At 32.3% G+C, this 45,458-nt stretch carries 37 protein-coding genes and 1 pseudogene (1 of these 38 only partly in view); 20 read left to right on the top strand and 18 right to left on the bottom strand.

Translation table 11 applies throughout. The annotated features are described in order from the left end of the window. Positions 1-189 precede the first annotated feature (189 nt). The 3 genes from EAH69_RS08730 to EAH69_RS08720 are packed head-to-tail and all read right to left on the bottom strand — an operon-like array spanning position 190 to position 4,348. Complete coding sequence (locus tag EAH69_RS08730; protein WP_121934814.1) at positions 190-2,382, bottom strand: PepSY domain-containing protein; 2,193 nt, start codon at positions 2,380-2,382, stop codon at positions 190-192. Positions 2,383-2,384: 2 nt separating this feature from the next. Further along, the gene (locus EAH69_RS08725; RefSeq protein WP_121934813.1) at positions 2,385-2,876 is read right to left on the bottom strand and encodes a DUF2271 domain-containing protein; all 492 of its coding nucleotides are present in this window, start codon (positions 2,874-2,876) and stop codon (positions 2,385-2,387) included. An 8-nt stretch (positions 2,877-2,884) separates the two neighbouring features. Next, entirely contained in the window at positions 2,885-4,348 is a 1,464-nt protein-coding gene (locus tag EAH69_RS08720; protein WP_121934812.1) for an ankyrin repeat domain-containing protein, read from the bottom strand. Between the two features lie 236 nt (positions 4,349-4,584). Here EAH69_RS08720 and EAH69_RS08715 point away from each other — a divergent pair, with 236 nt between their 5' ends. From EAH69_RS08715 to EAH69_RS08705, 3 genes are all read left to right on the top strand, one after another. After that, the gene (locus EAH69_RS08715; protein ID WP_121934811.1) at positions 4,585-6,996 is read left to right on the top strand and encodes a TonB-dependent receptor; all 2,412 of its coding nucleotides are present in this window, start codon (positions 4,585-4,587) and stop codon (positions 6,994-6,996) included. Positions 6,997-7,008: 12 nt separating this feature from the next. Beyond that, entirely contained in the window at positions 7,009-8,337 is a 1,329-nt protein-coding gene (locus EAH69_RS08710) for a hypothetical protein (protein WP_121934810.1), read from the top strand. A gap of 228 nt (positions 8,338-8,565) precedes the next feature. Next, the gene (locus tag EAH69_RS08705) at positions 8,566-9,342 is read left to right on the top strand and encodes a DUF2490 domain-containing protein (protein WP_121934809.1); all 777 of its coding nucleotides are present in this window, start codon (positions 8,566-8,568) and stop codon (positions 9,340-9,342) included. Positions 9,343-9,373: 31 nt separating this feature from the next. On the opposite strand, the pseudogene EAH69_RS08700 reads toward EAH69_RS08705, so the two are convergent. From EAH69_RS08700 to EAH69_RS08645, 12 genes and pseudogenes are all read right to left on the bottom strand, one after another. Next, positions 9,374-9,532 (bottom strand): annotated as a pseudogene (locus EAH69_RS08700) (pyrophosphohydrolase domain-containing protein); the annotation flags it as partial. Positions 9,533-9,581: 49 nt separating this feature from the next. Further along, on the bottom strand, positions 9,582-10,028 hold the full coding sequence (locus EAH69_RS08695; RefSeq protein ID WP_317124737.1) for a class I SAM-dependent methyltransferase: 447 nt from the start codon (positions 10,026-10,028) through the stop codon (positions 9,582-9,584). 232 nt (positions 10,029-10,260) lie between these two features. Beyond that, positions 10,261-10,872, bottom strand: coding sequence for a bifunctional phosphoribosyl-AMP cyclohydrolase/phosphoribosyl-ATP diphosphatase HisIE (hisIE, locus tag EAH69_RS08690; protein ID WP_121934808.1), 612 nt, complete (start codon positions 10,870-10,872; stop codon positions 10,261-10,263). Then, positions 10,869-11,621, bottom strand: a complete 753-nt coding sequence (hisF, locus tag EAH69_RS08685) for an imidazole glycerol phosphate synthase subunit HisF (protein ID WP_121934807.1) — start codon at positions 11,619-11,621, stop codon at positions 10,869-10,871. Before hisF ends, hisIE begins: the two co-directional genes overlap by 4 nt. 184 nt (positions 11,622-11,805) lie before the next feature. After that, complete coding sequence (hisA, locus tag EAH69_RS08680) at positions 11,806-12,522, bottom strand: 1-(5-phosphoribosyl)-5-[(5-phosphoribosylamino)methylideneamino]imidazole-4-carboxamide isomerase (protein WP_121934806.1); 717 nt, start codon at positions 12,520-12,522, stop codon at positions 11,806-11,808. Between the two features lie 149 nt (positions 12,523-12,671). Beyond that, entirely contained in the window at positions 12,672-13,250 is a 579-nt protein-coding gene (gene hisH / locus EAH69_RS08675; RefSeq protein WP_121934805.1) for an imidazole glycerol phosphate synthase subunit HisH, read from the bottom strand. Positions 13,251-13,367: 117 nt separating this feature from the next. Further along, complete coding sequence (gene hisB, locus EAH69_RS08670) at positions 13,368-14,501, bottom strand: bifunctional histidinol-phosphatase/imidazoleglycerol-phosphate dehydratase HisB (RefSeq protein ID WP_121934804.1); 1,134 nt, start codon at positions 14,499-14,501, stop codon at positions 13,368-13,370. Positions 14,502-14,551: 50 nt separating this feature from the next. Next, complete coding sequence (locus tag EAH69_RS08665; RefSeq protein WP_121934803.1) at positions 14,552-14,908, bottom strand: four helix bundle protein; 357 nt, start codon at positions 14,906-14,908, stop codon at positions 14,552-14,554. Between the two features lie 206 nt (positions 14,909-15,114). After that, the gene (gene hisC / locus EAH69_RS08660; protein ID WP_121934802.1) at positions 15,115-16,158 is read right to left on the bottom strand and encodes a histidinol-phosphate transaminase; all 1,044 of its coding nucleotides are present in this window, start codon (positions 16,156-16,158) and stop codon (positions 15,115-15,117) included. Positions 16,159-16,251: 93 nt separating this feature from the next. Continuing rightward, a complete protein-coding gene (hisD, locus tag EAH69_RS08655; protein WP_121934801.1) occupies positions 16,252-17,535 on the bottom strand; it encodes a histidinol dehydrogenase in 1,284 nt (427 codons plus the stop codon). Between the two features lie 119 nt (positions 17,536-17,654). Next, positions 17,655-18,512 (bottom strand): ATP phosphoribosyltransferase, encoded by an 858-nt coding sequence (hisG, locus tag EAH69_RS08650; RefSeq protein ID WP_121934800.1) that lies wholly within the window; start codon positions 18,510-18,512, stop codon positions 17,655-17,657. Between the two features lie 336 nt (positions 18,513-18,848). Next, positions 18,849-19,748, bottom strand: coding sequence for a T9SS type A sorting domain-containing protein (locus tag EAH69_RS08645; protein WP_121934799.1), 900 nt, complete (start codon positions 19,746-19,748; stop codon positions 18,849-18,851). 139 nt (positions 19,749-19,887) lie between these two features. Here EAH69_RS08645 and hflX point away from each other — a divergent pair, with 139 nt between their 5' ends. Continuing rightward, positions 19,888-21,111, top strand: a complete 1,224-nt coding sequence (hflX, locus tag EAH69_RS08640; RefSeq protein ID WP_121934798.1) for a GTPase HflX — start codon at positions 19,888-19,890, stop codon at positions 21,109-21,111. Positions 21,112-21,176: 65 nt separating this feature from the next. Further along, a complete protein-coding gene (locus tag EAH69_RS08635; protein ID WP_121934797.1) occupies positions 21,177-21,887 on the top strand; it encodes a DNA alkylation repair protein in 711 nt (236 codons plus the stop codon). On the opposite strand, the gene EAH69_RS08630 is transcribed toward EAH69_RS08635, so the two are convergent. Continuing rightward, positions 21,880-22,629 carry an alpha/beta fold hydrolase gene (locus tag EAH69_RS08630; protein WP_121934796.1) on the bottom strand — a complete coding sequence of 250 codons (750 nt, stop codon included), beginning with the start codon at positions 22,627-22,629 and terminating at the stop codon, positions 21,880-21,882. The two genes, EAH69_RS08635 and EAH69_RS08630, sit on opposite strands and share 8 nt — an antisense overlap. Before the next feature lie 101 nt (positions 22,630-22,730). Here EAH69_RS08630 and EAH69_RS08625 point away from each other — a divergent pair, with 101 nt between their 5' ends. Next, entirely contained in the window at positions 22,731-24,125 is a 1,395-nt protein-coding gene (locus EAH69_RS08625) for a leucyl aminopeptidase family protein (protein ID WP_121934795.1), read from the top strand. 65 nt (positions 24,126-24,190) lie between these two features. Here the strand turns inward: EAH69_RS08625 and EAH69_RS08620 are convergent, their stop codons facing one another. Beyond that, positions 24,191-24,898 carry a Crp/Fnr family transcriptional regulator gene (locus tag EAH69_RS08620; RefSeq protein ID WP_121934794.1) on the bottom strand — a complete coding sequence of 236 codons (708 nt, stop codon included), beginning with the start codon at positions 24,896-24,898 and terminating at the stop codon, positions 24,191-24,193. A gap of 75 nt (positions 24,899-24,973) precedes the next feature. Between EAH69_RS08620 and EAH69_RS08615 the strand changes: the two genes are divergently transcribed. The 11 genes from EAH69_RS08615 to EAH69_RS08560 all read left to right on the top strand — a co-directional run bounded on the left by EAH69_RS08615 (position 24,974) and on the right by EAH69_RS08560 (position 42,411). Continuing rightward, on the top strand, positions 24,974-27,367 hold the full coding sequence (locus EAH69_RS08615; protein ID WP_121934793.1) for a heavy metal translocating P-type ATPase: 2,394 nt from the start codon (positions 24,974-24,976) through the stop codon (positions 27,365-27,367). Between the two features lie 20 nt (positions 27,368-27,387). Beyond that, the gene (gene ccoS / locus EAH69_RS08610; RefSeq protein ID WP_394338571.1) at positions 27,388-27,612 is read left to right on the top strand and encodes a cbb3-type cytochrome oxidase assembly protein CcoS; all 225 of its coding nucleotides are present in this window, start codon (positions 27,388-27,390) and stop codon (positions 27,610-27,612) included. Further along, on the top strand, positions 27,612-29,888 hold the full coding sequence (gene ccoO, locus EAH69_RS08605) for a cytochrome-c oxidase, cbb3-type subunit II (RefSeq protein WP_121934791.1): 2,277 nt from the start codon (positions 27,612-27,614) through the stop codon (positions 29,886-29,888). The genes ccoS and ccoO overlap by 1 nt, the downstream gene beginning before the upstream one ends. A 202-nt stretch (positions 29,889-30,090) precedes the next feature. After that, a complete protein-coding gene (locus tag EAH69_RS08595) occupies positions 30,091-31,038 on the top strand; it encodes a cbb3-type cytochrome c oxidase N-terminal domain-containing protein (RefSeq protein WP_121934789.1) in 948 nt (315 codons plus the stop codon). A gap of 101 nt (positions 31,039-31,139) precedes the next feature. Beyond that, complete coding sequence (gene ccoG, locus EAH69_RS08590) at positions 31,140-32,618, top strand: cytochrome c oxidase accessory protein CcoG (RefSeq protein ID WP_121934788.1); 1,479 nt, start codon at positions 31,140-31,142, stop codon at positions 32,616-32,618. A 7-nt stretch (positions 32,619-32,625) separates the two neighbouring features. Beyond that, positions 32,626-33,069, top strand: a complete 444-nt coding sequence (locus tag EAH69_RS08585; protein WP_121934787.1) for a FixH family protein — start codon at positions 32,626-32,628, stop codon at positions 33,067-33,069. Then, entirely contained in the window at positions 33,054-33,770 is a 717-nt protein-coding gene (locus EAH69_RS08580) for a sulfite exporter TauE/SafE family protein (protein ID WP_121934786.1), read from the top strand. The genes EAH69_RS08585 and EAH69_RS08580 overlap by 16 nt, the downstream gene beginning before the upstream one ends. A gap of 97 nt (positions 33,771-33,867) precedes the next feature. Next, positions 33,868-34,449, top strand: coding sequence for a Holliday junction branch migration protein RuvA (ruvA, locus tag EAH69_RS08575; RefSeq protein ID WP_121934785.1), 582 nt, complete (start codon positions 33,868-33,870; stop codon positions 34,447-34,449). Further along, the gene (sov, locus tag EAH69_RS08570) at positions 34,449-41,645 is read left to right on the top strand and encodes a T9SS outer membrane translocon Sov/SprA (RefSeq protein WP_121934784.1); all 7,197 of its coding nucleotides are present in this window, start codon (positions 34,449-34,451) and stop codon (positions 41,643-41,645) included. The genes ruvA and sov overlap by 1 nt, the downstream gene beginning before the upstream one ends. 21 nt (positions 41,646-41,666) lie before the next feature. Next, on the top strand, positions 41,667-42,047 hold the full coding sequence (gene gcvH, locus EAH69_RS08565; protein WP_121934783.1) for a glycine cleavage system protein GcvH: 381 nt from the start codon (positions 41,667-41,669) through the stop codon (positions 42,045-42,047). Further along, positions 42,040-42,411 carry a VanZ family protein gene (locus EAH69_RS08560; RefSeq protein WP_262602208.1) on the top strand — a complete coding sequence of 124 codons (372 nt, stop codon included), beginning with the start codon at positions 42,040-42,042 and terminating at the stop codon, positions 42,409-42,411. The genes gcvH and EAH69_RS08560 overlap by 8 nt, the downstream gene beginning before the upstream one ends. Before the next feature lie 69 nt (positions 42,412-42,480). Here the strand turns inward: EAH69_RS08560 and nadE are convergent, their stop codons facing one another. Next, positions 42,481-43,275 carry an NAD(+) synthase gene (gene nadE, locus EAH69_RS08555; protein ID WP_121934781.1) on the bottom strand — a complete coding sequence of 265 codons (795 nt, stop codon included), beginning with the start codon at positions 43,273-43,275 and terminating at the stop codon, positions 42,481-42,483. Between the two features lie 111 nt (positions 43,276-43,386). On the opposite strand from nadE, the gene gldB reads away from it, so the two are divergent. The 3 genes from gldB to EAH69_RS08540 all read left to right on the top strand — a co-directional run. Continuing rightward, on the top strand, positions 43,387-44,439 hold the full coding sequence (gene gldB, locus EAH69_RS08550; protein WP_121934780.1) for a gliding motility lipoprotein GldB: 1,053 nt from the start codon (positions 43,387-43,389) through the stop codon (positions 44,437-44,439). Between the two features lie 18 nt (positions 44,440-44,457). Then, entirely contained in the window at positions 44,458-44,784 is a 327-nt protein-coding gene (gldC, locus tag EAH69_RS08545) for a gliding motility protein GldC (protein ID WP_121934779.1), read from the top strand. Positions 44,785-44,878: 94 nt separating this feature from the next. After that, a protein-coding gene (locus EAH69_RS08540; protein ID WP_121934778.1) for a TolC family protein crosses the window boundary here: on the top strand, positions 44,879-45,458 show its 5' portion. 734 nt of this gene lie beyond the right edge of the window; the window shows 580 of its 1,314 coding nt (coding positions 1-580); the start codon lies at positions 44,879-44,881; its stop codon lies beyond the right edge, outside the window.

Here is a 45,458-nt window from a genome sequence, read left to right as displayed (position 1 = left end):
TAACCGGAATTAGGAAACAACTTATAAAAAAAGTGAATATATATTTTTGAAATGATTTCATTTATTAATTATTATGATGTGATCCTGAATCAAGTTTAGGATGACTTTTAAAAATGTCAAGCTGAATTTATTTCAGCTTCTCATCCTTTAAATTATTCCATTCACACATTCTCGAATCAACTCATTTAATTAATAACAATCCGTTAAAAATTGTCCATTAGATTTAAACTCTTCGAAAGATTTACGTAAATGTTCTTGACAAATAGTTTCTAAAACTTTCTCTACATCATTTTGCATTGCTAAAGCTCCACAAATCATAATAATAGCTCCATTCTGTAAAGCATCAGCGAATAACTTCGCATCATTTTGAACCAAATCCATCACATATTGTTTATTTTCTTCTCGAGAAAAAGCAATGTTGAATTTCGTTAAATGTTTCTTCTTAAGTTGTGATTCTGTAAAGGCTTCATACTCTTTTGTCGTTAGATTATGAAATCTAAAACCAGCATATAAATGCGTTTCTGTTTTGTTAGAATTTTCATCAATCATTCCTAAGAAAGGAGCAATTCCGGTTCCGTTTGCAATCATAATGACTTGAGATGCTTTTTTAGGAAAATGAAACGCTTTGTTCTTAACAATTCTAGCCTTGATAATTGAATTTTCTGTTAGGTTGTGTAAATATTGAGAACCTAATCCAAATTCATGTAACTTCACAATAAGTTGTAATTTATTCTCGACTTTACCAATCGAATACAAACGCTCACGATGATCATTCGCTGGATAAATAGCCAATAAATCACCTGATTTATAGTTTAGTTTTGTATCAAAAAGTAACTTAAACGTAGCGTCTTCTGCAGTTGTTTTAGTTACTTTTTCAACTTTAATATTTTTTAATCTTGGCGCTTTTCCAACATACAAAGCAGGAGTAGAAGCAAGTTGCGTTTCAGAAATAGTATTCCAAGCAGTAATCCAAGTTGTGAATTCCTCAGGCGATTTATCGTTTATCGTTTTTAAATCCAATATACGAGTAGCCCAATGTTGATTTTCTAACCATTGATCAACTTTAATGGCATACCCGCAAAATTCTGAATATGCTCTTGATCCAAATCCAATGATAGAGAAATTTATTGCTTGATTTTGAGGATATTTTTCTAATAATTCTTCAAATTTTTTGGCATTAGCAGGTGCATCTCCAATTCCGTAAGTACACGTTAAAACAATGATGTTTTTAGCATTCGGATAAACTTCATATTGGTTCATTTGTGCCATGAAAGATTTTTGACCATCAGCCAAAAATTGTTCATGAATTTTATTTGCAAAACCTAAAGTTGAACCATTTTCTGAACCAACTAATAAAACAATCTCAGCTTCACTTGCTTTGTATTTATTCTTTCCAATTTTTGTACGAGTTCGTTTAAATGTAATCACGAATCCAGACCAAATAAAGAATAAAATATTCAGCGAAGCGATACCTAAAACAATTGCCCAAATTACGTTTGTACGACCTGTATGTAAATCGATATTAAATTTCTCAACAATTGCAGAATATGGATGAAATGATTCGGAAATGATTGAACCGTTAACTTGATTAACAGAGACAGATTTCTTTCTTAAATGAATGATAAAAGGTTCCGCTTCATCATCTGGAATAAAAGGAAATTCGATTTTCTCAACGTTACTTAATTTAGTGTTTTGAAAAAATTCAATATCCTTTAATTCTTTGGCTTCTAAATTTTCTTTTGCTTGATGTTCAACTTCAGTTGGTTGGCCAATTAAAGGCTCTAAACGAGCTAAGAAAATTAAAGTTCCTGTTAATGCTATAATCAAAACAGGAATTAATAACCAACGGCCAGTAACGACGTGGAAATATTGAGAAAATGAATCTTTATTTACTTTCGTGAAGAAGTTTTTTATTCCTTGTTGTCTTTTAATGACCAGAATTAAACCACTGATTGAAATTAATAATAGCAAAAATGAAACGACACCAACTATCGCACGTCCAGTTTCTTTAAGGAATAATGAACGGTGTAATGCAGTTGTCCAGTTGATAAAATCACTTTTTGGAACAATTTCTCCTAATTTTTCACCAGTTGTAGGATTGATATAAGCCTGAAAAGAGTTTCCGTCCTCGTCCATTGCATCAATGGTTACGAAATCGTTGTGATCTATTTTTACTTCTAATATTTCAAAATAATTCTCGCGCAAAGTTGGTAAAACTTGCGCGAGAGTAATATTTTCAAAATTGTCTACTTTGTATGCGGGCGATTTTTCATTAATAGCATCAACAGCTAAAATAACTCCAGTAATAGAAAGAATTACAAGGAATGCTGAAGATATTATTGCTAAAGCTAAATGCGCATATCTCCAAATAGATAATGTCATTTTTATTGTACTTTAATAAAACGAACTGCTTTAATGTATTCTGTTCCTTTAACGCCAGCTTTGTTATTTAATGCAGCAGATGTCAAGGCAACTTCTGCATCTTTTACGACATATTTTTGTGTTTCAACTGCAGATTCGAAACGTAATTTGTAACCTTTGTTTAATTTCGCTGTATCAAATTCGATAACACGAGTTGCTCTTGCTCCTCCTGCAACAGAAGCACCTGTGATTCCGTTTAATTTTTCTTTTTTCTTAGCGTTGAATTTGTGCCATTCTTTTAAAGTATTGTACCATTCGTTATCTGGTCCCAAAACAGCTAAAGTTTTCTCGTATTGTCCTTTTGGATTGATTAATGAAATAACTACATAGGCTTCTTTACCTGTGTAATTTTCCATCTGAATCATTGTTTTATATTTTGTTGTTTGTGCAAAAGTGGCAGAAGCCATTAAGATTACAACTAAGGCAACTAATTTTTTTAATACGTTAAATTTCATTTCCTTTATTATTTTAAAAAGTCAACAGACACATTATTTTTTGATAAGAATTCGTTTTGTGAAGCTAATTCATAAGCTGTTTCTTCGAATTCTGTTTTTAAATCTTTTTTAATTCCAGCAGCAACTAATGCTTTAAGAATTACATCATCTTTTGCAATTAAAGCTGCTTTATGTAATGCTGTATTTCCGTCTTCATCTTGTGCGTTAACATCAACACCTAATTCAATCGCTTTATTTACTAAAGCAATGTTTCCTTTATCAACAGCTAAATGTAATAAAGTACTTCCTTTGTGTTGTGTCGCTTTGAAATCAACTTTAGCTTGAGCTAAAATTTCTTGTTTTTTATTAAAAGCTTCGTCTTTTGGTTTGAATGAATTGAACCAATGAGCAGCTAAATTATTTCCTTCAATGTCAACTAAATTTGTTTTAGCACCTTTTTCAATTAATACATTAACAATCTCAGTAGATCCAGCAGAAACTGCTTTTGTTAAGGCAGATTCACCAACTTTATTAATTGTATTTACATTATTTGTTTTGGCCAATAGTAAATTAACTAATTCTGTATTTTTTCCTGCCGAGGCAATCATCAAAGCTGTATTTCCTTTTTTATCTACAACTTTTACATCAGCTCCTTTCGAAATAACATAATTGATAATTTCTAAATTTCCTCTACGAGATAAAGCGTGAATAAGTGTTTGACCTTCTGGATTAACCGCTTTAGGATTTAATTTATATTGATCTACTAAAGTTTGAAAAACTTCTAATCCATTTTCTTTTGTTCTTGATCCTTGTGTTGCAAAGAATAAAGCTTGATCAGTAGGTTTTACACCTTTAGCAACTAACTTCTCTATAATAGAAAGATTTCCTAATTTCGCTGCATAATCTGCAACCGATCGACCAGCATTGTCTTTATCTGAAATTGACAATCCTTTAGAAACGAAATACTCAGTAATCTTTAAATCACTATCATTTGCAATCGCTTCCATGATTAAAGTAGATCCGCTTTCACCTTTAACTTTAGGATTTGCACCTGCTTTAAATAAAGCATCGTAAACAGCTAAATTAGAATTTCCAACACTTGCAGCATAAGTAACAACATCATCACCGTGGCTATCTACATAATTTACATCAGAACCTTTTGCCAATAAATAATTAACTAATTCTAAATTTCCTGAAGCCGCCGCCCATTGTAAATAAATACGAGAATGGTGTGTTTTTTTATCAACAGAATTTCCCTCTTGATCAATTAAGAATTTAATAACATCCAAATTTGCTTTGTTATTGATAGCGATAACTACAGGATCAAAGAATCCACCGTTTTGTTGAGACGGACTATTTCCTTTTGTTATTTCAGCTTTAACAGTTTCGATAGTTGGATTATTTTTCCAAAAACCAGCATCCATTAAAGAGTTTGTCTGAGCTTGAATAAATGATGCTACTAAAATTGCAACAGTAATGAATATTTTTCTCATATGATAGAGTGTATTGTTGTTAATTATTATTTAGACCAATTTTAATCTGAGTTCAAAAATAGAACTTTATTTATAATTATTCTAAACATTAATTGTAAAAGTTCTAAATAATGAATTATATCATCAAAACCTTATTATTTATATAGCTCTGTATATTAATTGATTAAAAGTTTTAGATCTGTTAAGTTTATTTGGATTAAGTCCAAATAAATAATAGTTTTGACAAAAATTTAACAATGATTAAGAAATTAACCTTTTCTGCATTTTTCTTCTTAGCACTCGTAGCAAATGCTCAGAATACGATTTCGGGAACTGTCTATGATGACAAAAATAATGTTATAGAGGCTTCTGAAATTAAACTTGTACAGTATAAAAAATCGAAATTAACAAGATCAGGAAAAGATGGAAAATATAAATTTTCTGATGTTGAAAATGGAGAATATGTTCTTGTAATCAAAGTTGGAAAAAAAGAAGAATTGATTTCAATTGTTGTTAAAGATCAAGATTTGATTCAGGATGTTGAATTTTCAACTTTAGATCATATTGATTTAGCTATTGTTGATATTAAGAAAATTAAATCGGTAAAAAACGAACTTGAAAAACAAGGATTTGCCATGAATGTGATTGAAACTGCTGAGGCAGCGACAAGAAATATTCAAACGAACGAATTACTTGACCGAACGGTTGGAGTTAGAATTAGACAAAATGGAGGTTTAGGTTCGCGCGTTGATTATAATTTAAACGGAATGTCGGGAAATTCAGTTCGTGTTTTTATTGACGGACTGCCATTATCTACCTATGGTTCATCTTTTAATTTAAATAGTATTCCGCCAGCTTTAATCGAAAGAATTGAAGTTTATAAAGGTGTAATTCCTGGTTATTTAAGTGATGATGCAATGGGAGGTGCAATTAACGTGATCCTAAAAAAAGGAGCAAGAAATACGTTAAATGCTTCGGTTTCTTATGGATCTTTTAATACTACGCAAACGAACTTATTTGGTTTTTATAGAGCTAAATCTGGTTTTACAACTAAGGTTTCAGGATTTTATAATTATTCTGATAATGATTACAAAGTTTGGGGAGAGCATGTTTATAATATTTTACCTAACGGAAGATATGAACATATAAAAGCAAAACGTTTTAATGATGCTTACGAATCATTTGGAGGTAGAGTAGAAGTCGGATTTTCTGATGTTAAATGGGCTGATAATTTCATGATCTCTTATAATGGATCAGATGATTATAAAGAAATTCAGCATGGTCAATTTATGACAAAACCTTACAAAGGTCGTTTTACAGAGTCGAATGCGAATGTGTTAGGCTTTACTTACGATAAGAAAGATATTTTTACTGAAGGATTAGATGTTAATTTAAATGTTATTTACAGTAAAAATAAAGAAACGATAAATGATACAGTTAAATACAATTATAATTGGGATGGTACTATCGCTTTAGATTTAGATGGAAATCCAATTTTAAGTCCAAATGGAGCGCAACAAGGTGCACCAACGATCAATCACATCAATCGTGAGATTATAACAGGACGTTCAGCAATTTCATACCGTATTAATCCAAATCACAGAATATTTTTAAATAATTATTATTATCAAATAGACCGTACGGATAACGATGAAATGAAATCTGTTTTAGAAAAATCGTTCTTAGGAACTCGTGATTTAACAAAAACTATTTCATCTATATCATATGATTTTAGAGCATTTGATGAAAAATTAAAAATAAATGCTTTTTGGAAACATTACAATCAAAAGATTGAAAAAATGGATCCAGTTTTAAAACAAGATGCAAACGGAAATCCATATAGATTTGAGGAAGTTACAAAAAGTAATTTCAATACTGACGGTTACGGAATTGCAGCTTCATATCTTATAAAGGACGGAATTACGTTTTTAGTTTCTGCTGAAAAAGCAGTAAGAATGCCAAATGATAACGAGCTCTTCGGAAATCCGGGAGATAATTTAGATGGTGCAATTAACCTTCGTCCAGAGATTAGTAATAATGCAAATGTTGGTTTCAAATTAGGTCCTTATAAACTACAATCTCATACTTTATCTTTTTCTACGGCAGGTTTTATTCGTGATACAAAAGATAAAATCGTTAGAAAAATTAATGACCGTAATAACGATGCCGTGCAAACAATTCCGATGGAAAATTTAGGTAAAACACAATCTATCGGTTATGAGTTTGAAGTTGGTTATAAATACGGAAGAAACTTTAATGCATTAGTAAGTTTATCACAATTTAATACATTATATAAAATTCAATACGACAGTAACGGGAATCAATTGGAGTATTACAACGAGCAAATTCCCAACGAACCATATTTCAATGGAAATGCGAGTATGCAATATGTTTTCCGAAATGTAATTAAACAAGGAGGTCATTTAAGTTTAAACTATAATCTAGGATATGTACATGCATTTAAAACAAATTGGCAAAAAAACGCTTTTGAAACGCCAGATCAATTTGTACACGATGCGGGATTTAGTTATGCTTTTCCTAACAAAAATTTCATTGTCAGCTTTGATGCTCGAAACATTTTTAATGAGCAAGCTTTCGATAACTACGCAGTTCAGAAACCTGGGCGTGCATTCTACTTAAAATTAAATTATACTATCAATAAATTCTAAATTACAAACAATATGAAAAAGAACTTTTTTAAATTCTTAATGTGTGGTGTTTTATTATCGCCATTAGCTTTAACTAGTTGTTCAAATGATGATGATGCACCATCAAATGAAGGAGAAAATCCAGGAATTGAAAATCGTTGGATTACATTAGCAGGAGCAAAAATGCAACAAACTCCTGGTGATGGAAATGGAGGAACTGTAGTTTATTCTGTATCAAAAGAAAATGCAAAAAATCCTAATTATTCTATTGATGTTTTTGGACAAGGAATGGATGTTTTATCAAATCGTACGGCGCGTTTAAATTCGTCTGTTGATGGAAGTAAATTATTCAATATTACATATACAGGTGCAAATGGAGGTACTTTTATGACGTATAATGTAAACGGTGCAAATGCTTTTACACAATCAGGAACTACAGTTAATATTTCTCAATACGCTGGTACTTCACCACGTTGGGCTAAATTATTTGATGGTGATAAAACAGGGATAGCAGTAAACGTAACTTCTCCACAAATTGTTAATAATACAGATGGAACTTATAAATACACAAGAGGAACAGCTACAGTATTATCTTTAGATTTACAAAATATCTTAATTTCAGCTTCTAAACAATACGAAATTCCTTTAACGGAGGCTGAAGAAGCTCAAGGTCACCATATTTTCCGTTTAGATGCTCCAACTTTAAACAAAGCAGGGAATAAATTAATTATTGGAACTTGGATGCGTAAAACTGATCCTGCAACAGGGCAAAATCAATCTGGTTTTGAACGTTTAGGAACAAAATCATTAGTTGTAGATTATCCAGCTTTAACAAACCCAACTATAATTACTTCTACTGTTGATAACGGTGATACAAGTGGATACAGAAGTTTTAATAGTTTCGTTTCAACAGACGGAAATATTTACCAAGCGACTCAACGTGGAACAAAAGGTTCACATATTTTAAGAATTAATCAATCAAATCAATACGATAATTCTTATGTATTTAGTTTAGATACAGCTTTAGGTGTGCAAGGAACTTATGTAGACGCTTGGCGTTACGCTGGTAATGGAATCGCTTATGTTGCTTACACATACACTTCAGCAAACGATCAAGGATTTATTGCTCGAGTAGATTTAAATAATAAAACAGCTCAGAAAGTTAATGGAATCGATTATGATGCTGATTTAGATTTTGGTCAATACCAAGGATTTGTTGTAGATGGTGATGAAGTTTATGTTGCCGTAACTCCAACAGGAAAAGATGGAAATATTTACATCTTAAATAGCCGTACAGGAGCTGTTACAAAAGGTGCAAAATTAGTTAATAAGCCAGGAAACCACTACATAGGAGTTTTCTAATTGTCAATTATTATATTCAGAAAAGGACCGTTTTTTAGCGGTCCTTTTTTTATTATTGTATGTAAGTTTTTCTTTGTATACTATTCTTTAACTTAATTAATAAAATACTAATTATTCGATTAGTTGTAGTAGAATTAATTTAATGTAAAAGGGAAATGTTCCCATTTTCTTCCCAATTTCAAAAATACATTTGTTCAACTCTTTATTAGAAATATATCAAATAGTATTATGAAATACATACTCTCCATCCTTTTTTTATTTTCAATTTCATTAAAAGCACAAATTACACCTCCTGGGTTAGGGGATACTAATGCAGCAAGTTGGTATGCAATGGGACTTCGTCAGAAGTTAAATGATGATGCCAATTTTGAGTCAATGACTTATATAGGTGTTGGACTAAAAAGTGGAGAAGATAATTATGATATAAATTCTAAATTAGCAATAGTTGTTATTAATCAAGAATTTTATCATCATATAAAAAATAATTGGAAGGTATCTTATGCTGTAAGTTACCGTAATCAGAAAGATTATTTTAAAGATGAGAATACTAATGTAAATCAAACAAAAGTTCAACAAGAATTAAGATTGTACAGTCGATTATCATATTCTACATCAATTGGAAAAGTTAAATTGACACAAACAGCTCGCCAAGAATTGAGAAAATTTGTAGACAATAACTGGAAAAATATAGATAAATCTATTCAATTAAGAAGTCGTTTAAAAACTCAAGTAGCTTTAACAGTAGATAGATTGAAACAGCATACATTAACTGCTGGTGCAGAATCTTTGTTTTCGATGAGTAGGACAGATGAAACAAAAAAATGGGATAAATTAAAATATAAAGAGGCTCGATTTACATTGTTTTATACATACAGACCTAAAGATACACCTGTTGCAATTAGCGTTGGGTATATGAATAATTTAATAAAAAATAAATCAACACATAGTGTTCATTATGCTTCTTTTGATTTAGTTTGGGAAGATCCCTTTCATGTATTTATATGAAAAAAAACCTCATCTTTATGATGGGGTTTTTTTATAACTCAGGTCGTCTTGGACCGTTTTCTCTTGATTTTAAAACGTTTTCTACGTCTTCTAATTTGAAACCTTTCGCTTTTAGTAAAATCAAATAGTGATACATCAAATCGGCAGCTTCACCTAAGAATAAATCGTCGTTATTGTCTTTCGCTTCAATCTATAATGAAATTATTTCATTGATTTAATAAAGAATTTTAATCAAAAATTTATTTTTTAGCAAACGTACAGAATATGAAATTCTGAGTAGTATAAAATGGAGTCGTATGATTTTCTGTAAAACATTCTATTTTATTAAATTTCTTTCCAAAAGTATTTACTAAAGAAGATTCATCATTTTGTTTAATCTCTAAACCGCTGCATTTTATAAGGCCATTAATCGAAAATGTTCCAATTATCATGTATTTATTTACGGCTTGTGCTACTAACCTTTGATGTGCTTTAATATCATCTACAGTTGTTAAAGAATGAAAAACAGCCCTATCGTGCCAAATATCATACTTTTCTTTTGGTTCAAAAACAGTGATATTATCTTCAATCCAAGTTACTTTTTCTGCTTTTTCACCTAAACGTTTTTTAGCGCGTGCTAATGCATTAGCAGAAATATCTAAAACACTTATGTTTTCATAGCCTTGATCTAGTAAATAATCAACCAATTTACTTTCACCGCTACCTATATCGATAATTCTATTTTATCTAACTTAAATGAATTGATTAAACGTAATGACGTTTCTGGTATTTCCTAAGTCCAGCTAACTTCTTATGGTGTTTTATTTAAATATATATTTTCCCAATGAGCTTTTTTCTCGTATTCCATTTTATTGAAGAGTTTTATCGCAATTTCGTAAAATATTATTTTAATAGCGTAACGAATGTTACATTCAAAATTTAAGATTCTCTCCTCGGTCCGTTTTCACGACTTTTCAAAACGTTTTCCACGTCTTCTAATTTGAATCCTTTCGCTTTTAGTAAAATCAAATAGTGATACATCAAATCGGCAGCTTCACCTAAGAATAAATCGTCGTTATTGTCTTTCGCTTCAATCACGATTTCTACCGCTTCTTCACCAACTTTCTGTGCAATTTTATTGATTCCTTTGTTGTATAATTTATACGTGTACGAATCTTTATCTTCCGCTAAGTCGATTCGATCGTTAATTGTTTGCTCTAATTCGTATACAAATCCACGATTCGAAATTTCGTTGAAACACGTTGTAGAACCTGTATGACAAGTAGGTCCAAAAGGTTTAGCTTTGATTAAAATCGTATCGTTATCGCAATCAATCGCGATTGATTTTACTTCTAAAAAGTTTCCTGATTCTTCACCTTTTGTCCATAATCTGTTTTTTGAACGCGAATAAAAGGTTACTTTTCCTAATTCTTCCGTTTTAGCAAATGCTTCTTCGTTCATGTAACCCAACATCAATACTTGATTGTTTAGGTAATTTTGAATAACAACTGGAACTAATCCGTCGTTACTTTTTGTGAAATCGATTTTCATCGTATCGGAATGTTTTGTTCTTTTAAATAATTTTTTAGTGTCGGAATCGGAATTTCACCAAAGTGAAAAATACTTGCGGCTAATCCACCACTTGCTTTTGTTTCGGTGAACACTTCATTAAAATGTTCCATTGTTCCTGCTCCACCAGAAGCTATTACTGGAAGATTTACAGCATCAGCTACTGCTTTTGTAATATCAATTTTGAAACCAGCTTTAGTTCCATCACCATCCATCGAGGTTAACAGAATTTCACCAGCTCCTAATTCTTCTACTTTTTTCACCCAATCTAAGGTTTCCCATTCGGTTTCGATTTTTCCACCGCTTACAAACACTTTTTGGATTCCGTTCACATCGCGAGTATCCACTGCAACGACTACACATTGCGATCCAAAACGAGCAGCTAAATCAGCCACCAATTGAGGATTTTTTACCGCAGAAGAATTCACAGAAACTTTATCCGCACCTGCCTGAATCACAGCCGAAGCATCTTCTACCGAATTGATTCCGCCACCCACCGTAAATGGAATATTAATCGCTGCTGCAATCTTTTCGACCATTTCTGCTAAGGTTTTGCGTTTCTCAAGCGTCGCTGTGATATCCAAAAACACCAATTCGTCGGCACCTTCTATTACATATTTCTTCGCTAATTCCACCGGATCTCCCGCATCGCGTAATCCCACGAAATTAACTCCTTTTACCGTTCTTCCATTTTTGATGTCGAGACAGGGGATGATTCTTTTTTTTAACACGTTCTAAGGTTTTTATGAGTTTAAGTTTTTATGAGTTTAAGTTATTAAGTGTTTAAGTTATATGTCAAAATTTATGTGGTTAAGTTTTTAAGTGTTTAAGTGACTAGGTGATTAAGTGGATTAGTGGGTAAGTGGTTTAGTTTCAAAACCTAAAAACTTACCAACTTGCCAACTTAACCCCTTTCTAACCGATAAACTGTACCAAATCCTTTAACTGAATACGACCTTCGTAAATTGCTTTTCCTAAAATCGCTCCTTCGCAACCTAATTCTTTAACTTTAATTAAATCGTCGATTGAAGCAACTCCACCCGAAGCAATTAATTTAACGTCTGCAGCAGCTAAAATTTCAGCGTACAATTCGTTGGAAGTTCCTTGTAACATTCCATCTTTTGCAATGTCTGTACAAATCACATAATCAATTCCTTTTGCTTTGTATTCTTGGATGAAATCAATCACATCTAATTCAGAAGTTTCTAACCAACCATGCGTCGCAATTTTACGATCTTTAGCATCTGCTCCTAAAATGATTTTTTCGCTTCCGTATTGAGAAATCCATTCTTGAAATAACGTCGGATTTTGAACCGCAATACTTCCACCTGTAATTTGATTCGCACCACATTCAAAAGCAATTCTGATATCATCATCCGCTTTAATTCCTCCACCAAAATCAACTTTTAAATTGGTTTTAGAAGCAATTAGTTCTAATGTTTTATAATTGATAATTTGCTTTGATTTCGCACCATCTAAATCCACTAAGTGTAAATATTCGATTCCATAATCTTCAAATTCTTTCGCAACTTCTAATGGATTTTCGTTGTATATTTTTTTTGTATCGTAATCGCCTTGAGATAAACGAACGCATTTTCCGTCGATAATATCTATTGCTGGGATGATTCTCATTTCTTTAAATTTTAAGTGTTTATGTTTTTAAGTGTTTCAGTTATTGTGTTTGTAAGTTTTTTAGTTATTGTGTTCTTCAATTAATGGGGATTAACTTTTGAACATAAAATTTTACAACTTAATAACCTTATCACTTTATAACTGACAAACTATAAAGACAAAAAGTTCTTTAAAATTTGTTCTCCAATTCCCGCTGATTTCTCAGGGTGAAATTGAGTTGCGTAAAAATTATCTTTATTTAAAGCCGCTGAATATTCTAGAATATAATTGGTTTTCGCAATCATATATTCTGAATTTTCGCAATAAAAACTATGAACATAATAAATGTCTGAGTTTTCTTCTATTCCGTTAAATAAAGGAGTTATTAAATCGTAAATGGTATTCCAACCCATATGTGGAACGATTTCCGTTGCTGGAAATAACTTCACCTGAATGGGGAAAATCCCTAAACAATCTGTGTTTCCTTCTTCCGAAAAAGCACACATTAATTGTTGACCTAAACAAATTCCTAAAACGGGTTGTTTTAAGTTTTTAATGACTTCGTCTAAACCTTTTTCTTTTAAATAAGTCATCGCCGAACTTGCTTCTCCCACACCTGGAAAAATTACTTTATCGGCATTTTGTAAGGTTTCAAAATCGTCTGTAATTACCGCTTCGTAACCCAAACGAGTTACCGCATTGTAAACCGATTTTACATTTCCTGCGTTATATTTTATTATTGCTATCATATTTGTGAGTGGTTAAGTTTTTATGTTGATAAGTGTTTACGTTTGTAAGTTAATTTGTGGTTGGATTTTAAGTCTTAAACCAACAAATAACTTTATCACTTCATAACTTAAAAACTATTACAACATTCCTTTCGTTGATGGTAAAATCATTTTTTCTGGATCACGTTTTACCGCCACTTTAATGGCTTTCGCAAACGCTTTAAAAATCGCTTCGATTTTGTGGTGCTCGTTGGTTCCTTCCGCTTTGATGTTTAAGTTCGCTTTTGCTCCGTCGGTAAACGATTTGAAAAAGTGATAAAACATTTCTGTTGGCATTTGACCTATCATTTCACGTTTAAAATCCGCTTCCCAAACCAACCAATTTCTTCCGCCAAAATCAATCGCGGCTTGTGCTAAACAATCGTCCATTGGTAAAGTGAAACCGTAACGTTCGATGCCTAACTTATTTCCTAAAGCTTGTGCGAAAACTTCACCTAAAGCAATGGCGGTATCTTCAATCGTGTGATGCTCATCCACCTCTAAATCTCCATCTACTTTAATCATTAAATCCATTTGCCCGTGACGTGCAATTTGATCTAACATATGATCGAAAAAGTGTAAACCAGTTGAAATATCTGATTTTCCTGTTCCGTCTAAATTTAAATCGATTTTAATTTTAGTTTCGTTTGTTTTACGAACAATGGAAGCTGTACGATTTTGTAATTTTAAGAACTCGTAAATTTCTTTCCACGAAGTTGTTTTTAGTGCAATTGCCTCATTTAATCCTTCGTTATCTTTGATTTCGTCTGCTCCTAGAGCTTCATCATTGGCAATGAAAATTCCTTTTCCACCTAAATTCTGTGCTAATTTAACATCTGTAATTCGGTCTCCGATTACAAACGAATTTGCTAAATCGTATTCCGGATTGTTGATGTATTTTGTTAATAAAGCTGTTCCAGGTTTACGTGTTGGTGCATTTTCGTGAGCAAATGTTTTATCGATATAAATATCTTCAAATTTTACTCCTTCATTTTCGAATGCTTTTACCACGAAATTTTGAATTGGCCAGAACAATTCATCTGGATTTGAAGGTGTTCCTAAACCATCTTGGTTCGTTACCATCGCTAATTCGTAATCCAATTCTTTTGCAATTTTACCTAAATAAGTAAATGCTTCTGGATAGAATTCTAATTTAGCAAAACTGTCCACTTGGTAGTCAGCTGGCTCTAAAATCATGGTTCCATCGCGGTCTATGAATAGTACTTTTTTCATTATTAGTTTGTATGATTGTTTGTAAGTGATTAGGTGATGAAGTTTTTAAGTTATTTACTTTTGATATGTTTAATATAACCTGTAATCATTTTTCCAACTTCTTCACTTTTACTAATCAATATTTTGTATTCTTCTTCTGTTATATAATTCAAATCTTTAGAAAGTATGAAGTAATATTTCAGTTCTTCTAAAGATGTATCCGAAATGTTATAAAAATGTATTTGATGAGCTTTCGTTTGTTTTTTATATCCTTCAACAATGTTTGCCGTAACAGAAACTGCACAACGTTTCATTTGACTCGATAAAGCAAAAATTTCTGATTTAGGAAATTTATCAACTGTTTTATACACTTCTAAAACTAGCTGATGCGCTTCTTTCCATAAATTTAAATCATAAACTAGGCCCATATTATTTGGTTTTAAGGTTAGAATATTAAGTTATGAAAAATGTTTTTATGTTGGACAGTTGGTAAGTTAGTAGGTTGTTCAGTTTGTAAGTTTTTAAGTTAGTAAGTTGAAATATTTAATAATCAGAGATAAAACCAACTTAAACACTCTACCACATAAACACTTCATCACTTGCACACTTTACCACATAAACACTTAATCACATACTAACTTAACCCCTTAAACACTTTCAACAACTTCCTATTTTCCTCTTCCGTTCCAACAGTGATTCGTAAGCAATCTTCACACAAATCATCATTTGTTCTATTGCGAATTATAATGCCTTTTTCTACTAACTGTTGGTATCTTTTGTTTGCATTATCGACCTTTATTAGAATAAAATTTGAATCTGATGGAAAAACTTTTTCAACAAAATTAACATGAATTAAAGATTTAGACAAAAGCTCCCTTTCTTTTGATAACAAGTTAATTAAACTTTCACTATAAGTTTTATCTATCAAACATTTTTGAGCAAAATCTTGAGTGTATTGATTGATATTGTAAGGTGGTTTGATTTTGTTCAACACCGAAATCACTTCTTCGTTACCAAACAAAATACCCAATCGTAATCCCGCCATTCCATACGCTTTAGACAAGGTTTGTAGGACTACTAAATTTGGATAAGAACTTAACTTTTTGTTCCAAGATGGTTTATTTCCAAAGTCGATATAAGCTTCATCAACTACTACTAATCCATGAAACAAATTGAGCAATTTTTCAATATCGTTATCATCCAAATATTGCCCTGTTGGATTGTTAGGTGAACACAAAAATATCAGTTTGGTTTGCTCATCTACTTTAGATAATATATCGTTTACATTTAAAGAAAACTCCTCTGGTTGAAGCAATGATTTTCTATACTCAATCGCATTTAAATTAGCCAATACTTGATACATTCCATACGATGGTGAAATACCAATCACATTATCAATTTCCGGATTACAGAATGCACGAAACAATAGATCGAGTACTTCATCGCTACCATTACCTAAGATTATTTGCTTCTTCCCTACTCCATGCTTATCCGACAAAACTTGTTTTAAAGCTCTTTGTTGAGGATCTGGGTAGCGATTATACGGTGATGGAAATGGATTTTCATTTGCATCTAAGAAAATATAATCATCGTTTATTTCTTGAAATTCGTCACGAGCAGATGAATACGCTTTCATTGCTTTTACGTTGGGACGAATGATGTTGTTTATGTTGAACATTTTATTTTAAGTTATTAAGTGTTTATGTTGACAGGTTTTTAAGTTATTTATACCACAATTCTAAACCACTTAAAAACTTCCTCACTTATCAAATTATTTCAAGTCTAATAATCTTAGCGTCACCGCATTTTTGTGTGCAAATAATTCTTCAGCTTCCGCCATAAATTCGATAGCAGGACCAATATTTTGAATTCCTTCTGCTGATAATTTTTGGAACGTGATCTTCTTGATAAAACTATCTAAAGAAACGCCCGAATAATTCTTCGCATAACCATTTGTTGGCAACGTGTGATTGGTTCCTGAAGCATAATCTCCAGCCGATTCACACGAATAGTTTCCTAAGAAAACAGAACCTGCATTGATGATAGTTGGAATAAAATCTTCAGCTGTTTCGCAAGCAAAAATTAAGTGTTCAGGTGCATAAATATTAGAGAAAGCAATACATTCTTCGATTGAATTTAAAACAATTCCTCTCGAATTTTCTAAGGCTTTAGCTGCTAATTCCTTTCTTGGTAAAACTTCTAATTGTGCATTGATTTCGGCAATTGTTTCGTTTAATGTTTGCTCATTCGTCGTTAATAAGATAACCTGAGAATCGATTCCGTGCTCCGCTTGAGATAATAAGTCGGCAGCAACATATTTTGGAACGGAAGTTTCGTCTGCTATCACTAACACTTCACTTGGACCAGCAGGCATATCAATCGCTACTCCAAAATTTTGAGCCACTTGTTTTGCAGCTGTTACATATTGATTTCCTGGACCAAAAATTTTATCGACTTTCTGAATCGTTTCTGTTCCATAAGTTAAGGCTCCAATTGCTTGGATTCCTCCAACTTTGTAGATTTTTTCGATTCCGATTAAATTCGCAGTATATAAAATAGCTGGGTGAATTTTCCCTTCCTGGTTAGGAGGCGTACATAAAATAATGTTTTGACAACCCGCTAATTTTGCAGGGATTCCTAACATCAACGTTGTCGAAAATAAAGGAGCTGTTCCACCTGGAATGTATATTCCAACATTCTCAATTCCGCGAGACTCTCTCCAACAGTTCACACCTTTTGTAGTTTCGATAACTTTAACTTCTTCATGTTGTACCGCGTGAAATTTTTCAATATTCGAAGCGGCTAATTGAATCGCTTGTTTTAAATCTTCCGAAATTAAAGCCTTTGCTTCTTCCATTTCTTCAACTGAAACTTCTAAAGAAGTTAATCGAACTTTATCGAATTGTTCGGTAAAGTCAATTAAGGCCTGATCTTTATCCAATTGAATTTTACCAAAAACATTTAAAACGATTTTTTGTAAATCTTGCGCTTCTTCCGTTGGTCGAGAAGTTAACGCTGACCAATCTGAAAGTTGTGGGTTTATATAGGTTTGCATCTTTTTTAGTTTTTATGTTATAAAGTGTTTAAGTTTATAAGTCTTTAAGGTTTGTAAGTGTTTTTTTATTCTTTATATAAATAACTACTTATGAACTTAACAACTTAAGCACATCAACACTATAAAATCATTTTCTCAATTTCCAATACTAAAATACCTTCAGCACCGAAAGCTTTTAATTGTTCGATGATGTCCCAAAATGTATCTTCTTTAATTACAGTGTGGATTGACGACCAACCTTCTTGTGCTAATGGTAAAACTGTTGGTGACTTCATTCCTGGTAAAAGAGCAATGATTTCTTCTAATTTTTCGTTTGGCGCGTTTAATAGAATGTATTTATTTTCTGAAGATTGTTTAACAGCTTCGATTCTGAATAATAAACGGTCAACGATGGCTTGTTTTTCAGTTTCTAAATTTTTATTGGAAATTAATACGGCTTGAGATTCTACTACGGTTTCTACTTGTTTTAAACCGTTTGTTAATAAAGTTGAACCTGTTGAAACAATATCGAAAATAGCGTTGGCTAAACCGATACTTGGCGCAATTTCTACGCTTCCTCCAATTTCTTCAATCTTTACATTGATGTTATTGTCTTGGAAGAAATTTCCTAAAATACGAGGATAAGAAGTGGCTACTTTTTTTCCTTCGAAATACGATAAATCTGTATAAACTTCATCTTTTGGAATCGCTAAACACATTTTACAACCTGCAAAACCAAGTTGACGAATAGTATTAACATCTTTTGCTTTTTCCCAAACTTCGTTTTCTCCTAAGATTCCGATATCAGCTACGCCTTGTTCAACGTATTGTGGAATATCATCATCACGAAGAAATAAAACTTCGATAGGAAAGTTTGATGATTCTGTTCTTAATTTTCTGCTACTTGTGGAGATTTTAATCCCGCAATCTTTTAATAATTCAAGGGATTTTTCACTTAATCTTCCGCTTTTCTGAATGGCAATTTTTAATTTACTCATTACAATTTTATTTGAAGTCTGAGTAAAAAAGCGGAAAGTGAAAATTTATGAAACAAAAAAAACCGACTGATTTACTCAGACGGTTTTTATTAATATTTTTAGTTCACTACAAAATACAACAAATCAGGCCGCCTGAAGGGAGCTATGATGATGATGTACATGATGTTTTTGAGTGAATGACATTTTCTTTTTTTGATAATGCAAAGTTAGAAAGGATATTTTGTTTTATCCTAATTTAATTTTTAAATCGATTAAATTTAGTTCTTAATGATGTTTTAACTAGATTAATTAGAATAATATCCTTAATTTACACTTTGTTTAGAAAATTTTTAAGGTCTATTTTTTAATGAATTTTTGTATTGATGTACCTTTTTCAGATTCAATTTTTAATAAATAGATTCCTTTGTTTAAATTTTTCACATCAATTTGATTTGAGTTTTTAGTAACTAAAATAGTTTTACTAGTTAAATCTAAAACTTCTAAAGATTTAATATTATAATCAGATTTAATATTCAAAACATCAGTTGTAGGATTTGGATAAATATGCACTGATGCAGAATTGATATCATTTAAACCTAAATTGACTAAATCAATGATTTGAAAATTGTCTAACGTAAATCCAGTTTCATAATTATCAAATTCAAAATCGACTTCATTAATCGAATTAATTTCTTGTGGAATAGCAACAGTATTTACTAATGTATTATTAACATACAATTTAATTTGTCTTTGGCTGAAATCTACATCCGATTTTAAATTGTACCACGTATTTGGAGTCCAGTCGAAAGGTGATGTTGTATTTGTTTCGCTTCCAAAAGAAGTTTCACCCGTGTAAACAAAGTAAAAACCGCTTAAGTATTCGTAATCGTCACCGTTAAAATTATACAATGATAACATGTCATAATCAGACCCCATATCACCATCAAATTTAACATCAGCAGAAATAATAAATTTTTGAAGAGATGGTAATTCATAGATTAATCCACCCCAGTTTTCTTGTTCATCTTCATTGGCATTTACTTTTACAGCTTGTGATCCGACTGAAGCATCAGAATCAATAACATTTGCATAATTATCGAAAAGATAACCATAATGACCCCAATTTTGTTGACCCAATAGATTTCCTAAATTATAACCTTCACTTGTCTCGAAAGAAATAGTTTGATCTTGATTTTGAGCATTAGCAGAAATTGATAAAAATCCCGATAGTAGAATAGGAAGTAAAAATTTTTTCATAAATAGTATTTAAATTAAGTTACAAACCTAAAGAGTAAATTTTTAATTAAAAAGTTTTTGTTTTTTTAATAGGAAAACTGGCAAGATTTTTTCTAATCTTTTTAATCATCAAAACTTTACTTTATTTTTGTATTGATTTATGTTAGAAAAGAAAGAAGCAAATTACGAAAAGGTCGTTTTAGTTGGATTAATCACTCGTGAGCAATCGGAAGAGAAATTGACTGAATATATGGATGAATTGGAGTTTTTGGCTTATACTGCCGGGGCTACAGTTGGAGAACGTTTCACGCAAAAAATGGATCGTCCAGATTCTAAGTTTTTTGTGGGAAGTGGAAAGTTAGATGAAATTGCAGCATTTGTTGAAGAATACAATATAGATACTGTAATTTTTGATGACGAATTAACACCATCTCAGTTAAAAAATATTGAGAAAGTAGTTAACAAAAAAATCATTGACCGTACGCAGTTAATCTTAGATATTTTTGCTCAACGTGCACAAACTTCTTATGCACGTACGCAAGTAGAGTTGGCTCAGTATCAATATTTATTACCTCGTTTAACACGTATGTGGACGCACTTAGAGCGTCAGCGTGGTGGTATTGGTATGCGTGGTCCTGGGGAAACGGAAATTGAAACGGATAGACGTATTATTCGTGACCGAATCACTTTATTAAAGGAGAAATTAAAAGGAATTGATAAGCAAATGGCAACGCAACGTAAAAATCGTGGAGCGTTGGTTCGTGTTGCTTTGGTAGGATATACAAATGTAGGAAAATCCACATTGATGAATGTTTTATCGAAGTCTGAAGTGTTTGCTGAAAATAAATTATTCGCAACTTTAGATACTACGGTTCGTAAAGTTGTGATCGGAAATCTACCTTTTTTATTAACAGATACGGTAGGATTCATCCGTAAGTTACCTACGCAATTAGTAGAATCTTTCAAATCGACTTTAGATGAGGTTCGTGAGGCGGATTTATTAGTTCATGTGGTAGATATTTCTCACACTAGTTTTGAAGATCATGTAAATTCTGTAAATCAAATTTTAGCTGAAATTGAATCGAAAGATAAACCAACAGTAATGGTTTTTAATAAGATTGATAATTTCTCTTACGTTCAGAAAGAAGAAGATGATTTAACTGAAATGAAATTCGAGAATTATTCTTTAGAAGATTGGAAACGTACGTGGATGGCTAAAACAGATTACCCAACTTTATTTATTTCTGCAACAGAAAAAGATAATTTAGAAGAATTACGTAAAACGGTTTACGAGGAAGTAAAAGATATTCATACGAAGCGATTCCCTTATAATAATTTCTTGTTCCAATATTACGAGGAAGAAGATATGACAGAAGAAGAATAAAACATGTATATAAGAGTTCAAGAAATTGAGCTCTTTTTTTGTATCTTAATTTTAAATAATTCGAAATGATAGTTAACGAAATTAAAACTGCTTTACATGATTTATCTGATGCTGAAAAAATATCAGTTTATCAACGCTTTTTCAAAACTGGAAAAGGTGAATATGGCGAAGGAGATACTTTTTTAGGAATTACAGTTCCTAATCAGCGATTGGTAGCGAAAGAATATTACAATCAAGTTTCGTTAAAAGAAATAAAAGAATTATTGAGTTTTGATATTCATGAATATAGGTTAACCGCTTTATTAATGTTGGTTGCAAAATATGAAAAATCTAAAGACGTAAACTTTCAAAAAGAAATAGTGGATTTTTATTTATCACAAACCTCTCGTATTAATAATTGGGATTTGGTAGATACAAGTTGTTATAAGATTTTGGGACACTATTGTTATCATCTGAACGAAGAGCATTTTTTATTTGATTTAGCAAAGTCTGAAGATTTATGGGAAAAACGAATTGCTATAGTTTCAACGATGTATTTTATCAAGAAAAAATCATTGGATATTGTTACTGAAATTGTCTTGATGAATATGAATCATCCTCATGATTTAATGCACAAAGCAAATGGTTGGATGTTACGAGAAATGGGTAAAAAGGATGAAGAGATGCTAACATTATTTTTAGATGTTAATGCGACCAGGTTACCTCGAACTTCTTTACGTTATGCTTTAGAAAAATTAATTCCAGAGTTGAAAGAGTATTACATGAAGCTTAAATAAATGAAGTAAGAATTCGAACAAATTTTTCTTTCTTTTCCATAAATGCAACGTGTCCACAATTTAGTTTTTCAATTTTGATGTTTTCTTTAATAGGAATTACTGTTTCAAATAAATCGATATCAATTGTTGAATCTTTGGTTCCATTGATGATTAAAAATGGTTTATCCAACTCATAAAAAACATGTGTTCTATCTGGGCGTTCTCTCATTCCGCGTAAAGCAGCTTCAATTCCGTTAATCGGATTATCAAGTGCAATTTGCTTTAATTCGTTCATTTCGTCTTCTAACAGAGGTTTTAAGTCTTCTGCGAAAAGCATAGGAATACTTAAACGAACAAAAAGTGAATAATTTTTATGAATGGTAGGAATCACTTTTAGACGTTGTTCCTTTTTCTCTTTGCTATCTGGCAAGGAAGTAGAATTAACCAATACGACTTTATCAACAAATTGTGGATAAACATCTGCAATGGCTAAACTCACATATCCACCCATCGAATGTCCAATGAAAGTAGCATTACTAATGTTCAGGAATTCTAAAATTTCAATCACTTTTTCAGCCATTATTTCAATGGTGTTGATCTCGTTTTCAGTATCGCTTTTTCCGTGTCCTGGTAAATCAATAGTTACGATTTGATGCGTCTTTGAAAACAAAGGAACAAATGGATTCCAAATGTTAGAATTTTCCATAAATCCATGTAAAAAAACTAAAGTTTTACCAGTTCCTTCAATCGAGTAATGCAGCATATTGATTCAATTTTTATCAAAATTACACTTAAATCTTTAATAATAAATCGTATTAATTAAACTTTCGTTTTTGTACTTTTGAAGCCTAATTTTTATAAAAAATGATTACTATATCTCAAAATTATACTTTAAAAGAGAATGTTGTTTTTTTGCTTGATAAATCAGCAGATTTTAAGGTAGAAAATAATGATTTGATCCAGAGTTTAATTGAAGAATTTAAACAAGGTGAAGCAAAGTTTGATTTCATAAAACTTGGTAAACAAACAATTTTCTTGGTAGATGAAAAACAAGAATTAGAACCTTTACGTGTGATTGGTTTTTCAATCCGTCAACAATTAGATAAGAAAGCAGAAAAAATTACAATTGTTGGAAATGGTGAACAAGTTTTAGCTGTTGCTGAAGGTTTAGAATTATCAAATTATCAATTCATTAAATACTTTAAAGATGCAGATGAAAAGGAATATGCGTTAACTGAAGTTGCAATTGTTGGTGATGTTGAGGAGGCTCGTGTTGCTGAATTAAATAACATTATTAAAGCAGTTTATTGGGGGAGAGATATGGTAAATGAGCCAAACTCTTACTTAACATCTTTACAATTAGCGAAAGAGTTAGAAGAAATTGCAAAGGAAGCAAAAATTAAAGTTGAGGTTTTACATAAAGATGAAATTGTAAAACTAAAAATGGGTGGATTGTTAGCTGTTAATAAAGGTTCAATTCAGCCACCAACTTTTACAATTTTAGAATATAAACCAACAAATCCTCGCAACGAAAAACCAATTGTTTTAGTTGGGAAAGGAATTGTTTACGATACGGGAGGTTTATCTTTGAAACCAACTCCAAACTCAATGGATTTAATGAAATCGGATATGGGTGGAGCAGCTTGTATGGGTGGAGCAATTTATGCAGCAGCCTTAAATCAATCGGATTTACATATTATCGCTTTAATTCCTTCTACGGATAATCGTCCTGGTGGAGATGCATACGCACCTGGTGATGTTATTACAATGTATGACGGAACTACAGTTGAGGTTTTAAATACAGATGCAGAAGGTCGTATGATTTTGGCTGACGCTATTGCTTATGCAAATCAATATACACCAGAATTAATTATTGATGCAGCAACGTTAACAGGGGCAGCCTTAGTTGCAGCCGGTACTCGTGCAACTTGTATGATGAGTAATGCTGATGAAGCAATTAATGGACAATTAAAAAAAGCAGGAAACGAAGTGTATGAGCGTTTAGTTGAGTTGCCACTATGGGATGATTATAAAGAGCAAATTAAATCTCAAATTGCTGATCTTAAAAACATCGGAGGAAGTTATGCTGGAACAATTACTGCAGGTAAATTCTTAGAGCATTTTACAACTTATCCATTCGTTCATTTAGATATTGCTGGACCAGCATTTACATCGGCTCCAGAAAATTATAAAGGAAATGGAGGTACAGGAGTTGGAATCCGTTTATTGAATCAGTTTTTTAAAAATTATAAAGCTTAATTTTTTAAGTTTATTATAAAATAAAACGCCTCGGAGAAATCCGAGGCGTTTTTATTATGTTTTATTTATAAAATAACGTGTCCTAATTTTGTTAATTTCTGATGATCTAAGATTTTAATCTTTCGACCTTCAACTTCAATTAGTTCATCGGTTTTAAATTCTGAAATTAATCGGATGGCTGATTCAGTAGCGGTACCAATTAAGTTTGCCATTTCTTCTCTAGTTAAGGAAATGTTGATGAAATCATCTTTATCTGTTCCTAATTTAGCTTCTAAAAGCAATAATACCTCTGCTAAACGTTCACGAACAGTTTTCTGTGCTAAATAAGTAATTGTACGTGCGTACTCTCCTAAATCTTTAGCGATTCGTTGTAAAATATCAAAAGCTAGTTTTGGGTTAGATTCTAATAATCTTATAAAGAATTTTTCAGGAATATAGTAAATTTCAACAGGGTTCATTGCAGTAGCAGAAGCTCCAAAAACTTCTTGACTTAAGATAGATCTGTATCCGATAATATCTCCTGCATTTGCAAATCTTAAAATTTGCTCTTTCCCATTAAAACCAATTTTAAAAAGTTTAGCTGTTCCTTTAATTAAACAGTAAATACCCTTAGGTGTCGCTCCTTCTTGGATGATTTCGTCACCCTTTTTCAATGTAAGAACTCTTTTTTCTTGTTCAAATTCAATTAACTCTTCTTTCGTAAAAACGCCTAAACTATCAGGGTTCTCAAACAACATTTTGATAGATTCTAGATTCTCATTAAATTCTGACATTGCTATGTGTTATGACTTATCTCATACAAAGTTAAGGTTATTTCTGATAAAAGGAAAGTAATTTTGCAAAAGAATATGGCAGAGAATTGTTTCCACTGTGGGCAAGGAATTGAAGAAGAGAGAATTGAGTTCGATCAGAAAGAGTTCTGTTGCCAAGGTTGTAAGACTGTATATGAGGTCTTAAACATAAATAATTTAAGTGATTACTATAACTTAAATCAAAATGCAGGTGTTCGTCCCGATGCTCGTGGAGATCACCAATTCGATTTTTTAAACACCAAAGAAATCTTCGATAAAGTAGTAGATTTTTCTGATGATGGGATTTCTGTGGTCTCTTTCGAGGTGCCAGTTATCCATTGTACATCATGTATTTGGTTGTTAGAGAGTTTAGAAACTATCAATCCGGCAATTATTTCTTCGAATGTAAACTTTACCAAGAAAGTTGTTCAAATAACATTTAGACATGAAGAATTAAAATTGGGAGATGTTGCAAGATTAATGACAAATCTTGGATATAAACCATCTGTTAATTTAAAATCAATAGATAAAAAAGAGGTTGTAAAAACAGATAGATCGCTAGTAAGTAAATTAGTAGTCGCCGGGTTTGCCTTTGGTAACATTATGCTACTTTCTTTCCCTGAGTATGTTGAGTTTTTTGGTGATGTAAAAGAGTCTTGGTTAGAAGAAAACAAGGCTTATTTTAGATGGGCAATGTTTTTCTTAGCATTACCAGTTTTTTTCTACTCATCGACCGATTATTTTAGATCTGCTTGGCAAGGTTTAAAGAATAAATACATCAATTTAGATATTCCTATTGCTTTAGGAATTATCGTAATTATGTTTAAATCAACCTACGATATTATTTTTGATTTATCTCCAGGATATTTCGATACATTGGCGGCTTTATTGTTCTTGATGTTAACGGGGAAATGGTTTCAACAACAAACAATTAAATCTTTAGCGTTCGATCGTGATTACAAATCGTTTTATCCTGTTGCAGTTGCTCGTTTAGAAGGTGATGTAGAACAACCTATTTTACTGTCTGAATTAAAGAAAGGTGATAGAATATTAGTTAGAAATGAAGAGATTATTCCTGCAGATGCAATTTTAATACATGGTGAAGGAATGATTGATAACTCTTTCGTAACAGGAGAATCTCGTTTGATTCCGAAAAAATCAGGAGATAAAATATTTGCAGGAGGTAAACAATCTGGTCACGCTATAGAATTAGAAATTATTTCAGAAGTTAATCAAAGTTATTTGACACAATTATGGAATAACGATGCGTTTAGTAAACAAGAATCAGAACTAAATGCCTTTACAAATCACATCAGCCATTATTTTACGTTAATTATTTTAGGTATTACGTTAGTTTCAGCTATTGTTTGGTGGTTTGTAGATCCATCATTGATTCTTAAAGTTGTAACTTCTATTTTGATTATCGCTTGTCCATGTGCTCTTGGATTATCTTCGCCTTTTATTTTAGGAAATGTAATGCGCGTTTTTGGTAACAAGAAGTTTTACGTAAAGAACACAGCTACAATAGAAAATTTAGCTAAAATTACAGATGTTGTGTTTGATAAAACAGGTACAATTACTGAAAGTGATGATGCTAATATTTCTTATGAAGGAAAAGATTTAACGAGTGATTTACAAGTGTTAGTACGTAGTTTGTTACGTAATTCTAATCACCCATTAAGTAGAACTTTACATCGTAAATTAAATGTAAATGATCATGCTGATGTGCAAGATTATGAAGAAGTGATTGGTAAAGGACAGCAAGGAAACGTAGATGGATATTTTATTAAAGTTGGATCAAGAAGCTTTGTAGGAGCTGATGGTGTTTCCTCTTTAAATCAAACAGAAGTTTATATTTCTATAGATAATGTCGTTTATGGTAAATATGTTTATAAAAATCGATACCGAAAAGGTTTAGATAATTTAATTTCTCAATTAGAAGGATATAATTTACATATTCTTTCGGGTGATAATGATTCTGAAAAAGAGTTTTTACAAGGAATTTTCCCTAAAAACACTTTGTTGATGTTTAATCAATCGCCAGCAGATAAATTAGAATATATTAAGACATTAGAAATTAAAGGAAAGAAAGTTTTGATGTTGGGTGATGGATTAAATGACGCCGGAGCTCTAAAACAAAGTACGGTTGGTATAACTATTTCTGATGATATGAATAGTTTTACACCATCATGTGATGGTATTTTGGATGCTCGTAATTTTAGTTTGATTCCTGATTTTATGAAAATTTCAAAACAATCAATGCGATTAATTTTAATAGCATTTATTATTAGTTTTGCATACAATATCATTGGATTAGCTTTTGCTGTGACAGGTTATTTAGAGCCTGTAGTAGCTGCTATTTTAATGCCAGTAAGTTCGGTTTCAGTTCTTATATTTGCAACGGCAAGTACAAGAATTACCGATTATTTACATAAATGGAATTTAGAATGAGTTTAAATTAGAATTCAAAAATGGCCTCTGACCAAAATCATTGTGATAAGAACTTGAGGCTTTGTAATTTTGTAAATGATATGGGGATATTATTATTAATGATAATGGTCAGCGTCTCGTTAGGCGCAATCTTTCTTTTATTCTTTTTTGTAGGATTTAAGAAGGGACAGTTTGATGATGATGAATCACCAGCAGTCAGAATGTTAAAAGAGGATAAAAAAACTAAAGATAAAATCGACTCATAATGCAAATGCAGACTTTTAGTTACGACAATAAGATCGTAAAGTATTTCGTTTATGCCACATTGTTTTGGGCAGTTATGGCATTTTTCTATGGAGTTTTAGTAGCAACTTTGCTTTTCTTCCCAACTTTACCAGAAGTTCTTTTTGGTACTGATGATCCCATGGTTAATGGATCTGGGGCAGGAATTCAAGGTCTTGTAGACTCTCAAGGAAAGTTAGGATTCGGTAGGCTTCGTATGATTCATACCACGTTAGCGGTTTTCGCTTTCGTTGGTAACAGTTTCTTCAGTGGAGCGTACTATTCAATCCAAAGATTGTTAAAAACTAGAATGTACAGTGATGTAATGAGCTGGACAATTTTCTGGGGATGGCAATTATTTATTGTATCGTCATTAGTGACTTTCACGTTAGGTTTCAATACTTCTAAGGAGTATGCCGAGCACGAATGGCCAATTGACATCTTAATCGCCTTAGTTTGGGTAATGTTTGGTTTACAAATGTTCTTAACTATTGCAAACCGTCGTGTACGTCACTTATACGTAGCGATTTGGTTCTTTATCGGTACTTGGGCTGGTATCACAATGTTACACGTATTCAATAACTTAGAATTACCTGTGTCATTCAACCCATTAGCACCAAAATCTTATTCAATTTACTCTGGAGTTCAAGATGCCTTAGTACAATGGTGGTACGGACACAATGCAGTAGCATTCTTCTTAACTACACCAATCTTAGGTTTAATGTACTACTTTGTACCAAAAGCGGCTAACAGACCTGTATTCTCGTACAAGTTATCTATTATCCACTTCTGGTCATTAATCTTTATCTACATCTGGGCTGGACCTCACCATTTATTATACACTGCGTTACCAGGGTGGGCACAAGCTTTAGGTACAGGGTTCTCTATCATGTTAATCGCTCCATCTTGGGGAGGTATGTTAAACGGTTTATTAACGTTACGTGGATCTTGGGATAAAGTAAGAGAAAATCCTATTTTAAAATTCTTTGTAGTAGCATTAACTTGTTATGGTATGGCTACATTCGAGGGACCTTTATTAGCAACAAAAACATTAAATAAAATCGGTCACTTTACGGACTGGGTTCCTGCTCACGTACACGTTGGTACATTAGGATGGAACGGATTTATGGCTTTCGGGGTAGTTTACTACTTAGTACCTAAATTATTTAATACAAGATTAGCTTCTATCAAATTAGCTAACACACACTTCTGGATTGGTACTTTCGGTATCTTATTCTGGGTTATCCCAATGTACGTTGCAGGTTGGACACAAGGTTTAATGTGGAAACAATTTGCAGAAGATGGTACATTAGAATACGGTAACTTCCTACAAACAGTTACTATCTTAAAACAATGGTTATACCCATTACGTGCATTCGGTGGTACATTATACTTAATTGGAGCAATCTTAATGGTAATCAATGTTATCAAAACGGTTAAACAAGGATCATTTGTAAACAACGAGGAAGTTTCTGCTCCTGCATTAGCTCCTAAATCTGCAGCTCGTGCTGAAGGTGAAACTGTTCACACTTGGATTGAGCGTATGCCAGTAATCATGACTATTGGTGCAGTTTTAACTTTAGCTGTAGGAGGATTAGTTGAAATCGTTCCAACTTTAACAGTTAAATCAAACATTCCAACTATTGCAAGTGTAAAACCATATACTGCATTAGAATTAGAAGGACGTGATTTATATATTCGTGAAGGATGTAATGCTTGTCACACACAGATGATTCGTCCGTTCCGTGATGAAGTAAAACGTTACGGTGAATACTCTAAAGCTGGAGAATTCGTATATGACCACCCATTCTTATGGGGATCTAAACGTACAGGTCCAGATTTACACCGTGAAGGAGGTAAAAACCCAGATGCTTGGCACTACAAGCACATGTGGAATCCTCGTGAAACTTCTGACGGATCGATCATGCCACGTTACCCTTGGTTAGTTGAGAATACATTAGATGAATCTTTAACTAAGGATAAAATGAAAGCTATGGTTTCTTTAGGAGTTCCTTACGAGCAAGAAGATTTTGATAGTATGAGAGTTTCTATGGATCGTCAAGCTTTAGCAATTGAAGCAAGTATCTTTAAAGATGCACCAGATTTAAAAGAATTATGGGCTAATAAAGAAAAAGATGCAAAAGCTTCTGGTGAAGAATTTGTTCCATTACACAAACGTGAGATTACAGCTTTAATCGCTTACTTACAACGTTTAGGAACTGATATAAAAGCAGATCAAATAGAAACAGCTAGTAATTAATGTTAAAATATTATAAGGAGTTTTTCTCTGATTATGATAACGCAAGTTTGTATCAAACTTTAATCCTTTTGGCTTTCATTCTGTTCTTTGTAGGTTTATTCTACATTGTATGGAAGAAACCAAAAGGTTACTACAAAAGTTATGAACATGTTCCACTTGATTTGGAATCAGAAGAAGAGACAGACGAAAAAAATACTATAAAATGAGACAACGTACCCCAGCTTATATATTTATTCCTTTAACAATGCTTGCTATTATTTTAGCATTCACAATGGTAACGCCAGTAGAAACTGTTGCTGAACCAGGTTTTAAAGGAATGATTAACAACTTATTTACTCACTTAGGAGCTGTTGTTAAACAAGGAATCGTTTGGGCTGTTGTGGCTATCGCTTTAGTAATGTTATTAATAATTAATGCATTAAATAAAGTTGTAGAAACACAAAAGTTCAAAAAATTATCAGCAGAAGAACAAGCTGAATATATCGCTGAATCTAAAATTGGATTCTTTACAAGATTATTCAGTTCAGCATCTAAAAAACAATCTGCTGAAGAAGAAGAAGCTATCATCATCGATCACGGTTTTGATGGAATTAAAGAGTTAGATAATGCATTACCACAATGGTGGTTATCTTTATTCTACTTCGGTATAGTTTTCTGTATCACTTATATGTTATCATATGCGTTTACAGATTTCGCTCACATGGATAGAGAGTTCGAAGAAGAGATGGCTATCTTAGATGAAAGAGATGCTAAATGGGCTGAAGCTAACGATATTACTATCGAAGGAGCAGTTAACAAATCTAACGACCCAGCAGTTGTTGAAGAAGGAAAGAAAATCTTTACTCAAAACTGTACTCAATGTCACTTAGACGCAGGTAAAGGAGGTATTGGACCAAACTTAACTGATGATTCTTGGATTAACCACGAGAATGAAGACTTATTCTTAAATATCTACGGAATCGTTTATGATGGTGCACCTCACAATCCACAGATGAGAGCTTTCGGACAAAGAAAAGAATTATCTGGTTTAGCGATTGAGAAAGTTGCTTCTTACGTTTACCACATCAACCAAGTTGAAAAAACTTTAACTGAAGCTGATGGAGCTGCAGCACCTCAAGGGGATGTTGTAGAGGCATGGAAACAGAAATAATAAAGTGTTTTACAAACATATATCATTAGGAAAGAGAGCTTATTTATAAGCTCTCTTTCTTTTTTTAATTGTAAATTTGTATAGATATAAATAGTTTCAAGATGAGTATTTCAAATTCAGATAATAAAGAAGAATTTAAATTAGACGAGCATTTTGACGAAGTAAGTCAGATGAACGAAGAAGTTCGTAATTCGATAGGTACAATGGAGAAGTCGGGTAAACGTAAATGGGTTTATCCAAAGAAGCCAAGTGGAAATTATACTACTAAACGGCAATATGTAAGCTATGTGTTATTAGCTATCTTATTCATTACTCCATTTATTACGTTACCGAACGGTAACCCTATTTTTAAATTTGATGTTATTAGTAGAGAATTTGTAATCTTAGGTTTTCCATTCTTTACATCCGATTTCTTTTTATTAGCAATTGGGATGATTACGACTATCATTTTCATTATTCTGTTTACAATGGCCTACGGACGTCTTTTCTGTGGTTGGATTTGTCCTCAGACAATCTTCTTGGAAATGGTTTTCCGTCGTATCGAATATGCTATTGAAGGTGATCGTGCAAAGCAAATGCGTTTAGATAAACAAGAATGGGACGAAGAAAAGATCAGAAAGAAACTTTTAAAATGGACTATTTTCGCAATTATATCATTCTTGATATCAAATGTGTTTTTAGCTTATATTGTAGGTAAAGAAGCATTAATTAATTTGATCTTAGATGGTCCTATAGAACAATTTAGTACATTCTTTGGTTTAATTTTCTTTACAGTATTGTTCTATTTTGTTTTTGCATGGTTCCGCGAACAAGCTTGTACATTAGTTTGTCCTTATGGACGTTTTCAAGGAGTTTTAATCGATTCTCAAACGATTAATGTTACTTATGATTTTAAACGTGGTGAAGGAACTTCAGGACGTTCAAAATATAAAAAGAACGAAGATCGTGCAGCAGCAGGAAAAGGAGATTGTATTGACTGTGGTCAATGTGTAGCTGTCTGTCCTACTGGTATCGATATCCGTGAAGGTATCCAATTAGAATGTGTTAACTGTACTGCATGTATTGATGCGTGTGACGAAGTAATGGATAAAATTGGTTTACCTACTGGATTAATTCGTTACGCTTCTGAAGATAATATCAAAAAAGGAGAAAAATTCAAATTTACAAAACGATTAGCTGCATATACAGTTGCATTAGTTTTATTAATTGGAGTAATGTCTGCATTCTTATTCAGTAGATCATTAGTTGAGTCTAAATATTTAAAAGTTCCAGGAACGAGTTACACAACTGAAGGAACTTATTATGTAAATCAATTAGAGTATACTTTGTATAATAAGACAAACGAAGATCAATTGGTAAAAATTCAATTATTATCTCACAAAAATTCTGTCGTAGAAATGTATGTTGGAGATAATAACTTACCTTTAAACAAAGGAGAAATTATTCAAGGGAAATTCTATCTTAAAATTCCACAAAGTGAAGTTAAATCTTACAAAGAATTAGTTGTAATCGGTTTAGTTGATCAGAATGGAAAAGTGATAGATAAGTACGAAACAAGTTTCTCTTCACCATATAAATAATAAAAGTATGAAATTAAATTGGGGTCATTATATAGCGATTGCCTTAGGATGTTTTATGATATTCATCTTAACATTATTGTTCTCTGCGAATGATTCTGGACACGCAATGGTTACGGAAGATTATTATGAAAAGGAATTGACTTTCCAAAATGAAATTGATGCTGAAAAAAGAGCAAATGCTCTTGCAGAAAAACCAGTTATTAATTCGCAAGCGAATGGTATGGTTTTAACTTTCCCAGTAGAAATAGTTCCTAACGAAGGAAGTTTATTTTTAATGAGAAATAATAATGAATTAGATGATATTCGTATGCCATTAAAATTAGATGGAAAAAACAAAATGTTAATACCGGCTAATAAATTAAAAGATGGAGAGTACGAATTATTCTTAAAGTGGAAAAACGAAAATAAAGAGTACTTGGTTAAAAAAACCGTACAGTGGATTTCACAATAATATTACTAGCATTAACAATAGGACTTACATCATCTCTACATTGCGTAGGGATGTGTGGTCCTATTGCTTTATCCCTAGGTTTGAATGCTGAAAATAAACTTAAATTTTCGCTAAGAAACCTTACTTATCAATTTGGTCGTATTACGACTTATACAATTTTAGGAGCTATATTAGGAGTAATTGGGCAATCGTTTTCTTTTGCTGGTCTACAAAATTATCTTAGTATTGCTATCGGAGTTATGATGATTATTCTTGTTATGATTCCAAAATTTTATGAAGAAGGAGCAACATCTCTAAAGCCAATCAATAAAATGATGGTGAAAGTAAAAATGATGTTGGGAAAATACTTGATTAAAAAAGATTCTTCATCATTATTTACCATCGGAATTTTGAATGGATTATTACCTTGTGGTTCAGTCTATGCAACTTTAACAGCAGCCATAGCAATGGGATCTATAGCGAAAAGTGCATCGTTTATGTTTTTCTTTGGTTTAGGAACATTACCCTTAATGTTTGCAACAGTGTTATTTGGTAATTTTTTATCAGTAAAACAAAGAGAAACCATTTTGAAAATACTTCCAATCGTTACTATAATATTAGGTGTATTATTTATTCTACGTGGGTTAGAATTAAATATTCCATTTATCTCACCCAATCCAGATGCGTTAAAATTAAATGGGATGGAAGATCATTCGATGTAATTTCTTAACAAATTTTAAAAAAGAGTTAATATCTTCAAATAAATTGTATTTTTGACATTGTTGTTTTACAACCTAACTAAGAATATACTACACTGAGATGATAACACAATTAAGAGGAAAATTAGTAGAAATATACCCTACTAGTGCTGTGATAGATTGTAATGGAGTTGGCTATTGGGTTAATATTTCATTAAACACATATTCTGCATTAGAGCACGAAGAATTAGTAACAATTTTTACTCACTTGATCGTAAGAGAAGATGCACATTTATTATATGGTTTTGCTACAAAATCAGAACGTGAAATCTTTCTAAAACTTATTAGCGTCAATGGAGTTGGTCCAGCATCTGGAATGATGATGATTTCTACCTTATCTACTCAAGAAATTGCAACTGCAATTGCTAATGATGACGCACGTATGCTTCAAAGCGTAAAAGGAATTGGAGCAAAAACTGCACAAAGAATCATAATTGATTTAAAGGATAAATTAGATCCTACAATCGTTCTAAATGTTAATTCAGGGCCAGACAAAAATAAATCTAAGAATGAAGCGTTATCTGCTTTAGAAGTTTTAGGAATTCCTAAAAAATCAGCAGAGAAAGTGATGGAAAAAATTCTTGCAACGAATCCAGAAGCTGATGTTGAATTCTTAGTTAAAGAAACCTTGAAGAAAATTTAATGAAATTAGATCGAAAGAGAAAGTCTAATATTAATCGTAAATCTACGATTGCTTCGTTGTGTCTGCTATTTGCCTTAGGAATGGCAAGTACAGCGCATGGGCAAGAAACAGAAAACGATACCATCAAATTTCCTATACGCAACCAAACCGGAGGATTATTTTTAGACAACCAAATTACTTATGATATCTCGTATGATCCAATTTTTATGCAATATACAATTGTACCAAAAATTGGAAATACACAAGCGGGTGATCCTATAATTTTATCTCGTAAAGAGTACTTAGAATTAGTGCAGAATGAGGATATGAAATCTTATTTCCAAACTAAATCTCGTACCAATGACCAATATTATCGTGAAGAAAGATTTGGTGACCAGGTAAAACAAAAAGAAGGAAGTATATTACCAAGTTTCAAAATTAAATCAAAAGCTTTTGAAACAATTTTCGGTGGATCAGAAATTAAACTGATTCCACAAGGTTATGCTAACTTAGATTTAGGAATCTACCTACAAAAAATTGATAATCCATTACTTTTACCACAAAACCGACAGACTTTAACAATGGATCTGCAACAACGTATGCAGTTAAGTGTTTTAGGAAAAGTTGGTGAAAACTTACAGTTAAAAGTAAACTACGATACACAAGCTGGTTTCGGTTTCGAAAATCAGATGAAACTACAATGGCGAAAAGCTTTAGGTAATAAATTAGATCCATTCGGTGGCGAAGATGATATTCTTCAAAACATCGAAGTCGGTAATATTAGTATGCCTTTAAGTACTTCATTAATTTCGGGTGCACAATCTCTTTTTGGGGTTCGTGCCGATATGCGTTTTGGTCGTACAAATGTTACTACAGTTTTTTCAGAACAGCGTTCAGAGGCTCGTAATATTAGTGTGCAAGGTGGAGGTGTGATGAGTACTTTCAAGATCGCAGCCGAAAATTACGAATATAACCGTCACTTTTTTATAGGTCATTACTTTAGAGATAAATACGACCGTGCTTTAGTAAACTATCCTACGATTAATAGTAAAATTAATATTACTCGTATGGAAGTTTGGAAAGTAGACCGTTCTGGAGGTAATCAAGAAAACCGTCGTTCTATTATCGCAGTTCGTGATATGGGAGATAACGGAAATGCTTATCCAGATGTTTCAAGTGATCAAACTTATAACACAGTTTCTAATATTCCAGATATTCGTAACCTAAGTACAGCAAGATCTGTCTTAAATGGTCTACCTGTCGGGAATGAAACATACCGTGATGGTGAACATTATTTAGTAAACGAAAATGTTAGAAAGTTAGATCCAAGCGAATATTCTTTCAATCCACAATTAGGATATATTACTTTAAATTCACCTTTAGTTGATGGTGAAGATTTATTAGCAATCTCTTTCCAATATACATTAAGCGACGATCCTACAAAGATTTATAAGGTAGGGGAAATGTCGGATGAGTTTGATAAAACGTTAATAACGAAATTAATCAAACCAAATTCAGCAGTAAATCTTGCATCGCCGATGTGGGATTTAATGATGAAAAATATTTATTCGTTAAATGCATACGGATTAGATTCTCAGGATTTCACGATGAATGTAACATTCAAAGATAATTCTGAAAATTCGTCAGGTACAATTAACTATTTACCAAATACAGTTACGAATAATGCACCATTAATTCAGGTCTTAAACATGGACCGTCTAAATCAAAATGGGCAACCAAGTGCTGATCCAAATGGAGCTGTTGGAGATGGAATGTTCGATTTCCTTCCTGGATTAACAGTAGATCAACAGCGTGGATCTATTATTTTTACTTCTGTTGAGCCATTTGGTTCATACTTAAACAGAAAGTTAGAGGGTCAAAATCCTGATTTAGTTTTCAACGAAATCTATACAAAACTTCCGAATGTTTTAACGGCTGAAAAATTAGCAAATCGTTACCATTTAGAAGGTCGCTATAAAGGAACTGTTGGAGATGGAATTCCGTTAGGAGCATTTAACGTGCCACAAGGTTCGGTTAAAGTTACTGCAAACGGAGTTACTTTGATGGAAGGAGTAGACTATACGGTAGATTACCAATTGGGACGTGTAAAAATCTTGAATGAACAGTTAAAAAATTCAGGAGCAGCAATCAACATTAGTTTAGAGAATCAGTCAACATTCAACTTACAGAAAAAACGTTTCATGGGAGTTAATGTAGAACATCACTTCTCTGATAAATGGATTTTGGGAGGTACGGTAATTAATTACCAAGAAAGACCAATTACTCAAAAAACACAGTTTGGTGCTGAACCTGTAAACAATACAATCTTTGGATTAAATACGCAATATACTTCTGAATCAGAATTTTTAACGCGTTTAACAAATAAAATTCCAGGTGTAAAAACGGATGCAGTTTCTAACATCAACTTCCAAGCGGAAGGAGCATATTTAATGCCAGGAATCAATAAAGCTACTAATGGATATTCTTATATTGATGATTTTGAGGAAGCTCAATCTCGTATCAGTTTATTAGATGTTTCATCTTGGAAATTTGGATCAACTCCAGGTCGTCCTGCGGGTTACGATGACCAAAGTTTCCACCCTTATTTCCCACACGGAACAGCAGATAATAGTCTTACTTACAACAACGGACGTCGTATGATGTCTTGGTATTCTATTGATCCACGATTCTATGGATTAGGAGGTAGTTCTCCTGTATCTGATGCAGCAATATCAAACCATAAATCTCGTCGTATTTTATTACGAGAACTTTATGATCAGCGTGATGTTTTAGCAGGAACTAATTCGTATATCAATACAATGGATGTAACCTTCTTCCCAGATGAAAGAGGTGCTTATAACGTAAATCCAAATGCAAATGATACACAAGGATGGGCAGCAATGACTCGTCCAATTAACGTATCTAACTTCCGTGATTCAAATGTAGAGTATATCGAATTTTGGATGATGGATCCATATGCTGATGGCGATGGTGGTGAAGGTGAATTATTAATTCATTTAGGTAACGTTTCTGAAGATATCCTGAAAGATGGCGAAATGTCTTATGAAAATGGTTTACCACACTCTGGTCTTCAGGCACAAACAACGGAAACAAATTGGGGAAAACAACCTTCAATTAATCCGGTTTTATATGCTTTTGATACAGAAGGAGCACAACGTAAGGAGCAAGATTTAGGTTTTAATGGTTTAACTGATATTGAAGAAGAACAGAAATACGGAATTACATCTAACAATGCTGTAACTGGTGAATTAGACCCAGCAAACGATAACTATTTATTTTATTTAGACGATCGTTTTTCAAATCATACATTTGGTCAAACTGTACCAGGACGTTACCGTTATTTCAGAAATCCACAAGGAAACAGTTCAACAGACGATCCATTGGCGGCGTCAAGTTTAATTCCAGATGTAGAAGATATTAATGGTGATTACAATTTGGATCAAACTGAAAATTATAATCAGTATACCTTAAAAATTTCTCGTCAAGATTTAGAGGATACAGAAAATAAACACATTGTTGCGCGTAAAACGGTAGATGTAGAGTTTGCTAATGGGAATAATTCAACAGTTAAATGGTACCAAGTTCGTATTCCTGTTGATGGGTTCGATTTAGATATTAACCGTGATGGTGTTGATGAAGTAAACATAACACAAGCAGAAAGTGTTTTATCTGCAGCACGTTTTATGCGTGTAGTGATGCGTGGATTTGAAGAGCAAACAACATTACGTTTAGGATCTTTTGATTTAGTTCGTTCAGAATGGAGAAGATATCCTAAAAATGTTTTCCCATTTGTAGGGGCAGGAAATCAGGAAGGATCTGAAGAAGACCAAAATATTGGTGATTTAGAAGTTGGTGAAGTTAGTATTGAACAAAATTCTACTAACCGTCCACCTTATAAAATTCCACCAGGTGTTTACCGTGAGCAAACACAAGGTGCAACAGGTTACCAAAGTCAGAACGAAGCTTCAATGACGTTAAAAGCTAAATTCAAACCAGGAAGTACTTCTAAAGCGATTTTCAAAAACGTAAACTTAGATTTACGTCGTTATAAAAAATTAGAAATGTTTGTCTCTGCACAAGATTTAATTAATCGTGCAAATGCAAACTTAGATCCAGATACAAAATTATTTATTCGTGTTGGTAGTGATTATACAGATAACTACTACGAGTACGAAATGCCATTAAAATACACTCCAGTAACAGCAGTTTCTGAAGGTGAAATTTGGCCAGCAGATAATAAAATCGAATTAAATACAGACTTTTTTACAGATGCTAAAAAATTAAGAGATACAGATAACTTTAGTACAAGAGATCGTTTCCCTTATATTTTAGATGAGGCTAATCCGCATAAAGCAGTTTACGTAAAAGGTCGTCCAACGTTAGGAAATGTTTCGTCATTAATGATTGGGGTTCGTACAACAGGTGGATCTTCTGATAAAGAAGTTTTACTTTGGGTGAACGAATTACGTTTAAGCGAAATTGATAATGAAGGCGGATACGCAGGAGCAGCAAATCTTCAGTTTAATTTAGGAGATTTTGCAAATGTTCAATTATCAGGTAGTACAAGTTCTGTAGGTTTTGGTGCAATAGATCAAGGTCCATCAAACCGTAACCAAGATGAAACTGTAGAGTATTCTGTTAATGCAGATGTGAAATTAGATAAATTTTTACCTAAGAAATGGGGAGTAGAAATTCCGTTTAATTTTACAATGCAAGAGCGTTTTGTAGATCCAAAATATAATCCGTTAGATAACGATATTGAGTTTGAAGAAGCTCCGAATAAAGAAGAATTAAAAGAAATTGTACGCACATATTCTCAGTACAAAAGTTTTGCGTTCAATAATATTCGTAAGATTAGAGCTCCTAAGAAAACACCAAGATTCTATGATGTTTCTAACTTTACGTTATCGATGATGTATGCAAATAATTACTTCCGTGATATTTATACAGAATACATGGTAGATCAGCAATTACGTGCATCATTAAACTATAATTATACATTTAAAAATAAGCCATACGAGCCCTTTAAGAAATGGAAAGCAGCTCAGCCGGCACAACCATCGAGTAAATATTTAGGATTTATTAAAGAATTTAATATTAACCCGATTCCGACAAGATTCTCTTTCAGAACAGAGATTGCTCGTACATATAGCGAAAGACAATACCGCGATTTAAATCAATATTTAGGTGGCTCTTCAGCTTATATGGCGCCATTTTTCAGCAACAATTTCTTGTTCTCTTGGCAGTATAATTTAGGTTTCGATTTAACGAAATCATTACGTTTAGATATTACTTCGTCTACAACTACGTTAAATGATGGAGCAATGTTCTATAAGGCTGATCAGGATTTAATTTGGCAAAATCTTTTCGAGATTGGTCGTCCAGTAAATTACGATCAACGTGTACAGGCAAACTATAAATTACCATTAAAATTCTTCCCTTATTTAAATTGGATGAATATGGAGGTTGGTTATAGTGCAAACTACAACTGGCAAGCAAATTCGTTAGCGACACGTACTTATCAAGAACAAGACGAGAACGGAAATGTAATTAAAACACATCATTTAGGAGATGGATTTGCACAAAATTCTAATTCAATTAGTTTAATTGGAGATATGGATTTTACACGTTTCTATCCTGAATTTAAAGGTTACAAAAAATTTGATTCAGTTTTAAAAGGTCGTCGTCAAGAGATAGATTCTTTAAACAATGCTTACGCAGAATTAGCTTCGAAAAAGAATAAACGTCGTACGAAAAACGATTACAAATTCAAGCACAAATTCAAGGCGAAAGATTACGGTTGGATGGTTTTATCATCATTAAAACGAATCAACTTTAATTATAATCAAACAAATGGAGCTGTAATTCCAGGATTATTTTCAGAACCAGGATTCTTTGGTACAAATAGCCAAGGAGCGCCAAGTTTAGGATTTATTTACGGAACACAATTCGATATAAAACGTGAATTAGTTGAAAAAGGATTAATCTCGGATAGTGAATTAATGACTGATCCATACCAAATCAACAAAGGAGTTAACTTTAATGCAAATGCATTGATTGAGCCAATTCCAAATTTACGTATAGATTTGAATGCGAAGTACACAGAAGATAAACGTAAATTCCACACAGGGTTTAATACATACGAGTGGATTGAAGATCCATTAACTGGTGAATTAACGCGTGGGCAATATCGTCCAAATCCATACATTGATCAATTAGGTAACTTAAATGTTTCTAACATCAATTTAGCAACAGCTTTCTCTGATAAAGATCAAATCTTTACACAGTTTATTCAAAATGCTCGAGTTATTTCTCAGCGTTTAGGAGGTCAGTTAGCAGGACAAGGCGATTTTGCAGATGGTTATAGTATTACAAATCCAGATGTAGCTTTACCAGCCTTTGTTTCGGCAGTAGAAGGTAAAGATGCAAGTGGTTCTAAATTGGGTTATAAAAAGAATATTCCATTACCAAACTGGCGTATAGCTTATACAGGTTTAAAGAATATTCCAATCGTAAATCGATATGCAGAGCAGATTGAAATTTCACATGCTTATAACTCAAGTTACACGGTAAGTAATATTCAATCAAACCCGAATTACTACTTAACAGGTGATGGTTCTTCAACAGGAAAAGATATTTCTGGTAACTATTACACGAAGAATTTATTTGGAACTGTTACAATGATTGAATCTTTTTCACCATTAATCGGTGCAGATGTAACATTCAGAAATAGCATGCAAGTTCGTGCGCAATACAACAGAGATCGTATGTTATCTTTAAGTTTAAGTAACTACACAATTTCTGAAGATTACGGTAGCGAATATATTGTTGGTTTCGGTTATATCTTTAAAGATTTTAAAGTTAAATTACGTTACCAAGGTCGTCAAAAGACTGTGAAAGGTGACTTAAATATTCGTGGAGATTTTTCTTTACGTGATAATGAAACAAGAATTCGTCGATACGGTGAAATGTTCTCATCAGGAACTGTAGGATCTACAATTATGGAAGATTATTCGCAAATTACTGGTGGACAAAGAATCATGTCATTTAAATTATCGGCAGATTATAATATTAGCCAAAATCTTAATTTGAGATTTTACTGGGATCAAATGTTGAGTGAATATAAAATATCAACAGCATACCCAATTTCTCAGATTCGTGCCGGATTTAGTGCTACCTTTACATTCGGAAATTAATAAAACAATAAACAGACAATTATGAGCATTCCAAACAATTTAAAGTACAGTAAAGATCACGAGTGGGTTTCAGTAGAAGGTGATATCGCAACTATCGGAATTACTGCTTTTGCACAAGGAGAATTAGGAGACATCGTTTATGTTGATGTTGAAACAGAAGGAGAAACTTTAGGTCAAGAAGAAGTTTTTGGAACAGTTGAGGCTGTTAAAACTGTATCTGATTTATTTATGCCAGTTGCTGGAGAGATTATCGAATTCAATACTGAATTAGAGTCTCAACCAGAATTAATCAATACTGATCCTTACGGAGCTGGATGGATTATCAAAGTAAAATTAGAGAACGCATCAGAAGTTGAAGCTTTATTAGATGCTGCTGCTTACGGTGATTTAATCGGTGCATAAGATTTTTAAACAAATTATCTTTTATAGTTATTTGGCGTTAGTGTTTTATTTAACACTAATGCCAGGTAACAAATTAAAGTCTATAGATAAAGCCGGTTTTAGTGATTTTTTGAATTTTGAAAATTCGGATAAATTAGTACACGGTTTTATGTTTTTTGGGTTGGCATTTTTATTTCAATTTTTAAAAGAACATAGACTTTTAAAATCAATACTTGTTCCTTTTTTAATCAGTTTTTTAATTGAAATTTTACAAGGAATTATGCCATACGGTAGAACATTTGATTGGTTTGATTTATTAGCAAATACAATCGGAATTTTATTGGCAGTTGGATTAATACAATCCATAAAAAAAGCGAAGAACTAAACTCTTCGCTTTTTTTATGTTTTATAATCTATCATTTAAATTTTGAGAAATTCTGAATGTCAAAATATTTTATTTCATCAATTCATCTGGAATATCACACACTGGGATTGGAACCATTTTATGCTGATTGATTCTATTTAATCGCGAATAGATTTCGAAAACTTCTTTTTGACGTCCTTCAAAATCATCTGCAAAATGACCTTCTTCTTTCATAATCATTGCCCATTCTAATTCATCATAAGAAGCTCCTAATTGATCTTCATCCGAACGATCATCACCAAATAAACCATCAGTTGGCTTTGCTTTTTGTATTTCTGTATTGATACCTAAATGTCCAGCAATTTTATAAACTTCAGATTTCATTAAATCTGCAATTGGGCTTAAATCTACTCCACCATCACCATACTTAGTATAAAATCCTACACCAAAATCTTCCACTTTATTTCCTGTACCGGCAACTAAATAATTATGTAAACCTGCAAAATAATACAAGGTAGTCATGCGTAATCTTGCTCTTGTATTTGCTAAAGCCAAATTAACTTTGTCTGTATTTTCCGTTTGTGGTAAAGCAGCAACCATAGAATCAAACGTATCAGTTAATTCAACTTCGATAGATTCTATTGATGTATTAAAATTTTCTTTTAACCATTCGATGTGTTTTTTTGCACGATCTGCCTGATTTTTTTCTTGATGAATAGGCATTTCTAAGTTTAATAACGGATAACCTGTCATTGCACATAAAGTAGAGGTTACCGCAGAGTCGATTCCACCAGAGATTCCGATAACGAAACCTTTTTGATGTGATGTTTCAAGATAATCCTTTAACCAAGAAACAATATGTTGAATTACTTTTTCAGTTTGCATTGGAATAATGTTTATTACTCAAATATAAGAATTGATAAGCGTAATCCGAGAGAATTAAGATTAGATTTAAGGATTAATTGTTATTTTTGTTTGCTAAATAAGAAACACACGATGAAGACATTTTATAGCATTGCAATAGTTTTGATATTGATGCTAAGTTCTTGTAAAAAGGAACGTACTTGGGAAGTAGACGCTTCTGGAGTTAAGGTAGATTTGGTAATCCACGATATTAGTAAACGTTTTTTTAATGATAGTATTCCGTTAGATAAGTTAAAGAAAGATTATCCATTCTTTTTTGACAACTCATCTGATAGTATTTGGAGTGCACAAAGAAAAGATCCTTTTGAAGTTAATATATATAACGAATCGGTAAAGCAATTTGGTGATTTTGAGAAATTAAATCAAGAATTGATTCCAGTTTTTCAGAAGTATAAACATTATTTTCCTGAATATGAAACGCCAAAAGTTTTCACTTATTCATCAGGTTTACAAAGTTTAGATTATCCAGTTATTTATAGCGCTCAAGATAAATTGATGTTTATTGCAATGGACGGATTTTTAGGAGAGAAACATAAATTATACGACAGTATGCGAGTAGAGCAATATTTACGTCGTAATATGTATGCAGAGCGTGTTCCATCTGCAGTTGTTGGGGCAATTGCAGAAAATATTGTAACTTATTCTCCAAGACAACAAAAATTTATTGATGTTATTCTTTACGAAGGTAAAAAGTTAATGTTACAAGATATTTTGTTAACTGATACACCAGATGAATACAAAATTGGATATACGCCACAACAAATGGCTTGGGCAGTATCTAACGAAGGTAATATCTGGAATTATTTTGTAGAACAGAATTATGTTTTTAGTGACGATCGTACGTTAGAAAAGAGATTTATTAACGTTGCTCCTTTTTCTAAATTTAATAATGAAATTGAGCAAAATTCTCCAGGTCGAATTGGAGCATGGATCGGATGGCAAATTATTCGTAAATATTTACAAGAAAATCCTGAGGTTAAATTACAAGATTTATTGTTGGATATGGATAGTCAAAAAATCTTACAAGCGTCGAAGTACAAACCAGAAATTGATGGTGCTTCAACAACAAAATATAATACAAAGAAAAAAGAAGGTGTAGACGAATTATATCACTACGCTGAATAAATTATAATAGTATAGATTATGAGAAAAACAAATATTTCAGTAGAGATTGAATTAGATGAGAATCACGTACCAGAAACAATGAGCTGGAATGCTCCTGATGGAGGTGTGAACAACGAAACTACTAAAGCAATGTTATTATCTGTATGGGATGACAAAGCGAAAGAAGCTTTACGTATTGATTTATGGACTAAAGAAATGACTCAGGATGATATGAAACGTTTCTTTCATCAAATTTTTATCTCTATGGCATCATCTTACCAAAGAGCAACTGATGAGGAAGATGTAGCACAAAAAATTGCTGAGTTTGCAGAGGAATTTGCTTACGCATCTAAAATCAAAGGATAAGAAATAAAATTCTTTTAAAATTTAAAGTCGAATTTCGTAACAAATGTGTTAGAAGTTCGACTTATTTTTTACATTTAGATTATTAAACAGATTTATGAAGAAAATTATTCTTTCCATCGCATTATTATCAAGTTCATTTTTATTTGCCCAAAACAATTGGACAATTGAGCAATGTATAGAATATGCGGCAAAGAATAATTTGACGATTCAAAATAATCAATTAAATGAAAAGTTAGCTGGTCAGAATCTTGAACAGGCTAATAATAATTGGTTACCAACAGTAACTGGTTATTTAGATAATAATTTTACAATAGGATCTTATCATCCTGTGATTGATAAAGGATATTATCAATTTTCAAATGCTTTTGGTGTTCAGTCGCAAGTTAATTTATACAGTGGCGGAATTATAAAGAAGCAAAAAGAAAAGGCTGCAATTGACTTAGAAGCTGCTTCAATTCAAACTTTAACTACGTTAAACGATATTTCTTTACAAGTTGCAAATTACTATTTAGCGGTTTTACTAAACCGTGAATTGAAAACAGTTGCTGAAGGAAATTTAGATATTTCGCGCCAGTTACAAAAACAGGCGAAAATAAAATTTGATGTTGGTAAAATTGCAAAGGCAGAATTGGTACAAGCAGAAGCCGAAGTTGCTGCTAATGTAAGAAGCGTAA

It is taken from the genome of Faecalibacter macacae (assembly GCF_003687725.1).
Lineage (GTDB): Bacteria > Bacteroidota > Bacteroidia > Flavobacteriales > Weeksellaceae > Empedobacter > Empedobacter macacae.
This window is presented reverse-complemented; position numbering and strand designations above follow the sequence as displayed.

What these genes read in the sequence shown, in the direction of transcription:
- gldC (WP_121934779.1), top strand. Translation starts at nt 44,458, where the DNA reads ATGAGAAAAACAAATATTTCAGTAGAGATTGAATTAGATGAGAATCAC.
- EAH69_RS08725 (WP_121934813.1), bottom strand. Translation starts at nt 2,876, where the DNA reads ATGAAATTTAACGTATTAAAAAAATTAGTTGCCTTAGTTGTAATCTTA.
- ccoG (WP_121934788.1), top strand. Translation starts at nt 31,140, where the DNA reads ATGAGTATTTCAAATTCAGATAATAAAGAAGAATTTAAATTAGACGAG.
- ruvA (WP_121934785.1), top strand. Translation starts at nt 33,868, where the DNA reads ATGATAACACAATTAAGAGGAAAATTAGTAGAAATATACCCTACTAGT.
- hflX (WP_121934798.1), top strand. Translation starts at nt 19,888, where the DNA reads ATGTTAGAAAAGAAAGAAGCAAATTACGAAAAGGTCGTTTTAGTTGGA.
- EAH69_RS08645 (WP_121934799.1), bottom strand. Translation starts at nt 19,748, where the DNA reads ATGAAAAAATTTTTACTTCCTATTCTACTATCGGGATTTTTATCAATT.
- EAH69_RS08665 (WP_121934803.1), bottom strand. Translation starts at nt 14,908, where the DNA reads ATGGGCCTAGTTTATGATTTAAATTTATGGAAAGAAGCGCATCAGCTA.
- EAH69_RS08630 (WP_121934796.1), bottom strand. Translation starts at nt 22,629, where the DNA reads ATGCTGCATTACTCGATTGAAGGAACTGGTAAAACTTTAGTTTTTTTA.
- EAH69_RS08635 (WP_121934797.1), top strand. Translation starts at nt 21,177, where the DNA reads ATGATAGTTAACGAAATTAAAACTGCTTTACATGATTTATCTGATGCT.
- EAH69_RS08585 (WP_121934787.1), top strand. Translation starts at nt 32,626, where the DNA reads ATGAAATTAAATTGGGGTCATTATATAGCGATTGCCTTAGGATGTTTT.
- EAH69_RS08715 (WP_121934811.1), top strand. Translation starts at nt 4,585, where the DNA reads ATGATTAAGAAATTAACCTTTTCTGCATTTTTCTTCTTAGCACTCGTA.
- EAH69_RS08625 (WP_121934795.1), top strand. Translation starts at nt 22,731, where the DNA reads ATGATTACTATATCTCAAAATTATACTTTAAAAGAGAATGTTGTTTTT.
- nadE (WP_121934781.1), bottom strand. Translation starts at nt 43,275, where the DNA reads ATGCAAACTGAAAAAGTAATTCAACATATTGTTTCTTGGTTAAAGGAT.
- EAH69_RS08730 (WP_121934814.1), bottom strand. Translation starts at nt 2,382, where the DNA reads ATGACATTATCTATTTGGAGATATGCGCATTTAGCTTTAGCAATAATA.
- ccoS (WP_394338571.1), top strand. Translation starts at nt 27,388, where the DNA reads ATGGCCTCTGACCAAAATCATTGTGATAAGAACTTGAGGCTTTGTAAT.
- EAH69_RS08705 (WP_121934809.1), top strand. Translation starts at nt 8,566, where the DNA reads ATGAAATACATACTCTCCATCCTTTTTTTATTTTCAATTTCATTAAAA.
- hisC (WP_121934802.1), bottom strand. Translation starts at nt 16,158, where the DNA reads ATGTTCAACATAAACAACATCATTCGTCCCAACGTAAAAGCAATGAAA.
- EAH69_RS08710 (WP_121934810.1), top strand. Translation starts at nt 7,009, where the DNA reads ATGAAAAAGAACTTTTTTAAATTCTTAATGTGTGGTGTTTTATTATCG.
- EAH69_RS08615 (WP_121934793.1), top strand. Translation starts at nt 24,974, where the DNA reads ATGGCAGAGAATTGTTTCCACTGTGGGCAAGGAATTGAAGAAGAGAGA.
- hisD (WP_121934801.1), bottom strand. Translation starts at nt 17,535, where the DNA reads ATGCAAACCTATATAAACCCACAACTTTCAGATTGGTCAGCGTTAACT.
- EAH69_RS08620 (WP_121934794.1), bottom strand. Translation starts at nt 24,898, where the DNA reads ATGTCAGAATTTAATGAGAATCTAGAATCTATCAAAATGTTGTTTGAG.
- EAH69_RS08595 (WP_121934789.1), top strand. Translation starts at nt 30,091, where the DNA reads ATGAGACAACGTACCCCAGCTTATATATTTATTCCTTTAACAATGCTT.
- sov (WP_121934784.1), top strand. Translation starts at nt 34,449, where the DNA reads ATGAAATTAGATCGAAAGAGAAAGTCTAATATTAATCGTAAATCTACG.
- EAH69_RS08720 (WP_121934812.1), bottom strand. Translation starts at nt 4,348, where the DNA reads ATGAGAAAAATATTCATTACTGTTGCAATTTTAGTAGCATCATTTATT.
- gcvH (WP_121934783.1), top strand. Translation starts at nt 41,667, where the DNA reads ATGAGCATTCCAAACAATTTAAAGTACAGTAAAGATCACGAGTGGGTT.
- hisIE (WP_121934808.1), bottom strand. Translation starts at nt 10,872, where the DNA reads ATGAAAATCGATTTCACAAAAAGTAACGACGGATTAGTTCCAGTTGTT.
- hisH (WP_121934805.1), bottom strand. Translation starts at nt 13,250, where the DNA reads ATGATAGCAATAATAAAATATAACGCAGGAAATGTAAAATCGGTTTAC.
- ccoO (WP_121934791.1), top strand. Translation starts at nt 27,612, where the DNA reads ATGCAAATGCAGACTTTTAGTTACGACAATAAGATCGTAAAGTATTTC.
- hisA (WP_121934806.1), bottom strand. Translation starts at nt 12,522, where the DNA reads ATGAGAATCATCCCAGCAATAGATATTATCGACGGAAAATGCGTTCGT.
- gldB (WP_121934780.1), top strand. Translation starts at nt 43,387, where the DNA reads ATGAAGACATTTTATAGCATTGCAATAGTTTTGATATTGATGCTAAGT.
- hisG (WP_121934800.1), bottom strand. Translation starts at nt 18,512, where the DNA reads ATGAGTAAATTAAAAATTGCCATTCAGAAAAGCGGAAGATTAAGTGAA.
- hisB (WP_121934804.1), bottom strand. Translation starts at nt 14,501, where the DNA reads ATGAAAAAAGTACTATTCATAGACCGCGATGGAACCATGATTTTAGAG.